Source organism: Anaerococcus cruorum, assembly GCF_046365495.1.
Taxonomy (GTDB): Bacteria; Bacillota; Clostridia; order Tissierellales; family Peptoniphilaceae; genus Anaerococcus; species Anaerococcus cruorum.
Map to the genome: position 1 here is coordinate 56791 of NZ_JBGMEH010000006.1, position 57671 is coordinate 114461.

General features: G+C 31.0%; 54 protein-coding genes, 2 tRNA genes and 2 riboswitches (2 of these 58 only partly in view). Of the genes, 45 read left to right on the plus strand and 11 right to left on the minus strand.

Annotated features, from left to right (window positions below; translation table 11 throughout):
• From ACCQ40_RS04935 to ACCQ40_RS04955, 5 genes are all read left to right on the plus strand, one after another.
• Positions 1–2042, plus strand: the 3' portion of a protein-coding gene (locus ACCQ40_RS04935) for a hypothetical protein (RefSeq protein ID WP_410032866.1). Its footprint begins 100 nt before the window's first position; the window shows 2042 of its 2142 coding nt (coding positions 101–2142); its start codon lies beyond the left edge, outside the window; it ends in the stop codon at positions 2040–2042.
• Positions 2043–2086: 44 nt separating this feature from the next.
• Positions 2087–2521, plus strand: coding sequence for a hypothetical protein (locus ACCQ40_RS04940; RefSeq protein WP_410032867.1), 435 nt, complete (start codon positions 2087–2089; stop codon positions 2519–2521).
• Positions 2522–2584: 63 nt separating this feature from the next.
• Positions 2585–3316, plus strand: a complete 732-nt coding sequence (locus tag ACCQ40_RS04945; protein ID WP_410032868.1) for a peptidoglycan amidohydrolase family protein — start codon at positions 2585–2587, stop codon at positions 3314–3316.
• 10 nt (positions 3317–3326) lie between these two features.
• Positions 3327–3719 (plus strand): hypothetical protein, encoded by a 393-nt coding sequence (locus tag ACCQ40_RS04950; protein WP_410032869.1) that lies wholly within the window; start codon positions 3327–3329, stop codon positions 3717–3719.
• 167 nt (positions 3720–3886) lie between these two features.
• Positions 3887–4186, plus strand: a complete 300-nt coding sequence (locus tag ACCQ40_RS04955; protein ID WP_410032870.1) for a hypothetical protein — start codon at positions 3887–3889, stop codon at positions 4184–4186.
• A gap of 227 nt (positions 4187–4413) precedes the next feature.
• Here the strand turns inward: ACCQ40_RS04955 and ACCQ40_RS04960 are convergent.
• Positions 4414–4489, minus strand: a tRNA-Thr gene (locus ACCQ40_RS04960).
• A gap of 103 nt (positions 4490–4592) precedes the next feature.
• Here ACCQ40_RS04960 and ACCQ40_RS04965 point away from each other — a divergent pair.
• From ACCQ40_RS04965 to ACCQ40_RS05035, 15 genes are all read left to right on the plus strand, one after another.
• Entirely contained in the window at positions 4593–5795 is a 1203-nt protein-coding gene (locus tag ACCQ40_RS04965; protein ID WP_394011614.1) for a hypothetical protein, read from the plus strand.
• Position 5796: 1 nt separating this feature from the next.
• Positions 5797–6570: a TraX family protein gene (locus ACCQ40_RS04970; RefSeq protein ID WP_394011613.1), complete on the plus strand. Its 774-nt coding sequence runs from the start codon at positions 5797–5799 to the stop codon at positions 6568–6570.
• A 7-nt stretch (positions 6571–6577) separates the two neighbouring features.
• Entirely contained in the window at positions 6578–8659 is a 2082-nt protein-coding gene (locus tag ACCQ40_RS04975; RefSeq protein WP_410032871.1) for a Tex-like N-terminal domain-containing protein, read from the plus strand.
• A gap of 158 nt (positions 8660–8817) precedes the next feature.
• Complete coding sequence (locus tag ACCQ40_RS04980; protein ID WP_410032872.1) at positions 8818–10563, plus strand: proline--tRNA ligase; 1746 nt, start codon at positions 8818–8820, stop codon at positions 10561–10563.
• Positions 10564–10578: 15 nt separating this feature from the next.
• On the plus strand, positions 10579–11445 hold the full coding sequence (fba, locus tag ACCQ40_RS04985) for a class II fructose-1,6-bisphosphate aldolase (protein ID WP_394018054.1): 867 nt from the start codon (positions 10579–10581) through the stop codon (positions 11443–11445).
• A 62-nt stretch (positions 11446–11507) separates the two neighbouring features.
• Positions 11508–12812, plus strand: a complete 1305-nt coding sequence (gene rho, locus ACCQ40_RS04990; RefSeq protein ID WP_410032873.1) for a transcription termination factor Rho — start codon at positions 11508–11510, stop codon at positions 12810–12812.
• A gap of 68 nt (positions 12813–12880) precedes the next feature.
• On the plus strand, positions 12881–13084 hold the full coding sequence (gene rpmE, locus ACCQ40_RS04995; protein ID WP_101540165.1) for a 50S ribosomal protein L31: 204 nt from the start codon (positions 12881–12883) through the stop codon (positions 13082–13084).
• A gap of 36 nt (positions 13085–13120) precedes the next feature.
• On the plus strand, positions 13121–13915 hold the full coding sequence (prmC, locus tag ACCQ40_RS05000; protein ID WP_410032874.1) for a peptide chain release factor N(5)-glutamine methyltransferase: 795 nt from the start codon (positions 13121–13123) through the stop codon (positions 13913–13915).
• 2 nt (positions 13916–13917) lie between these two features.
• Positions 13918–14988, plus strand: a complete 1071-nt coding sequence (gene prfA / locus ACCQ40_RS05005) for a peptide chain release factor 1 (RefSeq protein ID WP_394011607.1) — start codon at positions 13918–13920, stop codon at positions 14986–14988.
• Position 14989: 1 nt separating this feature from the next.
• Complete coding sequence (locus tag ACCQ40_RS05010) at positions 14990–15985, plus strand: cation diffusion facilitator family transporter (protein ID WP_410024300.1); 996 nt, start codon at positions 14990–14992, stop codon at positions 15983–15985.
• Complete coding sequence (locus tag ACCQ40_RS05015; RefSeq protein ID WP_410024301.1) at positions 15966–17003, plus strand: L-threonylcarbamoyladenylate synthase; 1038 nt, start codon at positions 15966–15968, stop codon at positions 17001–17003. Before ACCQ40_RS05010 ends, ACCQ40_RS05015 begins: the two co-directional genes overlap by 20 nt.
• An 8-nt stretch (positions 17004–17011) precedes the next feature.
• Positions 17012–17644: a uracil phosphoribosyltransferase gene (gene upp, locus ACCQ40_RS05020; RefSeq protein WP_410024302.1), complete on the plus strand. Its 633-nt coding sequence runs from the start codon at positions 17012–17014 to the stop codon at positions 17642–17644.
• 11 nt (positions 17645–17655) lie between these two features.
• On the plus strand, positions 17656–18930 hold the full coding sequence (gene murA / locus ACCQ40_RS05025) for a UDP-N-acetylglucosamine 1-carboxyvinyltransferase (protein WP_410032875.1): 1275 nt from the start codon (positions 17656–17658) through the stop codon (positions 18928–18930).
• A gap of 4 nt (positions 18931–18934) precedes the next feature.
• Positions 18935–21091 (plus strand): SF1B family DNA helicase RecD2, encoded by a 2157-nt coding sequence (recD2, locus tag ACCQ40_RS05030; RefSeq protein ID WP_410032876.1) that lies wholly within the window; start codon positions 18935–18937, stop codon positions 21089–21091.
• Positions 21081–21710, plus strand: coding sequence for a ComF family protein (locus ACCQ40_RS05035; protein ID WP_410032877.1), 630 nt, complete (start codon positions 21081–21083; stop codon positions 21708–21710). Before recD2 ends, ACCQ40_RS05035 begins: the two co-directional genes overlap by 11 nt.
• On the opposite strand, the gene ACCQ40_RS05040 is transcribed toward ACCQ40_RS05035, so the two are convergent.
• From ACCQ40_RS05040 to ACCQ40_RS05055, 4 genes are all read right to left on the minus strand, one after another.
• The gene (locus ACCQ40_RS05040; protein WP_410032878.1) at positions 21707–22204 is read right to left on the minus strand and encodes a hypothetical protein; all 498 of its coding nucleotides are present in this window, start codon (positions 22202–22204) and stop codon (positions 21707–21709) included. The genes ACCQ40_RS05035 and ACCQ40_RS05040 overlap by 4 nt on opposite strands.
• A 96-nt stretch (positions 22205–22300) precedes the next feature.
• Positions 22301–23686 carry a thioether cross-link-forming SCIFF peptide maturase gene (gene scfB / locus ACCQ40_RS05045; protein WP_410032879.1) on the minus strand — a complete coding sequence of 462 codons (1386 nt, stop codon included), beginning with the start codon at positions 23684–23686 and terminating at the stop codon, positions 22301–22303.
• Between the two features lie 79 nt (positions 23687–23765).
• Complete coding sequence (gene scfA, locus ACCQ40_RS05050; RefSeq protein WP_203126650.1) at positions 23766–23915, minus strand: six-cysteine ranthipeptide SCIFF; 150 nt, start codon at positions 23913–23915, stop codon at positions 23766–23768.
• A gap of 69 nt (positions 23916–23984) precedes the next feature.
• Positions 23985–25313 carry an aminotransferase class V-fold PLP-dependent enzyme gene (locus ACCQ40_RS05055; protein WP_410032880.1) on the minus strand — a complete coding sequence of 443 codons (1329 nt, stop codon included), beginning with the start codon at positions 25311–25313 and terminating at the stop codon, positions 23985–23987.
• A 76-nt stretch (positions 25314–25389) separates the two neighbouring features.
• Between ACCQ40_RS05055 and ACCQ40_RS05060 the strand changes: the two genes are divergently transcribed.
• The 8 genes from ACCQ40_RS05060 to ACCQ40_RS05095 all read left to right on the plus strand — a co-directional run bounded on the left by ACCQ40_RS05060 (position 25390) and on the right by ACCQ40_RS05095 (position 34352).
• Positions 25390–25908: an adenine phosphoribosyltransferase gene (locus tag ACCQ40_RS05060; protein ID WP_410032881.1), complete on the plus strand. Its 519-nt coding sequence runs from the start codon at positions 25390–25392 to the stop codon at positions 25906–25908.
• Positions 25909–26065: 157 nt separating this feature from the next.
• On the plus strand, positions 26066–26983 hold the full coding sequence (locus ACCQ40_RS05065; RefSeq protein ID WP_410032882.1) for a DnaJ domain-containing protein: 918 nt from the start codon (positions 26066–26068) through the stop codon (positions 26981–26983).
• Positions 26984–26986: 3 nt separating this feature from the next.
• Complete coding sequence (gene clpB / locus ACCQ40_RS05070; protein ID WP_410032883.1) at positions 26987–29572, plus strand: ATP-dependent chaperone ClpB; 2586 nt, start codon at positions 26987–26989, stop codon at positions 29570–29572.
• A gap of 147 nt (positions 29573–29719) precedes the next feature.
• Positions 29720–31840, plus strand: a complete 2121-nt coding sequence (gene nrdD, locus ACCQ40_RS05075) for an anaerobic ribonucleoside-triphosphate reductase (protein WP_410032885.1) — start codon at positions 29720–29722, stop codon at positions 31838–31840.
• Positions 31837–32334, plus strand: a complete 498-nt coding sequence (nrdG, locus tag ACCQ40_RS05080) for an anaerobic ribonucleoside-triphosphate reductase activating protein (RefSeq protein WP_410032886.1) — start codon at positions 31837–31839, stop codon at positions 32332–32334. Before nrdD ends, nrdG begins: the two co-directional genes overlap by 4 nt.
• Positions 32335–32361: 27 nt before the next feature.
• Positions 32362–32955 (plus strand): LemA family protein, encoded by a 594-nt coding sequence (locus ACCQ40_RS05085; protein ID WP_394018085.1) that lies wholly within the window; start codon positions 32362–32364, stop codon positions 32953–32955.
• Positions 32956–32966: 11 nt separating this feature from the next.
• The gene (locus tag ACCQ40_RS05090) at positions 32967–33836 is read left to right on the plus strand and encodes a TPM domain-containing protein (RefSeq protein WP_410032887.1); all 870 of its coding nucleotides are present in this window, start codon (positions 32967–32969) and stop codon (positions 33834–33836) included.
• A 9-nt stretch (positions 33837–33845) separates the two neighbouring features.
• Positions 33846–34352, plus strand: a complete 507-nt coding sequence (locus ACCQ40_RS05095) for a nucleoside 2-deoxyribosyltransferase (RefSeq protein ID WP_394011590.1) — start codon at positions 33846–33848, stop codon at positions 34350–34352.
• Positions 34353–34371: 19 nt separating this feature from the next.
• On the opposite strand, the gene ACCQ40_RS05100 is transcribed toward ACCQ40_RS05095, so the two are convergent.
• Positions 34372–34902 carry a folate family ECF transporter S component gene (locus tag ACCQ40_RS05100; protein WP_394011589.1) on the minus strand — a complete coding sequence of 177 codons (531 nt, stop codon included), beginning with the start codon at positions 34900–34902 and terminating at the stop codon, positions 34372–34374.
• Positions 34903–34921: 19 nt separating this feature from the next.
• A riboswitch (THF riboswitch) is annotated at positions 34922–35014 on the minus strand.
• Between the two features lie 46 nt (positions 35015–35060).
• Between ACCQ40_RS05100 and ACCQ40_RS05105 the strand changes: the two genes are divergently transcribed.
• The 3 genes from ACCQ40_RS05105 to ACCQ40_RS05115 all read left to right on the plus strand — a co-directional run bounded on the left by ACCQ40_RS05105 (position 35061) and on the right by ACCQ40_RS05115 (position 37363).
• Positions 35061–35672 (plus strand): DNA-3-methyladenine glycosylase, encoded by a 612-nt coding sequence (locus ACCQ40_RS05105; protein WP_394018091.1) that lies wholly within the window; start codon positions 35061–35063, stop codon positions 35670–35672.
• A gap of 43 nt (positions 35673–35715) precedes the next feature.
• A riboswitch (TPP riboswitch) is annotated at positions 35716–35809 on the plus strand.
• A gap of 31 nt (positions 35810–35840) precedes the next feature.
• Complete coding sequence (gene tenA, locus ACCQ40_RS05110) at positions 35841–36521, plus strand: thiaminase II (RefSeq protein ID WP_394018093.1); 681 nt, start codon at positions 35841–35843, stop codon at positions 36519–36521.
• Between the two features lie 143 nt (positions 36522–36664).
• Positions 36665–37363 (plus strand): cysteine hydrolase family protein, encoded by a 699-nt coding sequence (locus ACCQ40_RS05115; RefSeq protein ID WP_394018095.1) that lies wholly within the window; start codon positions 36665–36667, stop codon positions 37361–37363.
• Positions 37364–37428: 65 nt separating this feature from the next.
• Here the strand turns inward: ACCQ40_RS05115 and ACCQ40_RS05120 are convergent, their stop codons facing one another.
• Positions 37429–38178: a nitroreductase family protein gene (locus ACCQ40_RS05120; protein WP_410032888.1), complete on the minus strand. Its 750-nt coding sequence runs from the start codon at positions 38176–38178 to the stop codon at positions 37429–37431.
• 66 nt (positions 38179–38244) lie between these two features.
• Between ACCQ40_RS05120 and ACCQ40_RS05125 the strand changes: the two genes are divergently transcribed.
• From ACCQ40_RS05125 to ACCQ40_RS05145, 5 genes are all read left to right on the plus strand, one after another.
• A complete protein-coding gene (locus tag ACCQ40_RS05125) occupies positions 38245–40596 on the plus strand; it encodes an ATP-dependent DNA helicase (protein WP_410032890.1) in 2352 nt (783 codons plus the stop codon).
• Positions 40577–41944, plus strand: a complete 1368-nt coding sequence (rlmD, locus tag ACCQ40_RS05130) for a 23S rRNA (uracil(1939)-C(5))-methyltransferase RlmD (RefSeq protein WP_410032891.1) — start codon at positions 40577–40579, stop codon at positions 41942–41944. Before ACCQ40_RS05125 ends, rlmD begins: the two co-directional genes overlap by 20 nt.
• Positions 41945–42012: 68 nt before the next feature.
• Positions 42013–43185, plus strand: a complete 1173-nt coding sequence (locus ACCQ40_RS05135) for an iron-containing alcohol dehydrogenase (RefSeq protein ID WP_394018101.1) — start codon at positions 42013–42015, stop codon at positions 43183–43185.
• Positions 43186–43191: 6 nt separating this feature from the next.
• Positions 43192–44106 (plus strand): serine hydrolase domain-containing protein, encoded by a 915-nt coding sequence (locus ACCQ40_RS05140; RefSeq protein WP_410032892.1) that lies wholly within the window; start codon positions 43192–43194, stop codon positions 44104–44106.
• A gap of 4 nt (positions 44107–44110) precedes the next feature.
• Positions 44111–44419 (plus strand): DUF4298 domain-containing protein, encoded by a 309-nt coding sequence (locus tag ACCQ40_RS05145; RefSeq protein ID WP_394018105.1) that lies wholly within the window; start codon positions 44111–44113, stop codon positions 44417–44419.
• Between the two features lie 74 nt (positions 44420–44493).
• On the opposite strand, the gene ACCQ40_RS05150 is transcribed toward ACCQ40_RS05145, so the two are convergent.
• Both ACCQ40_RS05150 and ACCQ40_RS05155 read right to left on the minus strand, forming a co-directional pair.
• Positions 44494–44569 (minus strand) — tRNA-Lys (locus ACCQ40_RS05150).
• Positions 44570–44618: 49 nt separating this feature from the next.
• On the minus strand, positions 44619–45530 hold the full coding sequence (locus ACCQ40_RS05155; RefSeq protein ID WP_410032893.1) for a C39 family peptidase: 912 nt from the start codon (positions 45528–45530) through the stop codon (positions 44619–44621).
• Positions 45531–45652: 122 nt separating this feature from the next.
• Here ACCQ40_RS05155 and ACCQ40_RS05160 point away from each other — a divergent pair, with 122 nt between their 5' ends.
• A complete protein-coding gene (locus ACCQ40_RS05160; RefSeq protein ID WP_410032894.1) occupies positions 45653–46153 on the plus strand; it encodes a QueT transporter family protein in 501 nt (166 codons plus the stop codon).
• Between the two features lie 31 nt (positions 46154–46184).
• Here the strand turns inward: ACCQ40_RS05160 and ACCQ40_RS05165 are convergent, their stop codons facing one another.
• Complete coding sequence (locus ACCQ40_RS05165) at positions 46185–46460, minus strand: metal-sensing transcriptional repressor (RefSeq protein ID WP_410032896.1); 276 nt, start codon at positions 46458–46460, stop codon at positions 46185–46187.
• Positions 46460–49036, minus strand: a complete 2577-nt coding sequence (locus ACCQ40_RS05170; RefSeq protein WP_410032897.1) for a heavy metal translocating P-type ATPase — start codon at positions 49034–49036, stop codon at positions 46460–46462. The genes ACCQ40_RS05165 and ACCQ40_RS05170 overlap by 1 nt, the downstream gene beginning before the upstream one ends.
• A 98-nt stretch (positions 49037–49134) precedes the next feature.
• Between ACCQ40_RS05170 and ACCQ40_RS05175 the strand changes: the two genes are divergently transcribed.
• The 8 genes from ACCQ40_RS05175 to gatA all read left to right on the plus strand — a co-directional run.
• Positions 49135–49404, plus strand: a complete 270-nt coding sequence (locus ACCQ40_RS05175) for an acylphosphatase (RefSeq protein ID WP_410032898.1) — start codon at positions 49135–49137, stop codon at positions 49402–49404.
• Positions 49405–49441: 37 nt separating this feature from the next.
• On the plus strand, positions 49442–50770 hold the full coding sequence (locus ACCQ40_RS05180) for a MurT ligase domain-containing protein (RefSeq protein ID WP_410032899.1): 1329 nt from the start codon (positions 49442–49444) through the stop codon (positions 50768–50770).
• A complete protein-coding gene (locus tag ACCQ40_RS05185) occupies positions 50767–51426 on the plus strand; it encodes a type 1 glutamine amidotransferase (protein ID WP_394018113.1) in 660 nt (219 codons plus the stop codon). Before ACCQ40_RS05180 ends, ACCQ40_RS05185 begins: the two co-directional genes overlap by 4 nt.
• 128 nt (positions 51427–51554) lie before the next feature.
• On the plus strand, positions 51555–51881 hold the full coding sequence (locus ACCQ40_RS05190) for a YerC/YecD family TrpR-related protein (protein WP_394011572.1): 327 nt from the start codon (positions 51555–51557) through the stop codon (positions 51879–51881).
• Between the two features lie 88 nt (positions 51882–51969).
• The gene (locus tag ACCQ40_RS05195) at positions 51970–54165 is read left to right on the plus strand and encodes an ATP-dependent helicase (protein WP_410033149.1); all 2196 of its coding nucleotides are present in this window, start codon (positions 51970–51972) and stop codon (positions 54163–54165) included.
• Position 54166: 1 nt separating this feature from the next.
• Positions 54167–56167, plus strand: a complete 2001-nt coding sequence (gene ligA / locus ACCQ40_RS05200) for an NAD-dependent DNA ligase LigA (RefSeq protein WP_410032901.1) — start codon at positions 54167–54169, stop codon at positions 56165–56167.
• Position 56168: 1 nt separating this feature from the next.
• Positions 56169–56447 carry an Asp-tRNA(Asn)/Glu-tRNA(Gln) amidotransferase subunit GatC gene (gatC, locus tag ACCQ40_RS05205; RefSeq protein WP_410032902.1) on the plus strand — a complete coding sequence of 93 codons (279 nt, stop codon included), beginning with the start codon at positions 56169–56171 and terminating at the stop codon, positions 56445–56447.
• Positions 56448–56455: 8 nt separating this feature from the next.
• Positions 56456–57671: the 5' portion of an Asp-tRNA(Asn)/Glu-tRNA(Gln) amidotransferase subunit GatA gene (gene gatA, locus ACCQ40_RS05210; RefSeq protein WP_410032903.1), read on the plus strand. It continues 194 nt past the right edge of the window; only the first 1216 of its 1410 coding nucleotides appear in the window; the start codon lies at positions 56456–56458; the stop codon falls past the right edge of the window.

The window sequence follows — 57671 nt, forward strand, 5'->3', positions numbered from 1 at the left end:
GTCAAGATATAAACTTAGATGGGCAAACGGCTGAAATTGTTTTATACACCCTAGATAGCAAATTATATTGGCAAACCCAAGCGACAGTAAAAGATGTAACAGTTGAATTTACTTTGCCTGGTAACTTAGTAGATAGGGATTATATACTTGAAATTACAGTAGGCGGATATGTATTCCCAAGTGATGAAAATATTGTTATAAGAGTTAATAAAGGCTTTGCAAAGTATATGGGAGTTATCGAGGCTTATGCAATACGAAAAGAAACTAGGGAAATAATCAAAGAAGAGGCACAAAATGCAACTGCAAATATTGCTAAAGAATTAGATTATAGCCAATTAAAAGGAGATAAAGGAGACCCAGGAGATAAAGGGGATAAGGGCGACCCTTTAAGATATGAAGATTTATCCCAAGAACAAAAAGAAGAATTGCGAGGTAAACAAGGAGATAAAGGGGACGCTTTTACCTATGAGGACTTTACAGAGGAACAACTGAAAGACCTTAAAGGGGAAAAAGGCGATGCTTTTACCTATGATGATTTTACCGCCGATCAATTACAAAAACTTAAGGGCGAAAAAGGTGATGCCTTTACTTATGAAGATTTTACAGAAGAACAGTTAGAAAAATTAAAAGGAGATAGAGGCGACTCTATCGAGGTAAAAGAAACGACCGAAGATGAAGTGGGTAATATCTTAGTTACTTTTACAGATGATAAACAAATCACTATCCCAAAAGGCAATAAAGGAGATAGGGGCGAACCTTTAAAATATGAGGACTTAACCGAGGAACAAAAATTCGAGTTAAAAGGTAAAGACGGAACAATGAGCTTTGAGGACTTAACAGAAGAACAAAGAGCGACCCTAAAAGGGGATAAAGGCGACCCATTTGAATTTGAAGACCTTAGCGAAGAGCAAAAGGAACAAATGAGAGGACCGAAAGGCGAGCCTTTTACCTATGATGACTTTACTCAAGAGCAGTTAGAAGCCCTAAAAGGGGAGCAAGGCGCATCAATCACTATAACAGAAACGAGCGAAGATGAAGTAGGTAATATAGTTATTAAATTTAGCAATGATACAGAAGTTACAATCCCAAGAGGTAAAGCCCTAACATACGATGACCTTACAAAAGAGCAGAAAGCAGAGCTTAAGGGAGAAAAAGGAGACTCTTTTACTTATAATGATTTCACGCCTGAACAATTAGAAAAGCTTAAAGGAAAAGAGGGAAAATCATTTACATTTGAAGATTTAACCCCAGAACAAAAAACAGAATTAAAAGGTGAAAAGGGTGACCCTATTAAGATAGTTGAAGCTAAGACTGTATCTAACGGCAACTCTTATGTGCTTTTTGATGACGGGACTAAGCTTGTAATTAGACAAGGGGAGAAAGGTGACCCTGGTGAACAAGGTGGGGATGGTGAAAATGGTTCATTGATTTATTCCAATCCTATATCTGATTATTCAGTAATTAGACCTCATATAGACTACTTTGTAAATTCTAGTGGAGAGTTTGGACCAGTAACTATGGTTGATTCGGAGAAAGGGTATCTGGCACATAAGAGTAGGATAAAGTTAAAAGGTGATAAAGGTGATTCAATAACTATAAAAGAAATAAAAAATGATGAAGATAGTAGAGAAACCACAGTAAATTTCAGTGACGGAAAATCTTTAACCATTCCTTGGGGTCAGAAAGGTGCAGATGGAACAGTTTCTTTTGATAAATTGACGAATGCACAAAGAAAACAATTAAATACAACTTTTGATATTACAAGGTTTAATACAATTGTATATCAAGCAACTGGTAAGAAAGTTTTAACTGATAGCGTTGCAGATTGGCAAAAAATACCAAGCGGATATTATTTCTTAACACCAAATGTCATTCAAGGTCAACCTATTGATTATGGATTATTAAGAATAATTAGTTGGGAAACACAATTTGATATAATTCTAGAGCATATGCCAGATGGTAGTATTTACAGAAAATCTGGAAATCATAACGGGTTCAGCGATTGGATAAAAATAGTAGATGCTCCACATACGAGTATTTAAAAAATTTGATAAAAAAAGAGGGGTGATATAACGTGAGTCCTACCGTGGATAATGTAAAAGATATAACCGATGTTTTGAGCACTCAGGGTACGGACAGGACTATTGTAGCAATCTTTTTAATACTTTTTATAATAGCTTTTATAGCTAAATGGAAACAAGATAATGAGGATACAAGAGCCCGCCGCGAAGAGATGCAACATTATAGACTTTGGCAAAAAGAAAGGGTAGAAAAGCTGGACGGATTAAATGACAAAATGATTGAGGTTATTTATGAAAATTCGTGCAGATTAAATAAGCATGAGGAAATCCTAAATCATCATAGTCAACAGTCGGCAGACAATTTTAAGGAAATAGACTCGCAATTGAAAGTGATCAATGCAAAAGTTGATGATTTATACAAACAATCGCAAGAACTTGCAACAAAAGCGGGTCTTGATGAAGTAAAACAAGAATTGATAAAACTAGCAAATAAATATTAAGAGCATAACGACTATTTTTAGATAGTCTATTTTTATGCTTTTTTTTAGAAAGGATTAATAAAAATGGGAGTAAAAGAAGCTTTAAAATGGTTAGATGACCACCATAGACATAAAGGAAATTATCCTTATAGCATGGTAAAAAGAAATGGCAATCCTGGATTTGACTGCTCTTCTGCTATGTATTACGCGCTAATTGCAGGCGGGGTATTGCCTAAAAATACACCAATAGGTAATACAGAAACATTATTTAAATTGAATGGTAAATACCTAGATGAAATTTATAGCTATAAAGAAGTACAAGCGGGAGACATCTTCATTCGTGGAGGCGAGGGTACATCGGCGGGGGCTGCTGGACATACCGGAATGTTTTACAAAAAAGACGGAATTATCCATTCTAATTACAGTAATAACGGTATTAGCTATAACAACAATGGCAGTTATATAGGATATTTTCTAGACCGTCGCAGAAGTAGAAATGAAAGATATTTTAGACCTAGATACCCTAATACAAAAAGACCGAATACTAGCAAACCAAGGAAATCAGTAACAGGCAAAAAATGGATTAAAAACGAAAATTGGCACGGGATTACACAAGCTGCTTGCCACGTTAGAAGTGAAGCTAGTTTAAATGCACCAATAGTTGCTACCTATCCAATGGGAGCAAGGATAAATTACGATAGTGTGTATGAGGCTGACGGTTATCGCTGGTTATCTTATGTATCATATAGTGGACAAAGACGTTATGTTGCTTATAGAAGAACATCTGGAAATACCAGATCGTGGATAACTTTTTAAGGAGGTTTAAATGAAAGACAGTATATTTATATTATTACTAGTAGGATTAGGATGTGCCTTACTATATCTTTTAAAATCAGGAATAAAAGAAGCTAGATTGCGTATATCATTAATAGAAGATGAAAGGCTACAATACGCCTTAGGGCAATTTGTGGATGTAGTAGAAGCAGTAGTTGCTAGCATCAATCAAACGATAGTAGACCCTCTAAAAAATAGCTCTGAACTTAATTTTGATAAAGAGGCTCAGGCGAGGGTTTTGCAAATGGCTAAAGATAGGATAAAAAAAGATTTAGATAATAAAAGTTTTGAAATCCTAAATAAAACATTTAATGACCTAGATGACCGCATAGAAACCGCAATCGAGGCTGAAGTACGTAAACAAAAACTAGATAAAGAAGTATAATAATAAGGACAATACGAAACTAATATTTTGTGTATTTGTTTAACTCTAAATACGAGGCTACCCTACGGGGTAGTCTTTTTTTAGTTACTAAATAATAAAGGCTTGTCTTTATATATTAATGATGCTATAACACTGACATAATATAAATACAAAAGGGGTAAGTCATAATGGATAAAACAATAAATAGTAAATTAGCAATAGATGAATTTAGAAGATATACCAAAGAATTTTTAGAAGTAAATGATTTAGATTTAATTCAGGTAAATGCAAAAAATAAAGTAATTGAAGTATCTGGAGAAGAAAAAGAATATTTAGGTGTAGAACTTAAAATACTTGATAATGAAAATAATTTATCAGTTGATGAAGCTTTAGATTATACATTTGAATTACAAAATCAAATTTTATTTTTTAAAAACAATTACAATTTTAAATACAAAGGATATTTATTAACCGATGAAATCAAATAATGTCTTTGGGTATAATAAAAATTAATATAAAAAATAAGAGGGCGACAAAGCCCTCTCTTTATATGTTTATACATTCTTTATACAGTGTAACCAACGTGTGACCAATTAGTGTTACCAACAAATTAAATTGTGTTACCAACCAAGTTACCAACGTTTTGAACTAACATAAAATTTTATAAAATTAAATGGCATAAACAAAACATCGATGCAGGTATTATAAATATTAGTGGAGCTTCAAACAGGAGTTGAACCTGCAACCTACGGTTTACGATACCGTTGCTCTGCCAATTGAGCTATTGAAGCGAAGTATAAATAAACTATACTTATAATTTCTGAATAGACAATTGAAATAATTAAAAGCTTTGGCAAAAGAATCATATTTGATATAATTAAGTAGGAGTTTATTATGGATTTTTCATTTATTTTAAGACAACTACAAACAATTCTAATGAGTAACAGGCTAGCTTTGTTACCCCTAATTTTTATATTATTGAATTTTCTTATTTTTATTATATCTAGGACTTTTAGAAAAACAGGACTATTTGTTTTGGCCCTAGCCTTTGGAATCGATTATGCAATCAAATCTATTCCTTATGATATATATTATAATTTTCCACAGGTTTATAATTTTGTTACCATACTTTACATAGTGGGTTTTATAATATTTTTCTTAAAGATATTTAAGATACTAATAAGAATGAGCAATTTAGGAATATCTACATCTAAAAAAAGCGATAGTAAGGTGGGTAATTTTTTCAGATACACAGGTATCCTTCCTTTTTTGATTATGCTATTTTTAAATTTAGTTCATTTAGATTGGATAGTAGATGGAAAAATTATTAGGATTCTAACATCAATTACTTTTATCTATATGCTCGTTAAAACAATATATTCTACTTATAAGTACCTTAGCGCTAAAGAAAGTATTATCTTAGGGGATAAGATGGACTTTAAAGAGATAAAAGATTATTTAAGTTCAGATGAAAGCAAAAAAAGTTATCATAACTCTAAAAACCAGGGCAGGAGAACTAGAAAAACTTTAGAAAAAAAAGTGGATCCAAAAGAAGCCACTGAAACTATAAAAATTGACAAAAAAGATATAGAAGAAAAAATAAGTGTGGCAAATATTGAATCTGATAAGAAAGAAAATGAAAAAATCGGACATGGTGAATACGATAAAGAATCTTCTCATTCTCTTTCAAATACTGATCTTTTAAAACTTGTAAGTAGCGATTTTTCTAATAATCACAATCAAACAACTATGATAATCACTAGCTTGAAATCAGGCGAAAAAATATCTTACACAAGTTCTAGGCCTATTCTTAAAATCCAAGAAAATAATGAATATAAGATTGACTTAGAATTTGAAAATGTAAACGAATATGACTATGGTCGATTTATAGATATTTTGCTTATGTACTCAAAAGCTAAAGACTCGTATAAGTTTGAGCTAATAGTAAGCCCTAATCAAAATCCATCCAGCAAGGTTGTCTTTTTTGATCCATCAAATATATATGATATAGACGAAAAAGACTACGCCAATGTTGGTGGAAAAATTATTAGCATGAATTTTCCAAAATATAAAATAAACTTTATTACAGGAAATTAAAATGAATTTTTTAGAATACAAACCAAAAGAAGTGTATACGAAAGTTTGGTATAGGCAAAGATCATATTTAACAGGGGCACATTTAAAATATATTGCCATGTTTTTTATGCTCTTATCCCACTTAGCACAAACAGGATTTATATATGGTCTAGGTAATAAATATTACGTTCTAGCAGATATATTTGTTTTTCTAGGTAGGATATCAATGCCTATTTTTTGTTTTTTTACTGTTCAAGCAGTTATTTATACCAAGGATTTTAGAAAATATATGCTAAGGATGTTTATATTTTCCCTAATATCAGAAATTCCATTTGACTTAGCACTTTATGGGACGCCTTTTTATTGGGAAAGTCAAAATGTTATTTTTACACTATTAATGGGGGCTATCACAGTATATGGGATAGACTACTTAAGAAAGAGTAATTATAATGTTGTAATTAAGGTCCTAGCTGGTTTATTAATTATAATATTAGCCAGAAATCTTTCTTTAATTATGAGGACTGATTATAACGTAAATGGGATAGTTGCTATAGTACTTTTATATTTGGCAAAGGATAATAAACTTCTAACCGCACTAGCTTTATTAATAGCTTTTTATTTTGAATTTAGAGTATTTGGATATGCTATACCTATTAGCTATGGTTTTGTTTATTTATCAATCCCGTTAATTATGCTCTATAATGGACAAAAAGGAAAACAAAACAAATGGGCTTTTTATATTTTTTATCCAGCCCATCTTTTACTTATTTACTTACTGAAACTTTTAATTTTATAAGGATATTATGAACATTACACAAATTTTATCAGAACAACTAAAAATAAACGAGAAAAATATTTCTAATGTAATTGAACTTTTGGATGAAGGGTCCACAGTTGCTTTTATCGCAAGATATAGAAAAGAAAAGACTGGCAACCTTACAGATGTTGATATTAGGAATATAGAAAAAAACTTAAATAAACTTAGAAATATAGAAAAAAGACAAGAAGAGATTATTACCTCACTAGAAAGTCAAGAAAAGCTTACAGATGAATTAAAAGAGCAAATCTTATCAGCAAATTCTCTAACTCTTTTAGAAGATATCTATGCTCCATTTAAGAAAAAAAGAAAAACAAGGGCTGATAAGGCGAAAGAAATGGGCCTTGAACCTTTATATAAATATTTAATGGCTGAAGCTAAAGATAGAGAAAATGCTCTAGAATTTGCAAAAGACTTTGTTAATGAAGATGTTGATAGTCCAGAACTTGCAATAGAAAAATCTTTGGATATCCTAGCAGAAGATATATCAAACAATATTGATGCTAGAAATATTATTAGACGAGATGGGATGATTAGGGCAAAGTTAATTGCAACTGAAAAGGATGATTCCGAAAGAACCTATGAAACCTATTATGATTTTAGTAAAAAACTCAAAGATATAAAATCTTACCAAATTTTGGCTATCAACAGGGCAGAAAGAGAAGGTGCTTTAAGTGTCAAATTAGAATTTTCAGATGCTTATAACAAAAAACTTATTGCCGATTTATATCAAGTAAATAATGATTTTCAAAAAGAATTGCTGGAGCTAGGTATTGATGATGCTTACAAAAGATTAATTTTACCTTCAATTACAACTGAACTTCGTAATTTCTTAACAGAATCAGCGGAAGATGAATCAATTAAAGTTTTTTCTAAAAACTTAAAACCATACTTTTTGCAAAGACCTATAAAAGGTAAAACTGTTATGGGTCTTGACCCTGGTTTTCGAACTGGTTGTAAGGTAGCTGTTGTGGATGGCAATGGTAAATATCTTGATCAAGCAGTAATTTACCCAGTAGAGCCTCATAAAAAGGAAAAAGAATCTATAAAAATATTAAATGATTTGATTGAAAAACATGATGTTAACTTAATTGCCCTAGGAAATGCTACAGCAAGTAGAGAAACAGAAATATTTGTAAATAAACTTATAGAGCAAAGTGATAGGGACCTAGCCTATGCAGTAGTTAATGAAGCTGGCGCTTCAGTTTATTCTGCATCAGCTTTAGGAGAAGAAGAGTTTCCAGATTTAGATGTAACAATCCGTGGGGCAGTTTCTATGGCAAGAAGACTTCAAGATCCTATGGCAGAACTTGTAAAAATTGAACCTAAACATATTGGAGTTGGCCAATACCAGCATGATTTAAATGAGAAAAAATTAGATGAAGAATTATCTAAGGTCGTAGAAGATGCAGTAAATGAAGTAGGAGTATCCATTAATAATGCTTCTTACAAGCTCCTTTCCTACGTTTCAGGTCTAAACTTAACCCTTGCTAAAAGAATAGAAGATAGTTTTAAAGAGGGGTCAATCATTTATAGAAAAGATTTAAAAAGCATAAAAGGATTGGGAAATAAAACTTATAAACTAGCTGCGGGATTTCTGAGATTTCCTGATTCTCCAGAATTACTAGATAATACTGGAGTTCATCCGGAAAGCTATGCTATAGCTAAAAAACTTGCTAACTATGATTTAGATAAGATAGATATTAGCGAAGTGAGTAAAGATTTAGGTGTAGGAGTACCAACATTAGAAGATATAATAAAAGAACTTCAAAAACCAGGACGTGATCCTAGAGATGAGAATCCAGAAGTTTTAACAAAATCGGAGATTATGACTATAGATGATATAAAAATTGGGGATGAGTTAAAGGGTAAAGTTAGAAATGTAACTGACTTTGGAGCCTTTGTTGATATAGGTGTAGGGACTGATGGGCTAGTTCATATATCAAAAATGAGTGATAAGTTCATAACTGATCCTAATGAAATTTTAAAAAATTCGGATATAATTAATGTTAAGGTTATCGATATTGATAAAGAAAAGTCAAGAATATCTTTATCGATGATAAACTAAAGGAGATTATATGGATAATCATAAGTCAAATTATTTTAATGACAAAAAAGCAAACACAAAAACATATTATAATAAGTGCGTTGCTAAAGCCCCCGAATTCTAAATTTATATAATAATTAAATAGACTTAGCAACAAATTTTTATAATAGGAGATATGAATGAAATTAACAAATTACTATATGCCAACCCTAAGGGATGACCCAGCAGATGCCGAGGTAGTAAGTCATAAGCTACTTGTAAGAGGAGCATTTATTAGAAAACAAGAAACAGGTATTTATTCTTACTTACCACTTGGTATGAAAGTTAAGAATAAAATTTATCAAATAGTTCGTGATGCTATGGAAGATTATGATTCTATCCAAGTTGAGACTTCTATGATTCAACCAAAAGAATTATGGGAAGCATCTGGTAGATGGCAAACATTTGGTCCAGAAATGCTTAAAATGACTGATAGACTTGGTCGTGATTACTGTTTTGGTCCAACAGCTGAGGAATATTTTGCGGATTTAGTAAAAAACGAATTAGTTTCTTATAAACAGTTACCTTTAAATCTCTATCAAATCGTTGAAAAATTTAGAGATGAAAGAAGACCTAGAAATGGTATCATCAGAGCTCGTAGCTTTCTTATGAAAGATGCTTATTCATTTGATGAAGACTATGACCAATTACAAATTTCTTACCAAAAAATGTGGGATGCTTACATCCAAGCCTTTGATAATATGAGACTTGACTATAAAATCGTACAAGGTGATACTGGAGCCATGGGGGGTAGGGTTTCACACGAATTTATAGCTACAGCTGAAAATGGTGAAGGTATAATTTTTTATACTGATGAGTCAGATTATGCAGCAACAATAGAAAAAGCAGCCTTTATCAAAGAATATGAAACTGAAGAATTAAAAGATCTTGAACTAGTAGAAACAACTGATAAAACCACAATAAAAGAAGTTAGTGAATTCTTAGGTGTACCAGAAGAAAAACTAGTAAAAACTGTAGACTTAAAAGTAGAAGGCGAACCAGTTTTCGTATTTGTACCAGGTGATAGAGAACTAAATATGGCAAAACTTATTGCCTACCTACAAGTTCCAGAGCACGAAATTGAAATGATGGATGATGAAATGATCCTAAAATATACTGGAGCAGAACCAGGATATACTGGACCAAAAGGATTATTAAATGAACCAAGAATCATTGTTGATAAATCAATTACTCAAATGACAAATACTGTTATAGGTGCAAATAAGAAAAACCACCACTACATTAATGCCACATTTGGTCGTGATTTTGATGGAGAAGTTGCAGAAGATCTTCTAACAGCTAAAGAAGGCGACATGGCTATAGATGGGTCTGGTAAATTAAAAGCTGCCCAAGGTATAGAAGTAGGAAATATTTTCCAACTTGGTACAAAATATTCTGAATCTGTCGGTGCTTATTACTTAGATAAAGATGGTAAGCAACAACCTATAGTTATGGGTTCTTATGGTATAGGTGTTAGCCGTTCCATCGCAGCTATTATTGAACAAAATCACGATGAAAAAGGTATCATTTGGCCAACAACAGTTGCACCTTTTGAAGCAATCATCACAACAATAAATACAAAAGATGAAGAACAAAAAGCTCTATCAGAAGAAATTTATGAAAAACTTCAAGAAAATGGTATAGATGTCTTATTAGATGATAGACAAGAAAGAGCTGGAGTTAAATTTAATGATAGAGACCTTATAGGTATTCCATATAGAATAACTGTAGGTAAGCAAGCAGCTGATAAAAAAGTTGAATACTCTACACGTCGTGAGGGTATAAATGAATCTGTAGATGTTAATGAAGCTATTAAAAAAGTTATTGAAAATGTCAAGTCAGATTTAGTTATGACTAGGCATAAACCAGGAACTTACGAAGCTTAAAAGGAGAGAAAGAATATGTTAGTAAATGCAAAAGAAATGTTAGACAAAGCTTATGAAAATGGATATGCTATTGGTCACTTTAATACAAATAACCTAGAATGGACAAAAGCTATTCTTCAAGCTTGTGAAGAAAAACAAACAGCTGTAATCATCGCTTCATCTGAGGGTGCAGTAAAATACATGGGTGGTTTTAATACAGTGGCAGCTCTTGTAAAAACAATGCACGATGATTTAGGGATCACAGTACCAGTTGCCCTTCACTTAGACCATGGAACATATGAAGGAGCTAAAAAAGCAATTGAAGCTGGTTATACTTCTGTTATGTTTGATGGATCAAGTCTACCACTTGAAGAAAACTTAGAAAAAACTCGTGAAATTGTAGAGTTAGCTCACGCTAAAGGCATCTCTGTAGAAGGAGAAGTTGGCGGTATTGGTGGAGAAGAAGATGGTGTTACAAGCGCTGGAGAACTTGCAGATGTAGATGAATGTAAGCAACTAGCTTCTTGTGGACTTGACTTTATTGCAGCAGGTATTGGTAATATCCACGGTGTTTATCCAGCTGATTGGCAAGGATTAAACTTTGATAGATTAAAAGAAGTGTCAGATGCAGTAAATATGCCTATAGTTCTACACGGTGGTACAGGAATTCCAGAAGATCAAATCAAAAAAGCTATTGAACTTGGAGTTTCAAAAATAAATGTAAATACAGAATGTCAATTAGCATTTGCTAAAGCAACTAGAGAGTATGTTGAAGCTGGTAAAGACCTAGAAGGTAAAGGCTTTGACCCAAGAAAACTATTAGCACCAGGAACTGAAGCTATTAAAGAAATTATATATCAAAAACTTGATATGTTTGGTTCTGAAGGTTCTGCTAATAAATAATTACTAAAAAAGGGCCATTTTGGTTTAACCAATTGGTCCTTTAATTTTTTCACAGGATACATATGGAGAATTTAGAAGAAAAACTTGTAGCTGAACTTAGGGAAATAGCAAAAGATCTAGAAATTCCGTCGGTTACAAAATATAAAAAAGATGAATTAATTAAATTAATAGAAGAAAAAAGAAGAGAAAAAGAAGAAGAAGAAAAAGAAAAACAAGACAATGATCTTGGAGATAAGTTTGATTGTGAAGGTGTCCTAGAAATCCTTCCAGATGGTTTTGGATTTTTAAGATCTGATCTTTATGAGCAAGGCGATGATGATATTTATGTCCCACCTAAGCAGATTAAAATGTTTAGACTAAAAACGGGTGACTATATAAAAGGTATTGCAAGAGAAAAACATGATAAGGATAAATTTGCTCCTTTAATCTTTGTTTCAGATGTAAATGGTATCAAACCAGGTGAAGCCTTTAATAGACTATCCTTTGAAGACTTAACCCCTATTTATCCAAATCAAAGAATAAGGCTTCAAACAAATCGAGAAAACGTTCCTGGACGTATTATAGATATGATTGCACCTATTGGGCGAGGTCAAAGGGGACTTATTGTTTCTCAACCTAAATCTGGTAAGACAACTCTGATAAAAAATATTGAACGTTCTATAGAAAAAAATTATGACGATGTTAAAATCTTTGTTCTTTTAATCGATGAAAGACCAGAAGAGGTTACTGATTTTATAAGATATGTAAATGAATATCGTGATCCTAATAATGATTATATGAGGACAGAGGTAGCATCATCCACCTTTGATATGCCTCCACAAAATCATATAGATATCGCTGAAATGATTTTAGAACGTGCAAAAAGATTTGTTGAGGATAAGAAAGATGTAGTTATCTTACTAGATTCTATTACAAGACTTGCACGTGCTTATAATATCATCACTCCTCAATCAGGTAGGACTCTGTCAGGAGGGCTAGATCCATTAGCCTTAGTTGGACCCAAACAATTTTTTGGAGCTGCTCGTAATGTAGAAGATGGTGGATCACTTACAATACTTGCTACTGCCTTAGTAGATACAGGTAGCCGTATGGATGATATGATTTTTGAAGAGTTTAAGGGAACAGGAAATATGGAAATACATCTTGATAGAAGACTATCAGATAGAAGAATATTCCCAGCTATAAACATAGAAAAATCATCTACTAGACGTGAAGAATTACTTTTAAGCCAAGATGAGCTGGAAGCCATATATAAAATAAGAAAATCAGAGATGGATACTACCGAATCTATAGTTGAACTGATCGATTTAATTAAAAGAACACCAGATAATGAAAATTTAATGAAGCTTATAAATAATTCTTTATAAGTTGATATTAGTATTTCAAGATGGTATAATTTATTATGCTTATTGAATCAAGAAATAGAGGTGTTTAAATGAATAAAGAAATCCAACCAGAATACCACGAAGCAAAAGTAACATGTATTTCTTGTGGAAATGAATTCACAGTAGGATCTACTGAAGAAGAAATTAAAGTAGAAGTTTGCAACAATTGCCATCCATTCTACTCAGGAAAACAAAGAAATGCTGAACGTGGTGGTAACGTTGAGAAATTTAACAGAAGATACGGTAGAAAATAATAAGGTTAGGCAACTAACCTTATTTTTGTGTAAATAATGAAAATAAAAGATATTTTAGCTAAGAATAATCCAGACTTAATAATTGCTCTTAGCTATTTAATTGATAAATCAAAATCATTTATATATTTAAACCAAGATTTCAATTTAAATGAAGAAACTAGTTATGATTTAAAAATAATAGAACAAAAACTAGCAAAGGGTGAGCCTCTCCAATATGCTATAGGTCATTGGGATTTTTTTGGCTTGGATTTATTAGTAGATAAAAGAGCCCTAATACCTAGATTTGAGACAGAAATTTTAGTTGAGTATATATTAGATAGCTCTATAAATAAAAAATCTATACTGGATATAGGAACAGGAACAGGAGCTATTAGCCTAGCCTTAGCAAATAATTTGGATGAATCCAAAGTTATTGGGGTAGATATATCAGATGAGGCCTTATCTCTTGCAAATGAAAATAAAAAGAGATTAGCTTTAGATAATGTTAATTTTTTAAAAAGTGACTTATTTACTAATGTTAATGAAAAGTTTGACCTTATAGTTTCAAATCCACCTTATATTAGTGAAGAAGATTATAAATCTTTAGATAAAAAATTATTTTACGAGCCAACAACTGCTCTAGTAGGTGGTATAGATGGCCTAGATTTTTATAAAGATATTATAAAAGAAGCTTCGAATTATTTAAATAATGATGGCCACCTTATTTTTGAGATTGGATATGACCAAAAGACAGCCATAAATGACCTGTTGATCAAATCTGATTTTAAAAATATAGACAATATAAAAGATTATAACGGCTTCGATAGAATTGTCGTGGCCCAGAAAGGATAAATATGTTTGAAAATTTAGATCATATTAGAGAAAATTATAAGGATTTGGAATTAAAACTTGCTGATCCTGAAATATTATCCGATATAGATAAGTATACAAAAATTTCTAGAGAGTATAACTCACTAAAACCAATTGTTGAAAAATACGAAGATATCTTACAAGCTCAAGCAATTATTGAAGAAAATCAAGAACTAATGAGTGAAACTAATGATAGTGAAATGCTTGATATGCTAAAAGAAGAAATTAGTGAAAATAAGAAAAATCTTGAAACCTATAATGAAGAGATGAGAATCTTACTTATACCTAAAGACCCTAACGATAGCAAAGACGTTATTGTCGAAATACGTCCTGGTGCAGGTGGAGATGAAGCTGGGCTATTTGCTGGTGATCTTTATAGAATGTATAACATGTATGCTGATAAAGCAGGATTTAAAACTGAAGAAATAGATGTAGATAACCAAGGTGTTGGTGGTATTAAAGAAGCTACTTTTGTTGTAAAAGGCGAGGGAGCCTATTCAAAATTAAAATATGAATCAGGTGTACACAGAGTTCAACGTGTACCAGAAACAGAATCAGGCGGTAGAATTCACACCTCAACAGCAACAGTTGCGGTTTTACCAGAAGTTGATGATGTAGATATTCAAATAGATCCTAATGATGTTAGAGTAGATGTGTATAGATCAAGTGGTAACGGTGGTCAATCAGTAAATACAACTGACTCAGCTGTAAGATTGACTCACGAACCAACAGGTCTTGTTGTAACATGTCAAGATGAAAAAAGTCAGATAAAAAATAAAGAAAAAGCTATGAGGGTTTTAAGAGCTCGTCTTTATGAACTTGAAGAAGAAAAAAGAAATAAAGAGATAGCTGATAACAGAAAATCTCAGGTAGGTACTGGAGATAGAAGTGAGAGAATTAGAACTTATAACTTCCCACAAGGAAGGATTACTGATCATAGAATAAATAAAACTATCTACCAACTAGATGATTTTTTAAATGGTAATATAGAAGAGATGATAAACTCACTAATAGCTGAAGATCAAACTAGAAAGCTTGAACAAATAGGAGAATAACTTGTTTAACTTTTTAGCAAGTAAGTTTATAAAAAATTATAAGAATCATAGTAATCCAAGTGTCAGATTAAAATTAATATCACTATCTTCTATTATAGGAATAGTCATTAACCTTATTTTGGTTATATTTAAGCTACTTGTAGGTTATTCTACAAATTCATCAGCTATAATAAATGATGGTTTTAATAATTTATCTGATACTGTAGTTTCTATAATGGCCCTTGTAGGATCAAAAGTTAGCCAAAAACCAGCTGATAAAGATCACCCATATGGCCATGGGCGTAGTGAAAGTTTGATATCACTTTTAGTTGGAATATTAATTATGTATGTGGGGGCGCAATTATTTATAAATGCCCTTCAACATTATGCAAATGATAGTGTTACCGATTTTAGTACTATAGCAATTATTGTTCTTTCCTTTAGTATTCTTACTAAAGTTTACATTTATTTTTTAAATAAGAAACTATATAAAGATTTAGATTCTGACTTAAACTTTGGCGTAATGGCTGATGCTAGAAATGATATTCTTGCTACTTTAGGTATTATTATAGGTGCTTTGTTTGAAAAATACTTGGGAATAAAAGTAGATGCCATAATGGGAGCAATACTAGCTGTATTTGTATTTATGCCAGGTCTTGATTTATTTAAACAATCTGCAGCTTATCTTTTAGGAGAGCGAGTAGACCCTGAGATTGAAAAAAGAGTTGGCAATATAATACTAGCAAATGATTTTATAATAGGTTACCACAATTTACACCTTCATGAATATGGGAAGGGTAACTTAGATGGATCAGTTGATGTCGAAATTGCAGAAAATTTATCACTACTTGTAGCTCATAAAATTGTTACTGACATACAAAGAGAAATTAAAAAAGAAATTGGATTAGATCTTAGCATTCATATGGATCCAACATATTCACTAATAATGAACGAGAGGGTAGAAGCTGAGATAAAAAAAATAGAATTGCAGGCTAGGAATGATTACGAAGATTTTTAGTTTAGATAAAGACAATATTGATCAAAATATTCTAAACATAGCAGCAAACATAATAAATGAGGGAAACTTAGTTGCTTTTCCCACTGAAACCGTTTATGGACTCGGTGCAGATGGTCTAAATGAGGCTGCATGCCAGAAAATTTTTGCAGCAAAAGGCAGACCATCTGATAATCCATTAATTTTACATATTTCAAATCAAGATATGCTATATAATTTAGTAGATAGCATAAACGATGATGCTAAAAAATTAATTAAAACTTGCTGGCCAGGACCACTAACTTTGATTATGAAAAAAAAATCAGTAGTTCCTGATGCTGTTACTGCAGGACTTGATACTGTTGCTATAAGAATGCCAAGTGATAAAATTGCCTTAAATTTTATAACAAAAGCAAATACCCCTATAGCAGCACCCAGTGCTAATACATCGGGTAAACCATCTCCTACTAGAGCTAAGGATGTTTTTCAAGACTTAAATGGAAAAATACCTATGATTTTAGACGGTGGCTCTTGTAAGATAGGTATTGAGTCAACAGTAGTAGATTGTAGTGAGAAAAATCCTGTTATTTTAAGACCAGGATATTATACCTATGAATATTTAAAAGAAATCATACCATCAATTACCCTAGATGATGCATTGGTAAATGATGGTAAAATACCAAAATCTCCAGGTCAAAAGTATAAACATTACTCTCCAAATGCAAAAATGAAAGTATATATAGGAGATAACGCTTCTAAGAAAATCTTAGACCAAGCTATGAAATATAAAAATCAAAATTATAAGGTGGGAATACTAACCTTTGATGATTCTATAGCATATTTTGATGACTTTAAAACTATATCTTTTGGTAATAGGGACAATCTTTCATATATGAGCCATGTCCTCTTTACGGCACTAAGAGAGATGGATAGTGTAGGAGTAGATATTATCCTAGCAGAAGGAGTTAATGATATCGACTTGGGTAAGAGTATAATGAATAGAATGAAAAAATCCGCATCTAATAATATATTTTATCTTTAGGAGGAATTATGCAAGAAAATGTAAATGTACTAAACCATCCAGTTATCAAACATAAAATCTCAATTTTAAGAGACGTTAGTACTGGGGCAACTGAGTTTAGATCAATTATAAAAGAACTTTCTATAATGTTAGCTTATGAGGCTACCAAAGATTTAGAATTGGAGCAATACGAATTAGAAACTCCAGTAGCTAAAACAACTGGTTATAGGATTTCAGGAAAAAAATTGGGCATAGTTCCTATTTTAAGAGCAGGCCTAGGCATGGTTGATGGAGTACTTGAGGTAATTCCTGCAGCTAAAATAGGTCATATAGGTATGTACCGAGATGAAGAAACTTTAATGCCTGTAGAATACTACTCAAAATTACCAAAAGATGTTGAAAGTAGAGATATATTAGTTGTTGACCCAATGCTTGCCACTGGTGGATCAGCTTGCGATGCTATTGGAAGATTAAAAGAAAAAGGATGCAAAGATATTAAATTGTTAAGCATAATTGCAGCTCCAGAGGGTGTTAAAAAGCTACAAGAAGAACACCCAGATGTTGAAATATTTATTGCACAATTAGATGATGGACTTAATGAAGATAGTTATATTGTACCAGGGCTGGGAGATGCTGGAGATAGACTATTTGGTACAAAATAAAGGAATTTTAAATGGATAAAAAAGAAATTTTAGTTATTAATGGTGGTGGGCCACTAGAAGGTGAAGTTACTATTTCAGGTGCAAAAAACTCTGCTTTGCCAATACTTGCAGCCTGCGTACTAGGAACTGAAGAAATAATATTAGATGGAGTTCCAGGACTTAAAGATGTTGAAATCATGATTGAGGTTTTAAGACATCTTGGCTCTAAAGTAGAGTATATTAGTGAAGACTCAGTAAGAATTGATTCATCAGGAATAAACACTTGCGAGACACCTTTTGAACTTATGGATAAGATGCGTGCATCTTTTGTCGTAATGGGACCTCTTTTATCAAGATTTAAAGAAGCCTATACAAAGGCTCCTGGTGGATGTAATATAGGAGCTCGTCCAATAGATTTACACTTAAAAGGATTTGAAGCACTAGGTGCTACAAACATCGTAAATGATGATGAGATTTCAATAAAAACTGATGGCAAATTAATAGGTAATGAAATCTACCTAGATTTCCCATCAGTAGGAGCTACACAAAATATTATGATGGCAGCTACCCTTGCAGAAGGTGAAACTATAATTGAAAATGCTGCAAAAGAACCAGAGATAGTTGATCTTGCGTCATTTTTATCAAAAATGGGTGCAAAAATTAAGGGAGCTGGTACATCTACAATCACTATTGAAGGTGTAGAAAAACTTACAGGAACTCGTCATACAATTATTCCAGATAGGATAGAAGCAGCAAGCTATATGATTGCTGCTGCAATGACAAAAGGAAATGTAACAATTAATAATGTAATAGGATCTCATATAAGACCTGTAATTGCAAAATTAATCGAAATGGGTGCAGAAGTAGATGAAATAGATGATGAAGATATCATTAAGGTAAAGGTTGATAAAAAATTAAAACCTACAAACATTCAAACCCTTCCATACCCAGGTTTCCCAACAGATGTTCAAGCACAATTTATGGCGCTTATGACAATTTGTGAGGGAGAAAGTAAAATCCAAGAAACAGTTTTTGAAAATAGATTTATGCACGTAGAACAACTTAACAAAATGGGAGCAGCTATTGCTACAAGTGGTAATAAAGCGACTATTGCAGGGGTTGACCAACTTCATGGAGCAGATGTACGTGCAACAGATTTAAGAGCTGGTGCTGCATTAGTTATAGCAGCACTTACTGCAGAAGGTGAAACTAGAGTATCTGATATCTATCACATTGATAGAGGATATAGCAACCTAGTAGAAAAATTTACCAATCTTGGAGCTAATATCAAGAGAGTAGAAATATAATAAAATGAAAATAGAAGGCATAGTTACTAATATAATTTATAGAAATGAAGATAATGGCTACAATATTATTGTAGTAGATACATCTGATTCAGATATAACTTGTGTAGGCACTATGCCTTTTTTTGATGAAGGCGATAATGTAGAAGTAACAGGAGACTTAGTTTATCATGATAAATATGGTGAGCAGATAAATGTTAGCTCTATTAAACTTTTAAAACCATCTGGCAGGGATGCAATAGTTACATATTTAGCCAATGCTAATATAAAGGGAATAGGCAAAAAAACTGCTGCTCAAATTTATAATCAATTTGGTGAAGAATCTATAGATGTAGTCTACAATAACCCAGAAAAATTAAAGTCTATAGCGGGAATTGGTAAAAAGAAAATAGCAGATATAAAACTTACTACTGCAGAAACTAAAGATTCGAGAAATACCATGCTCTACTTACAAAGTTTAAATATTTCTTATAATCTTTCTATGAAAATATATAAACTTTATGGAGAAGATACCATAGATATTATAAAAACAAATCCATATAGGCTAGTAGATGATATAAGCGGTGTAGGTTTTACTATGGCGGATAATATAGCTCGTAATATGCAAATATCTTCTAACTCGAGTTTTAGAATATCAGCTGGCATCAGTCATACCTTAAACTACGAATCAGAATTTAACGGGCATACTGCTATAAAAATGGATTATTTAGTTTATAAGGTAGCAAATTTATTAAGAGTAAAAGATGAGGATATTAAAGAACAAATAGATAAAGACATCCTAGCAGGTAAACTTTATATAGTTATTATTGAAGATGTAAAATTTGTCTACAAAAAATCCCTATATAAGGCAGAAAAATACATAGCTTTGGCACTTAAGCAAAAAAAGGACAGTGCCTATAATTTTGATGTAGAAATAGATGAAGATTTAAGCGTATTTTCTGATGAGCAACAAGTAGCTATAAATGAAGCCTTTAAAAATATGGTTATGGTTATTACTGGTGGGCCTGGCACTGGTAAAACCACTATTATAAATGCCATTAAAAAAATATTAAATAATAATGATTTATCCTACGCCATGCTAGCACCAACTGGTAGGGCTGCAAAAAGAATCCAAGAATCTACTGGAGATGAGGCTTACACTATTCACAGATTATTAGGAATTAAACCTGATGAAGCATTTGCAGAATATAATGAAGAAAACCCAATAGAAAAAGATTATATAATAGTCGATGAGATGAGTATGGTCGATATCTATTTGATGAAAACTTTACTTAGTGCTATTTCTCCAGAAACTGCTCTTATAATGGTAGGAGATAGCAATCAGTTACCGTCTGTGGGACCTGGAAATGTTTTGGCGGATATTATAAATACTGATATAAAAACTATAAGACTTAAGAAAATTTTTAGGCAAGGTCTAGAATCAAATATAATTGTAAATGCTCATAAAATCAACAATGGAGAATATCCAATCTTAAATGAATCGGGTAAGGATTTTTTCTTTATAGAAGCCAACCGCAATAACTTTAATGATGTGTTGTCAAATTTAGTAAATGATCGTTTACCCAAGTTTTATGGTCTAGATAAGATAAAAGATATACAAATACTATGCCCTAGCAAGAAAACACCCTGGGGAGCCACAAATATAAATGAAAATATACAAAATATCTTAAATCCGACTAAGGAAGAGCTTAAGATAAATGATAAGATATATAAGCTACATGATAAGGTAATGCAAGTTAGAAATAACTATGATTTAGTGGCTGAAAACGCATTAACTGATGCCGAGGGAGTTTATAACGGCGATATTGGTTTTGTAAACCAAATCGATAAAGAAGATGAGAAACTAGAAGTAGAATTTTATGATGGATCGGTGGTTACATATAAAAAAGAGGATATTAGAGATTTAGATCTTTCTTATGCTATTACCATCCATAAATCACAAGGTTCTGAATTTGATTGTGTAATCATCCCTATGATGCAGGTAGCTCCCATGCTTTTAACTAGAAACCTTCTTTATACAGGAGTTACTCGAGCAAAAAAACTAGTTGTCCTTGTCGGAGAAAAACGAATCATCAAACAAATGGTTGATAATAACAATTCAAATAAAAGATATACCAATCTTAGCTATTGGATAAATGAGATGGAGAATGTAGATGGTGATTGATTTTCTATTTTTAGATAAAAATATGTGCTACTCTTGTAAGCAAAACAAGATAGTAGCTCATTTTTTATGCAAAGATTGCCTAAAAAAATTAGACTATGTAGCAAATAAATTTAGCTTAGAAAATTATGAGGCTCATGCAGTATATTTCTATAATGAATCTATGAAAAAGTTAATAGGAGACTACAAATTTAATCGTAATACATCGCTAGCCAAGGTTTTTGCTAGCATTATTTATGACTATGCTAGAGTAAATAATTTATTTGATTGTGATTATATCCTGCCTTCTCCAAGTTCAAAATCCACTATAAACAAAAGGGGCTTTGACCATATAAAAACTATAACTGATCATTTTATAAAAGATACTGAGTGTATTTATCTAAACGATTTTAAGAAAATTAAGAATACTAAGGCCCAGCATAATTTAAATAAAGAAGATAGGGCTTATAATTTAATAGATGCTTTTTCTTATGATAAAGATCTTACTGGAAAAAGTGTGCTTCTAATTGATGATCTAGTAACTACTGGTAATACTGCTATGGAAATTATAAAAGTTTTAGAAAATTGTAATATAAAAGAGGTGAAAGTTTTAGCAATCACCTCTGAACATAGGGTTAATTAAATTGTAGCTGGTGTTCTAAAGAAAAAATACCATAGTACCCATATGATTAATAGTAATATAACCCAGAACCACCAATTTGAATAAAATGGTTTGTCTGCGTCATTTCTACTTTCTCTAACGCTTCTGTTAGTGGTAACTTTATCCTTAGATTCGTGAGTTCTATCACCTTCTGTATTTACTCTTTTATAGTTAGAGGTATCTACAGTTTCATTAGAATGTGTTCTATTTGAATCTTTATGGTGAGTTAGATTATCAAAATCATTCTTTACTTCAGTTTTTGCGTGGTCAAAGTCATTTTCCACCTTTGTTTTAGCATGGTTAAAGTCATTTGTAGTTTCATCTTTAACATGGTTAAAATCACTTTCTACTTTGGTTTTAGCGTGATTAAAATCGTTCTCTAAATTTTCTTTACGAGTATCAAATTCCTTTTTTACATTTTCCCTATTTATATTGTGATTACTACCAGATTCAAAAGTTCTTTTTTCGTCAGTCATAATTTGTCCTCCATTAATTCTTATATTATAAAAATACCCAATAATACATTTATTATTCATCTGTACTATTGGGTATTAAAAATAATTTATTAAATTTTATGCAAGAACTTCAGTTTTTTCAGCTTCTTTCATATACTCATAAATTTTAATAGCTATAGCCATTTCAATTCTTTTTCTAAATAGATTGCAAGAGTATTCGTGAGTTTTATTTATATCTCCGTTGGCATTATAGTTATTTGCTGCGCATCCACCTGAACAATACATTTTTGCCCAGCAAGTTTTACATTCTTCTTTAGAATAGCAATTACATGTTTTAAATTGGTCTACTAAATCATTTCTTACTATACCTTCATCGAGATTTCCTATTACAAAATCATCGTTACCAACAAATTGGTGACATGGATAAAGTGTACCAGTAGGGGTTACTGCCATGTATTCTGTTCCAGACCCACAACCAGATAATCTTTTATGAGCACATGGACCATTTTCTAAATCTATCATGTAGTGATAGAAGATAAATTCATCATTATTATCAATAGCCTCCATCATCATATCAGCAAGCTTTTCGTATTGGTCGTATAAAACTGGTAGGTCTTCATATTTTAGCGCATAATCAGAATCAGAATTTCCTACTACTGGCTCAAGAGATGTTCTTTTAAAACCTAAATCTAGATATGTTTTTATATCGTTAGTAAAATCTAGGTTACTTGCAGTGTAGGTACCACGCATGTAATATTCTTTATCTCCACGTTTTTTAACAAAGTTTTGGAATTTTGGTACTACTGTATCAAAAGATCCTTTGCCGCCGATTGTTTTTCTAAACTCATCATGGGTTTCTTTTCTACCATCTAGGGATAAAACTACATTTTTCATATTTTCATTTAGATAATCAATTTTGTCATCATCTAAAAGCATACCATTTGTAGTAAGAGTAAAGTTAAAGTGTTTGTTGTGTTCTTCTTCAAGGCTTCTTGCATAGGCAACTGTTTCAGTTACAACATCCCAATTCATTAGTGGCTCTCCACCAAAGAAGTCTACATCAAGATTGTAATGGTTACCAGAGTTTGCAATTAAAAAGTCTATAGCTTCTTTAGCTATTTCCTTTGTCATTATTGCATCTGGACCATGGTATTTACCACCCTTAGCAAAACAATATTCACAAGATAGGTTACAAGTATGAGCGACATTTAAGCAGATAGCCTTTACATTTGTAGGCCTTTTTGTAACATCTATGGCAAGATCAGAAAAATTATCAGTAGTAAAGAGCATACCTTCTTTTTCTAGATCTTTTACTTCGTTGTAAGCTTCTTCAAATTGGTCATCTGAAAGATTATATGTAGATAGGATATTTTTTATTTCTTCCTTAGAGTGACCTTCATATAAAGAAATTATTTCATAAGTAACATCATCGACAGCATGGACTGCTCCACTATATGTATCTAAAACTATATTAAAGCCCTTGGCCTTATATTGGTGTATCATATATTCTCCTTAAAATGTGATAATAATATTATACTAAATTGATAGGAAATAATAAAGAAAAAAAATAAGGGCCAGACCCTTATTTTTCTTTTTTGCTAACGCACTCTTGGTTAGCTACTCCACAGCTAGTTTTACAAGCTGATTGGCAAGATGTTTGACATTCACCACATCCACCATTCTTTTTTGATTTATGGAGATTTCTTGTATTAAGTGTTACAATTCTTTGCATATGTATTCTCCTTTTAATTATATATGTAAATTTTATACATCTTTATAATAACAGTTAACTAATAAAAAGTCAATCTATTATTAGGATATCATTAATTATATTTACATCTATACCACTTTCTATCATATTATTAATATCATCTATCACTGTTTTATTAATTATTTCCCCAGGAACTATTAGAGGAATTCCGGGAGGGTAGGCATAGACAAATTGACCAGATACTTTACCACAAGCCTCAGATATACTAATGTATTTTTTATTTTTTAATAATGCATCTGTTATATTTAATTTACTTGTTGGTATTTGATAAGATAAATTATTTCTATTTTCCTTATAAGATAAAGTTTGATCAATCTTTATAAGGGCATCTTTTAACCTATCAAACCCATATTTTTTATCAAATATAGTTGCAATAAGTAAGGCATAAGATGGGTAGGCCATCTCTATTTCTATCTTCTCTTCTTTTAAAAGGTTTTGTAATGTACTTCCATTTAGATCTGTGTTTATAGTGGATAGTAAAATCTTTGACCTATCTTTTTTTGGATGGTCTACTAGTTTTAAATGATTTAAGTTTAGAGAATACAAGTCTTCTAATTCTTTCTCTAAGTTAAGATATAAGTCACTAAATTTAGGAAAATTATCTACCATATCATCAATAGATTCCATTGTTATATAGGATGGGGAAGATGTTTGAAAGATAGCCATATTTCTTTTTATTTCCGGAGAATATTTTTCATTATTTATCAAAACACAAGCACTAGGTGTAAGTGCAGATAAATTTTTATGAAAAGATGTAATAGCAATATCTAATTTATCGCACCACTTATCATTTAGTATAAAATGAGAGCCATGGGCTAAGTCCACTACCAATGGTACATTTACTTTTTGGCACTCTTTATAAATTTTTTCTAAGTCGAGTATATAACCTTCATAGGAAGGTGAAGTTACTATAACAGCTGCAAAATCTCTGCTTCTAATTTTTTTAAAAAAATTGTCGTAATTAATATCAACTACGGCATTTTCCTCACTTAAAACTACATCTATGTAGGATGGATTCAAATTATTTAATTCAATTGCATTATAAACTGCTTTGTGAGAAGTTCTTTGGATAAGTATATTTTTATTTTGATAAGTTAAAGCTCTGATAGTAGCTAAAATTCCACAAGTAGATCCATTTGTAGATATAATAGCATCTTTTACTCCATAGATATCTGCTATTTTTTTATTTAGTTCTAGCAATATATCTTTTGGGTCATTTATATTATCAAAACCATCTATTTCTGTAAGATCTCTATGATAAGGTAAATCTTTTCTTAAAATATCAGTTCTTTTAGAACCAGGCATATGAAAGGGATAGTAATCACTTTTTAAATATTCGTCTAATTTTTTATTTAACATAATAACTCCTATTTATACTTTACAATAGTAATTATAATTAACTACTAATTAGGGTATAATCTATGTGGAGGATAGAATGGATTTAAAATCAAAAATTAGAGTTATTGAAGGATACCCAGTTGAGGGTGTATCTTTTAAGGATATTACAACATTATTAAAAGATAAAGATGCATACAAACAATCTTTAGATATGTTAGAAGAAGAGCTAAAAGACATAGAATTTGACTACATTGTAGGTATAGAATCTCGTGGATTTATTTTTGGTGCACCTTTAGCTGACAGATTAGACAAAGGATTTGTTCCAGTTAGAAAGCCAGGAAAATTACCAGGTGAAATCGAAAAAATTTCTTATGACTTAGAATATGGTAACAATGAATTAGAAATGCACAAGGATGCCATAAGCAAAGGTGATAAAGTAGTAATTATCGATGATTTAATAGCTACAGGTGGATCAGCTCATGCAGCTGCAAAACTAGTAGAAACATTAGGAGCAGAAGTAGCAGCCTTTGAATTTTTAATTGAACTAGAAGATTTAAATGGTAGAGAAGTCCTATGCGATTACAAAGTTATATCACTAGTAAAATACGATCATTAAAAATGGGCCTTCTTTGAAGGCTCTTTATTTATATATTTAATAAAAGACTTAATAATCTAAAAAACTCTATAAAATTACTTGAATTTATATACATAAATAGTATAGTTTAATTAAGGTCAGAGATGGTCAAATAATAATAGATAATGATGGAGGTAATATGAAATATAGAGATTATTATGAAGTATTAGGAGTTGATAAAAAAGCAAGTGATGCCGATATTAAAAAGGCTTATAGAAAACTTGCTAAAGAATATCACCCAGACCTTCATCCAGATGATAAAGATGCAGCAGATAAATTTAGTGAAATTAATGAAGCTTACGAAGTATTATCTGATCCTAAAAAACGTAAAAAATATGATAAGTTTGGCAATAATGCAAACTTTTCAGGTGGTCAAAACTTTGACCCAAGTGATTTTGGATTTGACTTTGGTAATTTTGGGAACGGATCATATACTTATACCACAGGATCTGATAGTGGTTTTTCAGACTTTTTTGATGGACTATTTGGTGGCTTTGGTAGAAGTACTTACCAAAGAGCAGGTTCTCGTAAATCATCAAGAGCTACAAGTGCAAAAAAGAAAACTACTATTGATACAAAAATTGAACTAAGTATAGATGACGCTCAAAATGGGGTTAGCAAATCTGTTGCTGTTAAACACAATAATGAAATTAAAAATATAGAAATTAACATACCAGCAGGTATTAAAAATAACAATAAAATAAAAGTAGACGGCTCAAAAAATGGGATAAATGCCTATATTGTAGCTAAAATAATCATCAAAGATGAAGACGATAGAAGACTTGATGGAATAGATATAATAAAAAGAGAAAAAATATATCCATGGCAAGCTTATTTTGGAATTAAAAGAAAAGTAAATACTCCAGATGGTAGCTTGATGGTAACCATACCTGAAAAAGTAAACTCAGGACAAAAGATAAGGCTTAAAGGTTATGGTTATAAGGATAGGAAAAACAATAAAGGTGATTTAATTCTTGAAATTATCATAGATAACCCAACAGACTTTAATGATGAAATGATAGACTTATACGAAAAACTAAACGAAATAGAGGGATAGATTATGGACTACAATAAATTTACACAAAAATCACTAGAAGCTATAAATAATGCTAATAGTTATGCAATAAAAAATAGCAATCCAGAAGTAAATGAAATACATTTAAATTATGCATTAATAGAAAATTCTGATTCCATAGTTGCTCAAATTATTAAAACTATGGAAGTAGATTTTGAAGCTTATAGAAATGAAATAAGAGAAATGATGGATAGATTGCCACAAGCTAGTGGTGGCTCAGATATCTATCCAACTCAAACTCTTTCAAGAATATTATTAAAAAGTGAAGATGAAGCAGAAAATATGGGAGATAGTTTTGTATCTATGGAACATATTTTCCTTTCACTTTTAAATGAAAAAACTAAGGTAAGTGATATAAATAAAAGATATGGTCTAACATATAGAGAATTTAAAAAATCTATAGATAAGGTCAGGAAAGGTCAAAAAGTGACAACAGAAAATCCAGAAGAAACAAACAACCCATTAGAAAAATTTGGTAGAGACCTTACCAAAGAAGCTAGAGAAGGAAAAATAGATCCAGTTATTGGTCGTGATAGCGAAATAAGAAATGCACTTAGAATTTTATCTCGTCGTAAGAAAAATAACCCAGTATTAATTGGTAATCCTGGTGTTGGTAAAACTGCTATTGTAGAAGGGCTTGCCCAAAGAATAGTAAATAACGATGTACCAGAACCACTACAAGGCAGAACAATTTTCTCACTAGATATGGGTGCCTTAGTAGCAGGTGCAAAATACCGTGGCCAATTTGAAGAAAGACTAAAAGCAGTTTTAGAAGAAGTGCAAAATTCTGATGGCCAAATAATAATGTTTATAGATGAAATCCATACTCTAGTAGGAGCTGGTAAAACAGAAGGAGCTATGGATGCATCAAATATTATGAAACCAATGCTTGCTCGTGGCGAAATAAAAGTAATTGGTGCTACAACTTTAAACGAGTATAGGGAATATATCGAAAAAGATGGAGCGCTTGAAAGACGTTTCCAAAAGGTAATGGTAAATGAACCTACAGTTGAAGATACTATAAGCATTTTAAGAGGTATCAAGGATAAATATGAAATCTTCCACGGTATCCGCATCCAAGATAGCGCAGTAATAGCAGCAGCAGAATTATCCGATAGATATATTACAGATAGGTTTTTACCAGATAAGGCAATTGACCTTATGGATGAAGCTTGTGCCACAGTTCGTACAGAAATAGACACTATGCCAACCTATCTTGATGAGCAAAAAAGAAAATTATTACAATTACAAATTGAAATAACTGCTCTTAAAAAAGAAGAAGATGAATCATCAAAAGAAAGACTAGAAACACTTGAAAAAGAACTAGCTGACTTATCTGAGAAATACGATGAAGACTTCTTAAAATGGAAAGAACAAAAATCATCCATTGATGATGTAAAAAATATCAAAGAAGAAATTGATAGGGTAAATAACGAAATTGAACAAGCAGAAAGAAACTATGACTTTGAAAAACTTTCTGAACTACGTTACGGAACTTTACCAGCTTTAGAAGAAAAGCTTAAAAAAGCAAGTGAAATTTCTCAAAAGGATAACGAAGATGCTATAAAAGAACAAGTAACAGATGAAGATGTAGCTGATGTTGTAAGTAACTGGACAGGCATACCTGTAAATAAACTTGTAGAAAGTGAAAGAAGTAAAATTTTATCACTTCCAGAAAAATTACACGAAAGAGTAATAGGGCAAGATCAAGCTATTACTGCAGTTTCAGATGCTATTGTTAGAGCAAGATCTGGACTAAAAGATATGTCAAAACCAATAGGATCATTTATTTTCCTAGGTCCAACTGGAGTTGGTAAAACCGAACTTGCAAAAGCATTATCTGAAGCTATGTTTGATGATGAAAATCACATGATAAGAATTGATATGTCAGAATATATGGAAAAATATTCTGTTTCAAGATTAATAGGTGCAGCACCAGGTTACGTAGGTTATGAAGAAGGTGGCCAGTTAACAGAAGCAGTTCGCCGTATGCCATACTCTGTAATCTTATTTGATGAAATTGAAAAAGCTCATCCAGATGTATTTAATATTTTATTACAAGTATTAGATGATGGTAGACTTACAGATAGTATGGGTAGGACAGTTGATTTTAAAAATACCATTATAATCATGACATCAAATATCGGTAGTCAATATTTAATCGATGGCCTAAAAGATGATGGTACAATCGATGAGGAAAATAAAAATCTAGTAGAAGAATCATTAAGAGCATCATTTAAGCCAGAGTTCTTAAATAGAATTGATGATATAGTGATGTTTAGCCCATTAATAAGTGATCAAGTTTATAATATCATTGACCTACAAGTAAATGAAATTAGAAAAAGACTTAAAGATTTAAATATAGACCTAGAAATTACACCAGCTGCCAAAGAATATATCCTAGACCATTCTTATGATGTAGAATATGGTGCAAGACCAGTAAAAAGATACCTACAAACTAATGTAGAAACCAAACTAGGTAGATTAATAATCGAAGGAAAAGTAGGAGCAAAAGATACTGCTATATTAGAACTAGATGAAAATAAAGAATTAGCTTTTTCTATAAAATAAATAAATTTTTAATAAAAAGAGGTGCTTGGCTTTATTCCAACATCTCTTTTATTATCCCAAGCTTTCTAGTCGGCTATACTATATATAGTATATACTTTTATTTTAAAACTAGATATGGTATACTGGCGAAAGTATAGGAGGGATAATATGTTGCAAGTTGTAAAAAGAAATGGTAAAAAAGATGATTTTAAAGAAGAAAAAATATCTGATGCTATCCTTAAAGCTATGAATTCTCCAAGCGGAGTATACATAAAAAATCAGCCAGAGGAGATAGCGCACATAATAAAAGAAAAATATAAGGATAAAAATGAAATTTCCATATATGATATAGAAGAAGTAGTTTATTATGAGCTGATTAAAAATAATAACCCAGCTACTGCTAGAGCTTATGAATCATATAAGTCAATCCAAGCTTATAAAAGAGAGCAAAATACATCTGATAATGACATATTAGGTTTGTTAAATCAAACAAACATTGATGTAATGGATGAAAATTCAAATAAAAATCCATTAATAGCATCCACTCAAAGAGACCTAATAGCAGGAGAGGTTGCAAAAGACATAGCAAAAAGAAAACTAATCCCAGCTCACTTAGTAGAAGCTCATGAGTCAGGAGCGATACATATTCATGATCTAGACTATCTTATCCAACCAATTTTTAATTGCTGTCTTGTTGATATGAAAAATATGTTAGATCAAGGGACAGTCGTAAATGGAAAATTAATAGAAAGTCCCAAATCATTTCAAGTAGCATGTAATGTTATGACACAAATCATAGCACAAATTGCTTCTAACCAATATGGTGGCCAATCTATAAATATATCCTGCCTAAGTCCATATCTAAAAAAATCTTATGATAAAAATTTAAGACTAGCCAAAGAAACTTTATCAAGCGAAGACCAAGCTTTGGCTATGGCAGATGCTATGACTCAAAAAGATTTGGAATCTGGTATTCAAACTATTCAATACCAAATAAATACTCTTATGACTAGTAATGGACAGGCTCCATTCGTAACTCTATTTATGCATACAGATGAAAATGATCTCTACCTAGATGAAACAGTAAAAATAATAGAAGAAATCTTAAAGCAAAGAATCAAGGGCATCAAAAATGAAGCAGGAGTTTATGTTACACCAGCCTTTCCAAAACTAATCTACGTATTGGATGAAAATAATATAAAAGAAAATAGTAAATACTATAGAATTACAAGACTTGCTGGAGAGTGCACTGCAAAAAGAATGTATCCTGATTATATCTCTGCCAAAGAGATGAGGAAAAATTATGAAGGTAATGTTTTTTCTCCTATGGGATGTAGGGCTTTTCTTCCACCATATAAAGATGAAAATGGAGAATATAAATTTGATGGCAGATTTAATATGGGAGTATCTACTATAAACCTTCCTCAAATAGGTATTTTAGCTAAAAATGATGAAGAAAGATTTTTTGAAATATTAGAAAAAAGATTAGAATTAGTAAAGGAAGTAGGTCTTTTAAGATATAATCACCTGTCTAAAGTTACAAGCGATAGCTCACCGATCCACTTTCAACATGGAGCTATAGCAAGACTACCAAAACATACACCAATAAAACCACTTCTTGAAAATGGTTATGCTACAGTAACTATAGGTTATATTGGAATATATGAAGCAAGTAAACTAGTAACAGGCAAATCTCATACTAGTGATGAAGGAAAGAAATTTGCTCTAAAAATTATGAATCTTTTAAATAAAAAGAAAGAAGAGTGGACTAAGGATTATAACATTGCCTTTGCAGTTTATGGAACACCTGCAGAAAGCCTAACCCATAGATTTGCAAGCATTGATAAAGAGAGATTTGGTGAAATAGAAGATATAACTGACAAAGGTTATTATACAAATTCCTTCCATGTAGATGTTAGAGAAGAAATAAGTATTTTTGAAAAGTTTGACTTTGAGGCAGAATTTCAATCCTTATCTACAGGTGGGTGCATTTCATATGCAGAAATTCCAAATATGACATCAAATATTGATGCTATTATGACGATGATTAAATACATTTATGACCACATCCAATATGCAGAGTTTAATACAAAACTTGATTATTGCAATGAATGTGGATTTGACGGTGAAATTTTACTAAATGATAAAAACGAATGGTACTGCCCAAATTGTGGCAACAAGGATAAAAATACTCTAACAGTAGTAAGAAGAACCTGTGGATATCTTGGAGAAAATTTCTGGAATGAAGGAAGAACTAAGGAAATAAAGGCTAGGGTGCTTCATATATGAATTATGGGCAAATTCGAAAATATGATATAGCAAACGGTCCTGGTATCCGTACAAGCATTTTTGTAACAGGGTGTAGTTTAAATTGCAAAAATTGCTTTAATAAAGAATATCAAGACCCAAATTTTGGAGAAAAATGGACAGATGAAACTACAAAAGAGATTATAGATTATCTTTTAAAAGATGAAGTAGCAGGTTTAACTATTTTAGGTGGAGAACCCTTTGAGAGTGCAAAAGACTTGACTACTATAGTAATTGATATAAAAAATAAAATAGATAAGCCTATTTGGATTTATTCTGGCTATACTTTTGAAAAATTAATAGAAAATTCTACTTACAAGAAACTCTTAGAAGTAGTGGAAGTCCTAGTAGATGGACCTTTTATAGAAGAAAAAAAGGATTTGAAATTAAAATTTAGAGGCTCAGCTAACCAGCGCATTATAGATGTAAAAGAAAGCTTAGCTAATAATAGCATTATTCTTTTAAATGGGTATTAATATCATATAAAATATTTAGGAGGAATGATGAATAAATCGTATAAAAAGAAAAAAGGTTTTGGAGCTATTATAGGTATCATAGCTGTTTTAGCTATTATCCTTCTACTTACAGTCCCAACCTACAACAGGCTAGCAGGCAGCCGTGAAAATGTAAATGAAGCTTATGCTCAAGTACAAAACGTAGTTCAAAGAAGAGCTGACTTAATACCAAACTTAGTAAATACAGTTAAGGGTTATTCTGATTACGAAGGAGAAACATTAACTAAAATTACAGAAGCTCGTTCAGGAATTACAAATGCTGAGTCACCAAAAGAATTAGCAGATGCCAATGAGGAATTAACCCAAGCAGTTCGTGAGATGAATGTAGTAGTAGAAAATTATCCAGAGCTTAAAGCAAATACTCAATACACTCAATTAATGGATGAGCTTGCAGGATCTGAAAATAGAATTTCTGTAGAGCGTGGAAATTATAATCAAGCTGTAAAAGAATACAACACAGATCTTAAAAGATTTCCTACAAACATAATAGCAGGTTTTACTGGTTATAAAGAAGCAGAATACTTTGAAGCAAGTGCTAGTGCCCAAGACGCACCAACAGTAGACTTTAACAAAAATAACTAAGAGGAGTTTTTATGAAAAGGAAAAAATTACTACAATTTAATTTAATAGTTTTACTAATGCTAATCTTTTTTCCTTTAAACTCTTTTGCAAGCCTTCCATCTGCACCAACTAGTTTTTACCTAGATGAGCTAGGTATGCTAGATAGAGAAACTATGGAAAATATTACAAAAACTAATAGGGAGCTGGAGCAAAAAACTGGCTCTCAGGTAATGGTAGCCACAATTAAAAATCCTAATGGTTTACCTGCAAGTGATTTAGCCCCAAAAATATTTAACCAGTGGACTATTGGTGATCAGACTAAGAAAAATGGGGTATTAATGCTTATCACTGAAGATGATTTAACAGATAAAAAAGAAATTTTTATTGCAACAGGATATGGCATCGAAGGTAGACTAAATGATGGTAAAGTTGGTAGAATTATTGATAATTTCATGATTGATGATTTAAGAAGTGGTAATTATTCTAATGCTATCAATGAAGGATTTAAAGCTATAGTAGCTGAGATAGCTGATGAATATGGTGTAGAATTAAATGGAAACTATGATTATTATTTAGATGTAAATAGCCAGACATATTCCGGTGGTATTAGCCTTGGAAGCCTACTTATAATGTTAATATTTTTTATAATTTTATCTAATATGTTTACCAGAATGAGCCTATATGGCGGTAGATCTCGTAGGTATTATAGAAGATATCCACGTTATGGTAGAGGTTACTATAATGATCCTTTTGGCGGTTATTATAGAGGAGGATCCAATCCTTTTGGAGGTTCATCTTTTGGAAATTCTTCTTTTGGAGGATCATCAGGTAATTCTTACTCTGGTGGTTTCAAAGGAGGCGGAGGTACCACTGGTGGTGGTGGAGCTGGCAGAAGTTTTTAAGGAGAGTAAATGTACGGATATTTAGCTAGTCATTTTTTCAATGATGCAATGTATAAGTGGACAGAAAATCTTGCTCACTATATAGAAGAAAATACAGAATTAAAACTTTACGTTCCCCAAAGAAATGCCGATATCAATGATAAGAAAAATAATGATGATATAATAACTGATATAAAAATTGCCCAGGCAGATACAGCTGAACTAAAAAAAGCAAATGTTTTAATAGCTTGCCTTGATGGTTTAACTATTGATGATGGAGTAGCTGGAGAGGTAATGGCCCATGGGGTTATGGCAGAACTAGAAAAAGAATATAAGGTTGATTTTCCAAGAATGATTATTGGTGTAATAACGGATATGAGATATTTAGGAACAGGTGAAAATAAACTTTATAGAAATCTTATGATAGTTGGGAAAGTAAAAGAACATGGTCATTTAGTTATCGGATATCCTGGAGATGATTCTTATTTAGAAGAGATAGCAAACCACATAAATGACTTTATAAGAGAAAATAATTAAGCTCTAAGAAATATAATTCTTAGAGCTTTTCATATGCGTATTTAGTTACTTTTGGAATAAGAGCTATAAGAACTATAGCATTAATTCCCGCTTCTACAGCATCTTTTATAATGTTTCTAATAACATAGAATAAATATGGGTTGGAATATAGGTGGGTTAGCCATAAAGAATCAAGTAAGAGTCTAACACCCATAAATACAAAAATGGCGCTTAAAATACAAATCCAATCTAGTTTGTTTTTAAAATCCCTTTTAAAAATATAATAAGAAATAAATCCAGGTATGGCACCAATTAAAATACTGCTTAAAGTAAAACCAGGGTGAAATACTCCATCAGGTTTCATCAGCATTCCAACGACATCTGCTACACCACCAGTTATACCTCCAGCTAAAGGACCATATAAAATCCCCGCCATCATAGTAGGCAAATAACCTAGGCCGATTTTTGTGCTAGAAAATATAGTTATAGTCAAAAATCTCCTGAAAATAACTGTAAGTGCCGCAAAAATAGCCATTTTAGTGAGCATGTTTACTGTAAGTTTATTTTTCATTTTTCCCCTTTCTATCAGAGGCAGCGGTTGCGATAGAAAATCATAGCTTTTAAGCTTCGTTTAAGAACAACAACCCATTTCTTAACACTTAACGCTTTCTATCTACTCTGATAATAATATGATATCATATTTATAAATAAAATTCACTAGAGGAGCATATGTTAGAAAAAGATTTTTTTAATAGAGATACATTGACTGTTGCTAAAGATTTACTTGGTAAGGTTATTATAAGAAATGATAATGGCATAGTTTATAAGGCAAAAATAGTTGAAACTGAAGCTTATTTAGGCATAGAAGATAGAGCTGCCCATAGTTTTGGTGATAGAAAAACAGAAAGAACTAAGATTATGTATGAAGATGCCGGAACTATTTACGTTTATCAGACCTATGGTATTCATTTTATGTTAAATTTTGTGACAAGAGACATAGGAATACCTGAAGCTGTTCTTATTAGGGGAGTTGAACCATTAAATGAGTTTGATAATATAAGCTTAAATCGTTTTGGAAAAACCTATAAAGATTTATCAGCTTATCAAAAGAAAAATCTAACTAATGGACCAGGAAAGTTAACCAAGGCTTTGAATATAGATAAAAATTTAAATGGGAAAAATTTATTTAAAGATGAACTTTACTTAGAAGATGATGCAAGTATTTTTGATATAGTTATAGATAAGAGAATAGGTATAGACTATGCCAAAGAAGCTATAGACTATCCTTACAGGTTTTATATAAAAGATAATCCCCATGTATCCATCTTAAAAAAGGATTAAAAACTTAGATATTTGTTTAAAGTCTGGTAATTAGTTATAATATAGCTAACACAAGGGGTGCAATAGCTGAGACGAGAAATCGAACTCTTTAACCTGATCCAGTTAAAACTAGCGTAGGGATGTGAATTATAGATTACTGCCTCCTTGTGAAAAATGAGGAGGTTTTTTATGTCAGAAAAATTTACAGACAGAATTTATCCAAGAGTAAAAGAATTATGGGAAGCTTGCTTTAATCACCCTTTCGTTCAAGAAATGGGTGATGGAAGCCTTGATTTAGATAGCTTTAAACACTGGGTAAAACAAGACTATGTTTATTTAATAGAATATGCCAGACTTTTTGCAATAGGTACTGCAAAATCACCTGATTTAGAGACAATGAATTCATTTGCTAAAGGGCTTGATGGCATATTATTTATGGAAATGGATCTTCATAGATCTTATGCTAAAGATTTTTCTATAAGTGAAGATGAATTAGAAGCTACTGAGCCATCGGCAATAAATACTGCTTACACTTCTTACATGCTAAATAAAGCACAAGCTGGAGGAGTAGAAAATGTTGCTGCAGCTTTATTAGCTTGTTCATGGTCTTATAGTTATATAGGCCTTAAGCTAGCCGAAATTCCAGGGGCCTTAGAAGATGAAAATTATGGATCATGGGTTGAGATGTATTCTTCAGATGAATTTACTGAGTTAAACGAAAATGCAATGGATCTTATGAATAAATTAACAGAAGGCAAACCTGAAAGAGAATTAAAAGCTCTTGAAGAAATTATTATTAAAACAGGATATTTTGAGTACATGTTCTGGGATATGTGCTACAATAAAGAAAATTGGCCTATAGACATATAAAAATTAAATAATTATAGAGAAAAAGCTTTAGGAATTGCCTTAAAGTTTTTTCTTTTAATATGAATTTTGTGTTATAATAATGGCAAATAAAAATGTTATCACAAATGGTTAGATTTTACCATTAGCTACCTATGGAGGTAAATATGAAGTTAGATAGAAAATTTGTGTCAAAATATTATGAACATGTTGAAGAATTTCCAGATTTAGATATTGATTTATCAAAAACTATCCTACTTATAGTTGACTACCAAAATGAATTTTGCTTAACAGATTTTGGAGAAGCTAAGGAGTTTAAAGAACAAGGACTATGGGATGATTGGAAACCATATTTTGATAAGATGCATGAGGTAGCATTACCTAATACTGAAAAAGTTTTAAATTATTTTAGAGACAATGACCTACTAGTATCATATGGACTTATCGCTTGCCAAAGAGAAGATGGTAGAGACAGATCTCCAGTTCAAAAATCTGAAGGTTGGAATAATATGCTGATGCCTGTTAATTCATATGCAGCAGAAGTAGTTGACCCACTAAAACCTATTGAAAATGAAATAGTTGTATATAAAACCACAGATTCTGTAACAACTGGTACAAATTACCTACATTTATTGGATAATATGGATATAGAAACTGTAGTTGTATGCGGTATGGTAACTGACCAATGTGTAGCATCTACTGTAAGAGGTCTTGCTGATGGCGGATATAATGTAATTACAGTTCATGATGCATGTATAGCAGCATCTGAAGAACTTCATGATGCAGAACTTAAAATAATGAATGTAATTTATACCTACGTTTTAAGTACTGAAGATACATTAAAATTATTAGATGAGAGTAAATAAAAAGAGGAGCATCAGCTCCTCTTTATTTAAATAATATAGTAATTAAAAAATTATTATAAACTTATCTATTTATTTATTATAAATCCTTGGTCTATTAAAGTCTCAAACATTTTATTTCTGTTTGCAATGATAGTACCTTGTTTTTTAGGGATTTGAGTTGAAAATGAATCTACTCTACGATTGGCATTTCTTAAATCATAATAAGTTGTCATTTCCTTATCATATTCCGCAATTTTTTCATTATAATTATCAAAGGTTTGGTAAGAATTTTCAAATGTTTTTAAATTTATATCCATCCTAGGTTTTAGTTGAGGTTCTTGATTTGCTAAACCAAAGCCAAGACCAACTGCTGGATATGTTAATTTAGGCAAGTTTAGAAGTTCTATAATATTTTTGGTATCGTTATGGATGTTGCCAAAATAATTTACCCCAAGTCCCAAACTTTCTGCAGCTACTGTTACATTTTGGGCAGCAATTATGGAATCTGTAAAACCTTGGATAAATTTATCAAAACCTATCATTTCATCATTTTCTTGGCCATTTTCTTTAGCTATAGTGTAATTTCTATATAAATCTACTACAAAAATCCAAAGGTGTGGGGCACGGGCCATATAATCTTGCAGACCATTAGCAGCAAATTTCTTTTTTAGTTCTGGATCAGTAATTTTTACTATAGAAAAAAACTGCATACCATTACTGGATGGTGACATATTTGCTACATTTAATAATGATTCAATCACACCTTCATCAAGTTTTTCATCTTTAAACTCTCTTATAGTTCTATGATTAAGTTGATTTTTAATTGTTTCGTTCATAAAAACTCCTTTTCTTATTAATCAGTATATACCCTAATAAATAGTATAATAATAAAAGGTGATTATATGGTAGTTAGAATATCTGTTAGAAATCTTATAGAATTTGTCATGCGTTCAGGTGACATTGACAATAGGTTTCGTGATAATGCTAGGATGATTGAAGGGATTAGAGCCCACCAAACCATCCAAAAAAAATATGGTGATAATTATAAAAGTGAATATTCTCTAAAAAACACCACAAATATCGATGGTGTAGAGTTTAAGGTGGAAGGAAGAGCTGATGGACTAATAAAAGAAAAAGATAGTTATGTCATAGATGAGATAAAATCTACTAACAGACTTCTTTCTGAAATAGATGGATCAAATAGACTCCACTGGGCCCAAGCCATGTGTTATGCTTATTTTTTTGCCCTAGATAATAAACTAGATAGGATGAACATAACCTTAACTTATGTAAGTGTTGAAGACTATTCTACAAAAATATTTAGAGAAGAATTTACTTTTGAAGACCTTAAAAATTTTTATTTTGACCTACTATATGAATATTTAAACTTTTCAAAAATCCTTGCTAAAAACAAAGAAAATAGAGATGTATCTATTAAAGAATTAGATTTTCCCTATAAAGAATATAGAAAGGGTCAAAGAAAAATGGCGGTTGCTGTTTATACTGCAATCCTTGATTCTAAAAAATTATTTGTAGATGCCCCAACAGGTATAGGTAAAACTATATCTACAGTCTTTCCCTCTATAAAATCTATAGGGGAAGATCTATCTGATAAGATTTTTTATCTAACTAGCAAAAATACTCAATCCAAAGAAGCATTAAAATCAGTAAAAATTTTAGAAAATCAGGGTTTATTTATAAAGGCCCTATCGATAACTTCTAAGGAGAAAATTTGCCTAAATGATGAAGTTAAGTGCAATCCAGTAGATTGCCCCTTTGCAAAAGGACACTTTGACAGGGTTAATGATGCCTTAAAAGATATAATCGATAATGAAGAAATAATGGACTTTGATACTATAACTTCATATGCAGAAAAACACAGAGTATGCCCATTTGAATTAGAACTTGATATATCAACCTATGCTGATTTTATAATATGTGATTATAATTATGTTTTTAATCCTAATACATATCTAAAGAGATTTTTTGATGAGGTTATAGATAGGTATGTATTTTTGATTGATGAATCTCATAATTTAGTAGAGCGTGCTCGCGATATGTATAGTTTTGGCTTTTCTAATAGAAGATTTTTAGACCTGGCAGAAAAGCTTAACAAGAAAAAATACAAGACTATAATTAAATATCTTGAGCAAATAGCTGATAGCTTTGAAGTCCTTTATAATAAATATGGTAAAAAATTATATTATAGCCAACGAGATCCTATAGAAGACTTTGATAGCAAATTTATAAAGCTTTTAAAACCTCTACAAAAATATCTAGTAGAGGAAAGAGAAGATGAAAATTATGATGATCTTTTAAATCTATTTTTTGACATAAACAAATTTTTAAAAATAGAAGAGTATTACACTAATGGGTTTTATTCTGTAGTATCTTATGATGAGAACATAGATGAGAAGATATTTGAGATAAAATGTATCGATCCATCCTTAGTTTTAGCTGATACTTATAAAAATGCTAGATCAACAGTATTTTTCTCTGCAACCTTATCCCCGATGATTTATTTTGCAAAAATTTTAGGAGCAGAGGATAGCTTAAAGCTAAGACTAGATATGCCTTTTGATCAGAGTAACTTTACTCTTTTTAATAGAGAAATTAGTACTAGATATAAGGATAGAAATAACAACGTAGTCCATATTAGTGAAACTATCAATGAATTTATAAATTCTAAACAGGGCAATTATTTTATATTTTTCCCGTCATATTCTTATTTAGAGGATGTTTATGAGGACTACAAATCTCGTTTTGATGATGAGATTATAGTCCAAGATAGGTTTATGAATGAAAAAGGAACTAATAAGTTTTTAAAACAATTTGATACAGATTCAGCTAAAACTGCCTTTGTAGTTCTTGGAGGCATTTTTTCTGAAGGGGTAGACCTAGTAGGTGATAGGCTTATAGGGTCTATGATTATCTCAGTGGGCATGCCTGGAGTCAGCAATGAGAGAAATTTAATTAAAACTCATTTTGATAAGCAGGGTTTAAGTGGTTTTGATTATTCCTATACCTATCCTGGTCTAAATAAAGTATATCAAGCAGCTGGCAGGGTCATAAGAAGTGATAATGACAAAGGAATAATATATTTAGTAGATGATAGATTTAACCAATATAAGTACAGAAGTCTTTATCCAAAACATTGGAAAAATAAGGGAGTTAAAATAGTAAATGAAACAAAAGATTTTAATAAAGAAGCAGATAAATTTTGGGAGGGTTTAGTTGAGAAAAAAGAAAAATAGCGAAGTAAAAGTAAAGGACGTTAAATATCCAAATATTTCTATTGGAGAAGACCAAGATGGGAATATTGTTGAGTTTAAGGGAGGAGTTTTAGGCCAAACTTGTAAGGTTAAAATTACTCGCAATAGACATGATTACAAAAAAGGGAAATTTATAGAATTACTAGACCATTCACCCCTTGAAAATAGTAGACATTTTTGTCCCCAAGCTGATTCATGTGGTGGATGTGCCTACCAAAGATTACCCTATGAAACAGAGCTAATGTTAAAGCAAGATATGGTAAAAAAATTACTGTCTGATAATAAAATCCCTTATGAGGGCGATATCTCTATAAATAGATCTCCAGTTGTAGATGGATTTAGAAATAAAATGGAATACACCTTTGGCGATGCCTACAAGGGTGGAGAATTAATCCTGGGACTACATAGGCAAAATAGATTTTATGAAATAGTTGATACTGTAGATTGTAATGTAATTGATGATGATTTTAATACTATAAGAGCTGCAGTGCAAAATTATTTTAGGGAAAAAAATACTAGTTTTTACCATAAGTCTAGAAAAGAAGGATTATTAAGACATTTTATAATCAGAAAAGCTCATAGAACTGGTGAAATCATGGCAATACTTGTAACCACAAGTGATGAAAGCTTTGATCAGATGAGAAAAAAACTTTTTGTAAATTTTCTAAATGATTTAAAGCTTGAAGGTAGAATAGTATCTATTTTTCATGTAACTAATGATTCTGTAGCTGATGCAGTTGTCCCAGAAAAAGTTGAACTTTTGTTTGGCAAAGACCATATAACTGAAGAGATGCTAGATTTAAAATTTAATATATCTCCATTTTCATTTTTTCAACCAAATGTATTTGCAGCAGAAAAGCTTTATCAAAAGGCTTTTGATTTTGCAGGTATAAATAAATCTATGAATGTCCTAGATTTATATTCTGGGACAGGAACTATAACTCAGGTTATTGCAAGTGTAGCAAATCATGCAACGGGGATAGAAATAGTAGATGAAGCTGTAGATAAAGCTATCGAAAATGCAAAACTAAATGAAATAGAAAATATAGATTTTCTATGTGGAGATGTGTTAGAAGAAATTGAAAAGGTTAGGGGAGATTATGATGTAGTTATCCTAGACCCGCCTAGGGCAGGCATAGCTCCTGAAGCCTTAGAAAAAATAATAAATATCAACCCTAAAAAATTTGTATATATATCTTGTAATCCAAAAACCCAAGTTGATAATCTAAAAACTTTTATAGAAAGAGGATATAAAGTTAAAAAATACGAAATATTTGACCAGTTTCCTAATTCTAGACATGTGGAGACTATTTGTTTATTAACTAAATAAGTAATTCAGTAAGTACATTAATATGCTTAAGGGTAAGTAATATATAATAAGTCTTATAAGGAGGCAATATGTACGACTTTAGTTTTAATATTTCAACAAAAATATTATTTGGTAAAAATCAACTTGATAATCTAGCAGATGAGATAAAAAAATATGGGCAAAGAGTACTTTTAGTTTATGGAAGAAATTCTATAAAAAAAATCGGACTTTATGATGAAATTGTAAAGATTTTTGAAGAAAACTCCATTACTCATTTTGAACTTTCAGGAGTTGTTCCAAATCCTAGAATTGATAAAGTCCGTGAAGGTGTAAAGATAGCTAAAGATAATGATATTGATTTTGTATTAGCAGTTGGTGGGGGATCTGTAGTGGACTCTGCAAAATTAATTGCAGCTGGCTTTTATACTGATAGTGACCCTTGGGATATTGTAATTAAAAAAGAAAAAGTAACAAATGCTCTCCCTCTAGGAAGTATTTTAACTCTTGCAGCTACTGGATCTGAAATGAATGCTGGTTCAGTTATTTCAAATGAAGAAACTGGTCAAAAGCTAGGTTGGGGATCTGAATATGTAAGACCAAAATTTGCTATAATGAACCCAGAATATACTTATAGTGTAGATAGTTATCATACTGCAGCAGGTACTGTAGATATTATGAGCCATACTATGGAAAATTATTTTACATTAAATGATGGTGCTTATTTAAATGACAGGTTTGCAGAAGGAATCCTTAAAACTTGTATAAAATACGGGCCAATTGCTATAAAAGAAAGTGATAATTATGAGGCAAGATCAAATCTTATGTGGGCAAACTCTTGGGCAATTAATGGTCTAATTAGTGCGGGAAAATCAACTGAATGGTCAGTACACGCTATGGAGCATGAGCTATCAGCTCTAAGAGATATTACTCATGGAGTAGGCCTTGCAATTTTAACTCCAGCTTGGCTAGAGTATTGCTTAGATGATGAAACAAGCGAAAAAATTTCAACATTTGGTTATAATGTTTTTGATATTGAAAAAACAGATTCACAAATTGATGATGCAAAAAAAGCCATCGAGGCATTAAGAAATTTCCTAGAGTCTTTAGGAATTAATCTAAGTCTAAAAGAGGAAGGATTTAGTGAAGAAGACCTTCCTATTATGGCTAAAAATTGTTTAGATAATAAAAATAAAAGTCAAATAGATGGTTTTAAGGTATTAAAAGAAGAAGATATATTAAATATATATAAGAAAGCTTTTTAATAAAGAATGGAAAATATAGATAAAATTGCCTTAAAAGATACTAATACAAAATCAATAATTATATATAAATATGGTCATGGATATATTATAAATAAGAAAAATGATGAGCAAGTCAATGTTAGGTCTATTGCAAAAACTATTATTGCCCTTGCTTGTGGAATTTTAATAGATCAAAATATCGGATTTGACGAAGAAACATATATTTATCCAATAATTAAAAATAAAGTAAACTTAACCAATAAAAAGAATGAAAAGTATCTGAAACAAGTAAAAGTTAAGCATCTATTAACTCATACTATAGGATATAGAGATGTTCTGATGATGAGTAAGGATATAAATAAATTTAATATAGATAACTTATTAGATGAAGTTATTAATTATCCCATTTACTATAAACCTGGCACACATTTTTTATACTCCAATGCTAGTTACTATATTCTGGCAGCTACAATGGAGGAGGCTCTTGGCTATGATTTATTTGCCTTTATAGAAGAAAATATATTTAAGCCTTTAGCAATAAAAAATGCTAAAGCTGATAAATATGGTAACTATCTAGCAGGAGCAACAAAATTTTACCTAACAGCTGATGACCTATTAAAAATAGGAAAGCTACTTTTAAATAATGGAAAATTTGAAGGTAGGCAAATAGTAAGTGATGCTTGGGTTAAAAAAATGAAAGTTCCTTATTTTAAAAATAATACAGAAGTTAAGAAAAAATATTTATCAGAAGACTACTATGGATATAGTCTATGGCAATCCGAAAATGGGGTTATCTTTGCATCAGGAACAGGGGGTCAACTGATTGTATTGCTTGAAAAATTAGATACTATAATAATAACTACAAATTTAGGAAGTGACAATGAAAGCTATATAATCAAAAATGAGATTGATAATATAATAGAAATACTAAATTGGAGGTAGGTAAATGGACTACGATTATATTGTTGAATTAACTAAGATATATGAAGATCACAAAAAATTAACCGAAAAGTTAGATGAAGCTTTAAATGATTTTAAAAGCCATCAAAAAGAATTAGAAAAGCTAGAAAGATATTACTATAGTGAGCAATTCCGTGATGATTATGATGCATCAAATAAGGGAGAGATTCCAAGTGAAATTAATCAGGGAATTTTAACTGAAGATGCAATATATGATCTTCTAGGTGATAACTACTATATGGCAAGAGAAATGCTTGATTTAGCAAACTATATAATTCAAGATAAGGAAAAGTAGATTGGTTTATCCAATCTATTTTTTTATGAAAAATTATAAATAAAAAAACTGCGAATAAAATCGCAGTTAAAATCTGGTGCACCATCAGAGGTTCGAACTCTGGACACCCTGATTAAGAGTCAGGTGCTCTACCAACTGAGCTAATGGTGCATAAATAAAATACTTTTTTATTATATGCCTCCATTAGCATTTTGTCAAATTAATATATTTGCCAAATATGGGCTATTTGATTATTTATTTCTTCAAAGCTCCAAGGTCTCATAGAATTTTTAACACTATTAGGGTCATTTATTAAAAATTTACCATTTTCATAAGAATCTATAACAAATATATGACCAAAAAGTGTAAAATAACCTCGGCTTACTGAGACGATTAGGGGTCCTTTTTTAAGGGCTTCTATCATTTCTTTTTCATCTAATGGTATATCTTTTGAAGTAAGATTATATTTTTTTGCTTCATCTGGAAAAAAAGCCCAGGATATACCTTCGCTTGACATATAGTTTTTTGCATCATTAGCAATTTTATCAGGTGTTATACTAGGATCGTTTTTTAATCTTGATAGAACCATTGAGGTAGACGTTGGACCACAACCAGATATGCCGATATTTCTTTGACCTAATTCATTATAAGCCCATCTATTATCCCACTGTAGATAGAGAGGGGTTTTTCTTCCTAAATCAATGGAAGGACCTGGCTTATTTGGAAAATCTGTTATATTGTGGTTCATATTATAAACAAATTCAATAGTATCTGGGTCATTTCCTGTAAGATATGCCTCTACATTTGTTATGTTAAAGAAGTTATCATATACCCAACGAGCCTTAGGGTCTTTTTGAGCATATTTTTCTACATTTTTGATTATATCTTCTTTTACTTCTGATTTAACTTTAGGTTCTTTGGTTTGACTTAAATTATTTTCTTCATCTATAACCATATCAGAAAGTGATTTATCATTGGATTTTAAAAATGTATTTATAGCAAGCTCATTGATATCTGATACAATATTTATATTTTCTTGATCAACTAAACCATCGTTGTTATTACCAAAACTACTTGTACATGAGCTTAGGAATATAAGCAAGATAGATATAGTTATTAATTGTTTTTTCATACATTTATTTTACTCAATTCTAAGTTCTATTCAATATTATTTCTATATTTTATAATATTGTGGTATCATAGCTAAGTAATGTTTCTTGGCACCCATTATAGAAAAAAAATCAAGGAGAAAAAATGACAGAAAGAAATAATTTTACAAAAGATACTAACTTTTTAGTTAGATCTGCTATAGTTGCAGCTTTATACGTTGTATTAACTTTACTTGTTCCTATGCCACAATATGGCCCTATCCAATTTCGTTTTTCAGAAATCTTAGTCTTATTAGTTTTTTATAACAGAAAATATATTCCTGGATTAGTTTTAGGATGTGCAATAGCAAATTTCTTTAGCCCTATGGCTTGGTTTGATGTAATATTTGGTACATTATCTTCATATATAGCATTTAAACTTATGACAAAAACTGACAACTTATTTATAGCTTCATTATTTCCAGTATTATTAGTTTCCGTTCCAGCTTTAGGAACATATTTCTTATTAGATAACTCAGGAGCATTTATAACTATGTTATTTTCATTTATGGCCAGTGAGTTTGTTATGGTAAGCATAATAGGGGTAATCATATTTAAAATACTTGAAAAGAATAAAGCATTTATGAGAAATATAATAGAATTTTAAAAAGGCATCCACTTGGGTGCCTTTTGTTTGGTCAAATTTTATTTAATTTATTTACTATATCTTCAATTTCACTTAGCTTTTCCTTAGCATCTTCAGGATCATTATTTTCTAATGCCTGATAAACACAATGGCTAAGGTGGGCTGATAAAACTTCTTTATTGATATTTTTTAAAATAGAGATTGAAGCCATTAGTTGATTACTAACATCGATACAATATCTATCATCTTCAACCATTTTTATTAAACCATCGATTTGACCTCTGACAGTTTTTAGTTTTCTAATTGTTTTTGCCTTATCAGCATGCATTATTTGTATTCGATACCGTTAAATTCGTATCCTGCTTCTGTGATAGCTTCTTTGATTTGATCTTCATCAGCACTACCAAAGAAATCAACTGTTGCATTTTTTGCTTCTAAATCTACACTTGCATTTTCTACAAATGATAATTCACCTAATGCTTTTTCAACATTTTTCTTACAGTGTTCACAAGTCATTCCATTTACGTTTACTACTAATTTGTTTGTATCTGCCATTTTTTCTTCTCCTTTTATTTCTTTATTATTTGATAGATTTTGATATTCATTGTTTAATGCGTTTTTTTCTACTTCATCTATAGCTTTTTGATTTTTAAACTCTGGTTTAAATCCTCTTAGTCTTAGTGAGTTTAAACATACGAATACAGATGAAATACTCATTGCTAAGGCTGCAAACATTGGATTTAATGTAATTCCTTTAAATGGATATAAAAGCCCTGCTGCTACTGGGATTAGTATTACATTGTAAAAGAAAGCCCAGAATAAGTTTTGCTTAATTGTTTTGATGGTTGATTTTGAAAGTTCAATTGCACTTACTATATCTAGTAGTGAATTTCTCATCAATACAACATCTGCAGAGTCTATAGCAACATCAGTACCATTACCAATGGCCATACCTATATCACTTCTTGCAAGAGCAGGCGCATCATTAATACCATCACCTACCATGGTTACTTTTTTACCCATATCTTGCAATTGTTTTACAACTTTATCTTTATCTTGAGGTAGGACATCAGCAAATTTTTTATCAATACCTAAGTCAGATCTGATTGCTTCTGCTGTTTTTTCGTTATCTCCAGTTACCATAGTTACTTCATAACCTAGATTTTTAAGTTCATCTATAGCAATTTTTGAAGTTGCTTTTGGTAAGTCCTTAGCAGCTATTAGACCAATTAATTGGTTTTCATCAGCAAAGTACATAGAAGTCTTACCTTCATTTGCATAAGTATCAGCTATTTCTACATAGTTTTTAAGATCTATATTATTTTCTTTCATTAGTCTTAAGTTACCTGCAAGGTATCTTTGGCCATTATATGTTGCGCTTATTCCTTTACCAGAAATAGCGTTAAAATCTGATACATTTTCTGAAGCTATATTATTTTCTTCAGCATAGGTAACTATTGCATTACTTAATGGGTGTTCAGATGAATTTTCTATAGAAGTTGCAAGTTTTATAAACTCATCATGGTCTATATCAGTTTTTACATCTGTAACTTGAGGTCTACCTTCAGTAATAGTTCCTGTCTTGTCTAGAAGTATTGTATCAACTTTGCTTAAGTTTTCTAAACTTTCTGCGTTTTTAAATAATAAACCTAGTTCTGCTGATTTTCCAGTAGAAACCATTATCCCCATCGGTGTAGCTAGACCTAGGGCACATGGACAGGATATAACTAAAACTGAAATCATTAAATTTAATGCAAATTCAAAACTATAGCCTAGTGCCATCCATACTATGAATGTAACAATAGAAATTAAAATTACAGCTGGTACAAATATAGCTGAAATTTCATCTGCCATTTTAGCAATTGGAGCCTTGGTTTCATTTGCTTCATTTACTAGATTTATAATTTGGGCAAGAGTTGTATCTTCTCCAACTTTGGTAGCTTTAAATTTAAATGAACCTTCTTTGTTAATAGTTGCAGTGATTACTTCATCTCCAACACCCTTATTAACAGGAATAGATTCACCAGTTAATGCTGCCTCATCAAGTAGGGAAGAGCCTTCTATAATCTCACCATCCACTGGAATAGAATCTCCAGGTCTAATTAAGATTATATCTCCTTTTTCTATCTCAGAAACATCTACGCTTTTTTCCTTACCATCAACAAGAATTGTTGCTTTTTTTGGTGCTAGATTTATTAAATTCTCTAGAGATGCTTTAGTTTGACCCTTTGATCTAGCTTCAAAATATTTACCAAGAGTTATTAAAGTTAGAATCACAGCGGCAGACTCAAAATATAGGTTATGCATATATTGATCTATAATTTCTGGCTGGTTAAATCCGAAACCATAGGCCATTCGCATTATAGCAAAAATACCATAAATTGTTGCTGCACTTGCTCCTAGAGCTACTAGGGTATCCATGTTCGGAGCTTTATTAAATAATCCTTTAAATCCATTTATAAAAAACTTTCTATTTACTACTAATACTGGAATAGTTAGTATAAATTGTATAAAGGCGTTATTTATAGAGCCTTCTCTTCCTTGCATAAAAGAGGGAACTGGCAAACCTATCATAGGACCCATAGCTATATACAAAAGCGGGATTAAGAAAACCAATGATACTTTTAATCTAAATTTAGTATTGCTCTCTTCTTGGTCTTTTTCTTTAGGTTTGTCAGCTGTGGCTGATTTTTCTTTATCTTTTAAGCTAGCTCCATAACCTATTTTTTCTACAGCATGGATGATATCATCATCGCTTAATTTATCTTCATCATAATCTACACTCATAGATTCATTGATAAGATTTACATTTACATCATTAACGCCAAGTTTTTCAACTGCTCTTGTAACATTGGCTTGGCAAGACGCACAAGTCATACCTGTTACATCGTAGCGTTTTTTCATATTACCTCCTCTCACACCCCTAGGGGGTGTTAAAATTATTAAACTTTATTTAAAATATATTTCAAGTTCTAGGGTAAAATATAGCTAAGGAGATAAGTATGAAAAGATATAAAATATTATTTAAAGGAAGAGTCCAAGGTGTAGGTTTTAGGTATACATCAAAAGTTATAGCAGATAAATTAAACTTAACAGGTACTATAGAAAATTTATCTAATGGTGATGTAGAATGTTTTATCCAAGGACCTGATGAAAAAATAAATGAATTTGTAAATAGCTTGCAAAATCAAAAAAATTTAAATATATCTTCTTTTGATAAAACTGAACTGGAAGTAGAATCTAATGAATCAACCTATAAAATTATAGGTTAAATATTGCTAAGTTCACTTTTTAAGATATATTAAATTTATGAGTATAAGAAATAAATTAACAAAAGAAATAGCAAAAATAGTTAGGGCGGGGCTAAGGCTTACAAACCGTAAGGCTACATCTCTACCTGGTTATGTTGCATATAAATTAGATAAAAATATATTAAATGAGTTGTCAAAAAATACGAAATTTATATTTGTAACTGGTACGAATGGTAAAACAATGACAACCCATTTTTTGGTAAACATATTAAAGCAAAGATATGATAAGGTTTACACAAACGAATCTGGATCAAATATGGTTCAAGGTATAATAACAACCTTATTAGATAATCCTGCTAAGGAAGAAACTATAGCAGTTCTTGAAGTAGATGAGGCAAATCTAGTAAGAATTGGCCAGTATATTAAGCCAGAATATGTAATTTTTACAAATATTTTTAGAGATCAAATGGATAGGTTTGGTGAAATATACAATATTTTTGCAAAGCTTATGGAGGGTATGGCGGTCATGCCAGATGCAAAAATAGTAGCTAACGGAGATTTACCAATTTTTAATTATGATCAGATGAAAAATTATAATAAGACATACTTTGCTATCAGAGATTATAAAAATGCAAGTGATGATTATAATTTAGATGCCGAAATTAATTCTGATGGTATACTTTGCCCACATTGCCACCATGTTTTAAAATATAAATTAAATAATTATTCTTCACTAGGAGACTATGCTTGTCCAAATTGTGACTTTAAAACTCCTAATATTGATTATTCTATAGATAAATTGATAAAACTTGATGCAAACTATTCTGAATTTATGGTAGGAGATGAGTTGTATGAAGTAAATGTGGGTGGTTTGTACAATGTATATAACGCCCTTGCCGCACTAAGTGTATCTAAAGAACTTGGATTAAGCTATGAAGAAATTTATGAAGGTCTTCGTAGCCAAAAAAATGTTTTTGGAAGGCAAGAAAATATCAATGTTGAAGGTAAAAATGTAACCATTAACCTAGTAAAAAATCCTACAGGTCTTAACCAAATCATAGATCTCATGCTTTTGGAAGAAAATCCAGTTTCACTAATTTGTTTATTAAATGATAACTATGCTGATGGTACTGATGTAAGTTGGATTTATGATTCCTATTATGAAAATCTTGCTAAGCTTGATATAAAAGATATATATGTATCAGGTATAAGAAAGAAAGATATGAAAAGACGCTTAGAGATTGCAGAAATATTTAATGATGATATTAAAGAATTTGACTATGAAACAGAAATTTATGATATCATAAAAAATTCTAAGGCCGATAATATATATATTCTATCTACTTATACTGCTATGCTTAGATTAAGAGAGGTTTTAGGATTATGAAAAAAATAAAAATATGCCACCTTTACGGAAACTTATTAAATACCTATGGAGATGTAGGAAATGTAATGGCTTTTGCTCACGAAGCAAGAAAAAACGGATATGAAGTAGAAATTGTAACTGTAAGTATTGGTGATAAATTTTATTCTGCAGATTATGATTTTGTCTTCTTTGGTGGAGGTCAAGATTATGAGCAAAGAATAGTGCAGACTGATCTATTAGAAAAAAAAGATGAATTAAAGAAATATATTGATGATGGTGGTGTTTTTCTAGCTATATGTGGTGGATACCAGCTTCTAGGTCAATATTACTTTGATGCCTATAACAAAAAAATAGAAGGACTCAATATTTTTAATCATTATACTGAAAATCAAGATAAGGGAACTAGATTTACAGGAAAAATTAAAATAAAAGATGCAATTAATAATAAGGTATATGAGGGATTTGAAAATCATGGTGGAATAACTCACTTATCAGATGATCAGAAACCTTTTGGTTTTGTTATTGAAGGTAATGGTAATAATGGTTCTGATAAAACTGAAGGTTTTAGATATAAAAATACAATAGGCACCTATTTGCATGGACCAGTTTTAGCACGAAATGAAGAACTTTGTAAAGATTTATTGAATATCTCAATAAGTAACAAAACTGATAATTAGAATCACAAAAAAGATTATTTGCATATATAATAATATAGACACAATAATTTGATAAAAGTATGTTTATGTTAAATTTTAGTGTATAATACTATTGTAACTATAAGACAAACTATATAATTGGGGGAAAAATGACAGATTCAAAATTAAGAAATGAACAAATAGATGAATTATTTGAAGCAATTTTAATGCTAAATGACATAGAAGAATGTTATGCATTTTTTACAGATATATGCACAGCTAGAGAGATCCAATCTATAGCTCAAAGATTACACGTAGCAAGATTACTTAAAATAAGAAAAACATATAATGTAATTGAAGAAGAAACCGGTGCATCAACTGCAACTATTTCTAGAGTAAATAGATCTTTAAACTATGGATCAAATGGCTATGACATTGTCCTAGATAAACTTATCGAAAAAGATTTAAAAAGACAAAGAGAAAATCAAGATAAATAATTTTCTTAATATAACCATTTTATAAAGAGCAGACTTAATGTCTACTCTTTTTTCATGTGGTATAATAAAATAGATAAGGGGGAATGTGATGATTTTAGAAGGTTTAAATGACAAACAGGCTGAGGCAGTCCAACATACAAAAGGACCTCTTTTAGTTTTGGCTGGTGCTGGTAGCGGAAAGACAAGAGTACTTACAACTAGCATAGCAAATTTAATAGAAAATGAAGGGGTAGACCCTAGAAATATTTTAGCAATCACATTTACCAATAAGGCTGCAAATGAGATGAAAGATAGGGTGGCTACTCTTTTAAATATGGATGTTAGCCATCTATGGATAGGAACATTTCACTCAATTTGCGCTAGAATTTTAAGGATGAATATTGAAAAAATAGGATATTCTTCAAATTTTACCATTTATGATACCAACGATCAGAGAACTTTGATAAAAGAAATTATTAATGACTTAGGCTATAAGGATGATATAAGTGTAAGAGATGCTCAAAATCTTATAAGTTCATTAAAAAATAAGTCTATTAGTCCAAGTGAATTCTTAAAAATTGATGACTACTATAGAAACCAAAACGAATACTATGAAATCTACCGTTTATATGAAAAACGCAAGAAAGAGTATAATTCCTTAGACTTTGACGATTTAATAGAAAAAGTTCTTGAGCTGTTTAAAAAAGATAAACAAGTTCTAGAATATTATCAAAAAAAGTTTGGATATGTATTTGTTGATGAATATCAGGATACTAACGCTGGTCAGTATGAACTTATAAAGTATTTTGGTGGCTACCATAATAATGTAATAGTTGTTGGAGATGCTGACCAATCTATCTATAGTTTTAGGGGAGCAGATATAAGTAACATATTAAATTTTGAGAGAGATTTTAAGGATGCTAAAGTGATAAAACTTGAGCAAAACTATAGGTCAACATCAAATATATTAAATACTGCAAACTCTCTTATAGAAAATAATATAGAAAGAAAAGATAAAAATTTATGGACTTCAAATGGTAACGGCGATGATGTTATCTACAAAAACAATTCTGTAGAAAGTGAAGAAAGTAAATTTGTAGTTGATGAGATAAAATCTCTAGTAAACTCAGGCTATTCTTATAATGATATTGCAATTTTATATAGGACCAACGCACAATCAAGATCCTTTGAAGAAACCTTAATGAAAAATCTAATTGATTATAAGGTTATCGGCGGATTAAAATTCTATGATAGAAAAGAAATCAAAGACTTAGTTTCTTATTTAAAAATCATAGTAAATCCCAAGGATGATGTTGCCCTAAAACGCATCATAAACGAGCCGAAGCGTGGCATAGGTCAAAAAAGTGTTGAACAAATGAGTAGGATAGCAAGTGAAAATGATATAGCAATGCTAGAGCTCATTACAAATCCTAGTTATGACCAATTATTAACTGATAGATTAAAAAAATTAGCCTATAAGTTTTACAATCCTCTACAGGAAATTTTTGAAAATGCTCTAAAATACACTATAACTGATTTGATAAATGAAGTTTTAGATAAGTCTGGTTACCTAAAAAGTTTAGAAGCTAGTTATTCAGTAGAGGATAGAGCAAGAATTGATAATATCAACGAATTTATAAGTGCAGCAAGTGAATACGAAGAAAATAATCCAGATGATACTATCTATGATTATTTGGAAAATTTAAGTCTGATTTCTGATTTGGAAAAAACAGAAGATAAGGATGATTCAGTAGTACTTATGACTATGCATGCAGCAAAGGGTCTAGAATTTCCGGTTGTTTTTGTTGTTGGCTTAGATGATGGATTATTTCCAGGAAAAAGATCTATTGATGAAGGTAATATCGAAGAAGAGCGTAGATTATTTTATGTGGCAATTACCAGAGCCCGTGAAAAATTATATCTAACAAGCAGTGAAGTTAGAAGAGCATACGGCCAACCTATATACTATAAGACTTCAAGATTTATGGATGAGATAAGGGAAAATATAAAAGAGCTAGAAAATAAAAGTTTCGCCTCATTTAATTCTAGGTCTTTTGAAAGAGCATCTAATGAAGATTACATGCGTGAAAAAACACGCCAGTCAGTTTTAGATACAAAACTTAAAAAGCATGAAAATAGTGACGAAACTTATCAAGTTGGTGATAAGGTAGTCCACTCAAAATGGGGTCAAGGTATGGTTGTCCAGATTAAAGAAAGCGAAGATGGCAATGAGTTAGTAGTAGCCTTTGATAAAAAAGGGCTTAAAAAACTTAACCAAGACTATGCTCCAATATATAAGGTGTAATATGGAAAAAAAAGAAGAAATTAGTGAACTTATAGAAAAAATTGAAGAATTAAACTATCATTATTACACCCTAGATTCTCCTTTAGTATCTGATGGTGAGTACGATAAGTTATATGATAGGCTAAAACAATTAGAAAATGAAACAGGCATTCATCCTGATAACTCTCCTACACAAAAAGTAGGGGGAGAGGTTTTAGAAAAGTTTGAAAAACACTTTCATATATCAAGATTATATTCACAAGATAAGGCCCAGTCCTATGATGAATTAAAAGATTGGATAGATAGGGCTACTAGACTTCGTAATGCTTATAATGAAAATAATAATGATGAGCTACCCGAATTAGAATTTGTAATGGAATATAAGTTTGATGGTTTAACTATAAATCTAACATACGAAGATGGAAAAATCATAAATGCTGCAACTAGAGGCAATGGTATAGTTGGGGAGGAAATCTTAGCTCAAGTAAGAACCATAAAATCTGTGCCACTAGAAATTGAAGAAAAATCTTTATTAGAAATCCAGGGTGAGGCATTAATGCCTCTATCAGAACTTGAAAAATATAATAAAGAAAACGAATTTCAGCTAAAAAATGCTAGAAATGCTGCAGCAGGTGCCTTAAGAAATCTAGATACTAAAGAAACCCGTAAAAGAAATTTAACAGCATATTTTTATAACATATCAACAACTAACTTAGATTTTTCAACTGAAGAAGATATGTTAGAGTTTCTTAAAAAAGAAAATTTTAATATTCATCCCTACCACAAGATAGTAAAGACCTATGATGAAATAATCACAGAGCTTGAAAGAATTGAAGTTGAAAGAAAGACTTTAGATATACTGACTGATGGGGTTGTTATTAAGATAAATGATAAGAAAACTCAAGAAGTACTAGGATTTACAAATAAGTTTCCTAGATGGTCTGTGGCCTTCAAATTTGAAGCAGAAGAATTTACTACAATACTTTTAGATGTTGTGTGGAATGTAGGTAGGACAGGAAAAGTTACACCATCTGCTATACTAAAACCAGTAGACTTTTCTGGTGCAACCGTATCGCGTGCAACTTTAAATAACTATGATGATATTTTAAGAAAAAAAGTACGTATTGGATCAAATGTATTTATAAGAAGGTCTAATGATGTTATTCCAGAAATTCTTGGAGTAGTGGATGAAGATCAAGAAGGAACCACAAAAATTGAAAAACCAACTCATTGCCCATATTGTAATACAGAACTAATTGAGGGCAATGTTCATATTATATGTCCAAACTCTATATCCTGTACTCCACAACTTTTAGCACGTATGGAGCATTATGCTTCTAGAAATGCTATGGATATAGAAGGTTTATCAGAAAAAACCATAGCTCAACTAATGGATGAACGTGGTATAGATGATATATATGAAATTTATGATTTAACCTATGATAATTTGATAGATTTAGATAGGTTTGGTCCAAAAAAATCTCAAAACCTACTTGATGCAATAGAAGAAAGTAAAAATCGTGATTTAAATAGGTTTATCTATGCTATAGGTATACCAAATGTAGGTGAAAGAACAGCAAGAGATTTAGCAAACAAATTTAAAACTTTTGAAAATTTACGACACGCTTCAGCTGATCAATTAGTTGAAATAGATGATATTGGAGAAATAACAGCTGATAATATCGTAGAATTTTTTGAAGATGAAGAAATAAGTGAAGCTATAGATATTCTTTTATCAAAGGGTATCAATTTAAATGAGGTTAATAAAGAAGAATCTTCAAATGAACTAGAAAATCAAACTTTTGTAATTACCGGTACTATGGAAAATTATAAGAGAGATGATATAAAAGAATTAATTGAAAAAAATGGCGGTAAAGTTACAGGTTCTGTTTCAAAAAATACAGATGCTCTGCTTTGTGGAGAAAAAGCAGGATCAAAACTAACAAAGGCCAGAGACTTGGGTGTAGAAGTTTATGAAGGCGAAAAGCTTTATGAATTTTTAAATTACCTAGAAGGGAAGTAAGATGCAAGCAAAAGAAGTAGAAAAAATTTATAGACTAGCAAATCTTAGTCTTGAGGGCAAAGATGTAGAAGACTTGTCCAATAAATTTAATATTGTAATTGATTTTATAGAAAATATTTTTGATGTAGATACTGAAAATGTAGAGATGACTGAAAGTATTGATGCTCACAAGGCTATTTTTAGAAAAGATGAGCCAAAAGAATCATCTAGCCGTGATGAAGCATTAAAAAATGCACCAGATAAAGAATTTGGATATTTTAGATTAGATTGGAATTTATAGGAGATTTTATGAATATAGAAAATTTAATAAATAAATTAAAATCTGGAGAAATTTCAGTTACTGATTATACGAAAGAAACCTTAGAAAAAATTAAGAAAAATGAACACAATGCTTATATCTCTTATAATGAAGAAGATGCCTTAAAAAGAGCTGAGTACTTAGATAATAAATTAAAAAATGGTGAAGAGTTAGGAAAGCTTTTTGGTCTACCTATCGCAGTTAAAGATAACATTTCATACAAGAATATGAAAATGACTTGCGCGTCAAAAATGTTAGAAGATTTCACACCAATTTATAATGCGACAGTTGTAGAAAATTTATTAAATGAAGATGCAATTGTAATTGCTAAAACAAATATGGATGAGTTTGCCATGGGTGCAAGTTCAAAAACTTCATATTTTGGTGCGGTGAAAAATAACTTAGATATAACAAAAACTCCAGGCGGATCTTCTTCAGGATCTGCAGTAGCAGTTTCAAATGATGATGTCTTAGTAGCTCTAGGAACTGATACAGGTGGATCTGTAAGAGGTCCAGCTTCTTATACAAATATTATTGGATATAAACCAACATATTCTCTGATGAGCCGCTATGGGGTAGTTTCTATGGCAAATACTTTAGACCAAGTAGGTTTATTTGCTCAAAATATTGATGATTTAAGATTATTTGCTAATATCACTTCATCACCAGATAAAAATGATATGACGGCTGTTTTAGACCCTTATGATTATACTAAAGATGATTATGACTTTAATGGTAAAAATATAGCGGTTATTAGCACAGATAGTATTCTTTATAATGGTATTGAAGATGCTGTAAAAGAAGACTACAAATTAGCTTTAGAAAGGCTTAAAGACCTTGGAGCAAACTTAGTAGAAATTGAACTAAAATACGCTATTTACGCAAATCCTGTTTACAACATAGTAATGAGTTCTGAAGTTTCATCAAATATGAGTAGATTTGATGGGGTAAGATACGGTCACCAAACTGAAGGTTATAAAGATTTAGCAGAATTATATATAAAATCAAGATCAGAGGGTTTTGGAGAAGAAGTTCAAAGAAGAATTGCCCTAGGTACTATGTACCTATCAGCTGATGATGATCAAAGAATTTATAAAAAAGGTCTAAAACTACGTACTTTAATAAAAGAAGAACTAGAAGAATTATTTGAAAACTATGATTTAATTGTAACACCAACTACAACAAATCTACCACCAGACCTTGATG

What these genes read in the sequence shown, in the direction of transcription:
- ACCQ40_RS04945 (WP_410032868.1), top strand. Translation starts at nt 2,585, where the DNA reads ATGGGAGTAAAAGAAGCTTTAAAATGGTTAGATGACCACCATAGACAT.
- ACCQ40_RS04950 (WP_410032869.1), top strand. Translation starts at nt 3,327, where the DNA reads ATGAAAGACAGTATATTTATATTATTACTAGTAGGATTAGGATGTGCC.
- ACCQ40_RS04955 (WP_410032870.1), top strand. Translation starts at nt 3,887, where the DNA reads ATGGATAAAACAATAAATAGTAAATTAGCAATAGATGAATTTAGAAGA.
- ACCQ40_RS04965 (WP_394011614.1), top strand. Translation starts at nt 4,593, where the DNA reads ATGGATTTTTCATTTATTTTAAGACAACTACAAACAATTCTAATGAGT.
- ACCQ40_RS04970 (WP_394011613.1), top strand. Translation starts at nt 5,797, where the DNA reads ATGAATTTTTTAGAATACAAACCAAAAGAAGTGTATACGAAAGTTTGG.
- ACCQ40_RS04975 (WP_410032871.1), top strand. Translation starts at nt 6,578, where the DNA reads ATGAACATTACACAAATTTTATCAGAACAACTAAAAATAAACGAGAAA.
- ACCQ40_RS04980 (WP_410032872.1), top strand. Translation starts at nt 8,818, where the DNA reads ATGAAATTAACAAATTACTATATGCCAACCCTAAGGGATGACCCAGCA.
- fba (WP_394018054.1), top strand. Translation starts at nt 10,579, where the DNA reads ATGTTAGTAAATGCAAAAGAAATGTTAGACAAAGCTTATGAAAATGGA.
- rho (WP_410032873.1), top strand. Translation starts at nt 11,508, where the DNA reads ATGGAGAATTTAGAAGAAAAACTTGTAGCTGAACTTAGGGAAATAGCA.
- rpmE (WP_101540165.1), top strand. Translation starts at nt 12,881, where the DNA reads ATGAATAAAGAAATCCAACCAGAATACCACGAAGCAAAAGTAACATGT.
- prmC (WP_410032874.1), top strand. Translation starts at nt 13,121, where the DNA reads ATGAAAATAAAAGATATTTTAGCTAAGAATAATCCAGACTTAATAATT.
- prfA (WP_394011607.1), top strand. Translation starts at nt 13,918, where the DNA reads ATGTTTGAAAATTTAGATCATATTAGAGAAAATTATAAGGATTTGGAA.
- ACCQ40_RS05015 (WP_410024301.1), top strand. Translation starts at nt 15,966, where the DNA reads ATGATTACGAAGATTTTTAGTTTAGATAAAGACAATATTGATCAAAAT.
- upp (WP_410024302.1), top strand. Translation starts at nt 17,012, where the DNA reads ATGCAAGAAAATGTAAATGTACTAAACCATCCAGTTATCAAACATAAA.
- murA (WP_410032875.1), top strand. Translation starts at nt 17,656, where the DNA reads ATGGATAAAAAAGAAATTTTAGTTATTAATGGTGGTGGGCCACTAGAA.
- recD2 (WP_410032876.1), top strand. Translation starts at nt 18,935, where the DNA reads ATGAAAATAGAAGGCATAGTTACTAATATAATTTATAGAAATGAAGAT.
- ACCQ40_RS05035 (WP_410032877.1), top strand. Translation starts at nt 21,081, where the DNA reads ATGGTGATTGATTTTCTATTTTTAGATAAAAATATGTGCTACTCTTGT.
- ACCQ40_RS05040 (WP_410032878.1), bottom strand. Translation starts at nt 22,204, where the DNA reads ATGACTGACGAAAAAAGAACTTTTGAATCTGGTAGTAATCACAATATA.
- scfB (WP_410032879.1), bottom strand. Translation starts at nt 23,686, where the DNA reads ATGATACACCAATATAAGGCCAAGGGCTTTAATATAGTTTTAGATACA.
- scfA (WP_203126650.1), bottom strand. Translation starts at nt 23,915, where the DNA reads ATGCAAAGAATTGTAACACTTAATACAAGAAATCTCCATAAATCAAAA.
- ACCQ40_RS05055 (WP_410032880.1), bottom strand. Translation starts at nt 25,313, where the DNA reads ATGTTAAATAAAAAATTAGACGAATATTTAAAAAGTGATTACTATCCC.
- ACCQ40_RS05060 (WP_410032881.1), top strand. Translation starts at nt 25,390, where the DNA reads ATGGATTTAAAATCAAAAATTAGAGTTATTGAAGGATACCCAGTTGAG.
- ACCQ40_RS05065 (WP_410032882.1), top strand. Translation starts at nt 26,066, where the DNA reads ATGAAATATAGAGATTATTATGAAGTATTAGGAGTTGATAAAAAAGCA.
- clpB (WP_410032883.1), top strand. Translation starts at nt 26,987, where the DNA reads ATGGACTACAATAAATTTACACAAAAATCACTAGAAGCTATAAATAAT.
- nrdD (WP_410032885.1), top strand. Translation starts at nt 29,720, where the DNA reads ATGTTGCAAGTTGTAAAAAGAAATGGTAAAAAAGATGATTTTAAAGAA.
- nrdG (WP_410032886.1), top strand. Translation starts at nt 31,837, where the DNA reads ATGAATTATGGGCAAATTCGAAAATATGATATAGCAAACGGTCCTGGT.
- ACCQ40_RS05085 (WP_394018085.1), top strand. Translation starts at nt 32,362, where the DNA reads ATGAATAAATCGTATAAAAAGAAAAAAGGTTTTGGAGCTATTATAGGT.
- ACCQ40_RS05090 (WP_410032887.1), top strand. Translation starts at nt 32,967, where the DNA reads ATGAAAAGGAAAAAATTACTACAATTTAATTTAATAGTTTTACTAATG.
- ACCQ40_RS05095 (WP_394011590.1), top strand. Translation starts at nt 33,846, where the DNA reads ATGTACGGATATTTAGCTAGTCATTTTTTCAATGATGCAATGTATAAG.
- ACCQ40_RS05100 (WP_394011589.1), bottom strand. Translation starts at nt 34,902, where the DNA reads ATGAAAAATAAACTTACAGTAAACATGCTCACTAAAATGGCTATTTTT.
- ACCQ40_RS05105 (WP_394018091.1), top strand. Translation starts at nt 35,061, where the DNA reads ATGTTAGAAAAAGATTTTTTTAATAGAGATACATTGACTGTTGCTAAA.
- tenA (WP_394018093.1), top strand. Translation starts at nt 35,841, where the DNA reads ATGTCAGAAAAATTTACAGACAGAATTTATCCAAGAGTAAAAGAATTA.
- ACCQ40_RS05115 (WP_394018095.1), top strand. Translation starts at nt 36,665, where the DNA reads ATGAAGTTAGATAGAAAATTTGTGTCAAAATATTATGAACATGTTGAA.
- ACCQ40_RS05120 (WP_410032888.1), bottom strand. Translation starts at nt 38,178, where the DNA reads ATGAACGAAACAATTAAAAATCAACTTAATCATAGAACTATAAGAGAG.
- ACCQ40_RS05125 (WP_410032890.1), top strand. Translation starts at nt 38,245, where the DNA reads ATGGTAGTTAGAATATCTGTTAGAAATCTTATAGAATTTGTCATGCGT.
- ACCQ40_RS05135 (WP_394018101.1), top strand. Translation starts at nt 42,013, where the DNA reads ATGTACGACTTTAGTTTTAATATTTCAACAAAAATATTATTTGGTAAA.
- ACCQ40_RS05140 (WP_410032892.1), top strand. Translation starts at nt 43,192, where the DNA reads ATGGAAAATATAGATAAAATTGCCTTAAAAGATACTAATACAAAATCA.
- ACCQ40_RS05145 (WP_394018105.1), top strand. Translation starts at nt 44,111, where the DNA reads ATGGACTACGATTATATTGTTGAATTAACTAAGATATATGAAGATCAC.
- ACCQ40_RS05155 (WP_410032893.1), bottom strand. Translation starts at nt 45,530, where the DNA reads ATGAAAAAACAATTAATAACTATATCTATCTTGCTTATATTCCTAAGC.
- ACCQ40_RS05160 (WP_410032894.1), top strand. Translation starts at nt 45,653, where the DNA reads ATGACAGAAAGAAATAATTTTACAAAAGATACTAACTTTTTAGTTAGA.
- ACCQ40_RS05165 (WP_410032896.1), bottom strand. Translation starts at nt 46,460, where the DNA reads ATGCATGCTGATAAGGCAAAAACAATTAGAAAACTAAAAACTGTCAGA.
- ACCQ40_RS05170 (WP_410032897.1), bottom strand. Translation starts at nt 49,036, where the DNA reads ATGAAAAAACGCTACGATGTAACAGGTATGACTTGTGCGTCTTGCCAA.
- ACCQ40_RS05175 (WP_410032898.1), top strand. Translation starts at nt 49,135, where the DNA reads ATGAAAAGATATAAAATATTATTTAAAGGAAGAGTCCAAGGTGTAGGT.
- ACCQ40_RS05180 (WP_410032899.1), top strand. Translation starts at nt 49,442, where the DNA reads ATGAGTATAAGAAATAAATTAACAAAAGAAATAGCAAAAATAGTTAGG.
- ACCQ40_RS05185 (WP_394018113.1), top strand. Translation starts at nt 50,767, where the DNA reads ATGAAAAAAATAAAAATATGCCACCTTTACGGAAACTTATTAAATACC.
- ACCQ40_RS05190 (WP_394011572.1), top strand. Translation starts at nt 51,555, where the DNA reads ATGACAGATTCAAAATTAAGAAATGAACAAATAGATGAATTATTTGAA.
- ACCQ40_RS05195 (WP_410033149.1), top strand. Translation starts at nt 51,970, where the DNA reads ATGATTTTAGAAGGTTTAAATGACAAACAGGCTGAGGCAGTCCAACAT.
- ligA (WP_410032901.1), top strand. Translation starts at nt 54,167, where the DNA reads ATGGAAAAAAAAGAAGAAATTAGTGAACTTATAGAAAAAATTGAAGAA.
- gatC (WP_410032902.1), top strand. Translation starts at nt 56,169, where the DNA reads ATGCAAGCAAAAGAAGTAGAAAAAATTTATAGACTAGCAAATCTTAGT.